Source organism: Microbacterium sp. NPDC060117 (genome assembly GCF_042729315.1).
Lineage (GTDB): Bacteria > Actinomycetota > Actinomycetes > Actinomycetales > Microbacteriaceae > Microbacterium.
Genome location: NZ_JBHWXR010000004.1, coordinates 737,944 through 789,881 on the forward strand (window position 1 = coordinate 737,944; position 51,938 = coordinate 789,881).

Sequence of the window (51,938 nt, forward strand, 5' to 3'; positions counted from 1 at the left end):
CCTCGCCCTTGGTGGTGCCGGTGGCCGGGTACACCACCTTGTCGAGGTTCGTCACGCGCAGACGCCGCTCGCCGATGCGCGCGAACTGCGGGCCGTCTGCCATGCCGTCAGGCTATCCCGCGCCCGTGGCAGTGGTGTGTACTGGTGCCATGAGGACGATCTGGAAGGGCTCGCTCACCTTCGGCCTGGTCAATGTGCCGGTCAAGGTGTACTCGGCGACGGAGGACCACGACGTCGCGCTGCATCAGGTGCACGACGCGGACGGCGGGCGGATCCGCTACAAGAGGGTGTGCGAGATCTGCGGCGAGACCGTCGCCTACTCCGAGATCGACCGGGCCTATCAGGACGAGTCGCAGACCGTGGTGCTGACCAAGGAGGACCTGGAGTCCCTGCCGGCCGAGCGCAGCCGCGAGATCGACGTCGTGGAGTTCGTGCCGTCGGACCAGGTGGATCTGCTGACGCTGGACAAGGCGTACTACCTCGAGCCGGATTCGAAATCGCCCAAGGCCTACGTGCTGCTGCGCAAGACCCTCGAGGCGACCGACCGCACCGCGATCGTGCGGTTCACCCTCAGGCAGAAGACGAGGCTCGCGGCCCTGCGGGTGCGCGGCGATGTCCTTGTGCTGCAGACGCTGCTGTGGGCCGACGAGGTGCGCGAAGCCGACTTCCCCATCCTGCAGGAGGAGGTCACGGTCTCCGACAAGGAGCTCGAGCTGTCGGCGTCGCTGGTCGACGGATTCTCCGCCGACTTCGACCCGAGCGCCTTCGTCGACGAATACCAGGTCGAGCTGCGCACGCTCATCGACGCCAAGATCGAGAAGGGCGAGGCGTTCGAGACCGAGGAGACGTTCGCGCCTGCCGAGAAGGGCGGCGAGGTCATCGATCTCATGGAGGCGCTGCGGGCGAGCGTCGAGAAGTCGAAGGCCGCGCGCGCCGCAGCCGCGGAGGGCGGTTCCGGCGAGGCGGACAGCCGCGACGTCGGCTGAACCCCGCTCAGATCTCCGGCTCGACGGCCGGGATCCCGGCGGCGGACTCCTTCTTCGCCTTGCGGCGCTCGTTCAAGTAGTGCCAGACGGTGACGGCGAGGGTGAGCGCGACGACGCCCAGCAGGATCACGTCGATGTACTTGGTCACGAGATCGGCGATCCAGGGGATGTACGCGATCAGGTAGCCGACGTAGGTGAGTCCGAAGCCCCAGATCAGGGCTCCGATGAGGTTGTACAGGCTGTACTTGCGCCACGGCATGTGCCCGACGCCGGCGGCGACGGGGGCGAAGGTGCGCACCACCGGCACGAAACGGGCCAGGATCACCGTGAGACCGCCGAAGCGCTCGAAGAAGTGGTTCGTGCGCTCGACGTTCTTCCTGCTGAACAGGCCGGACTCCTTGCGCTCGAAGACCGCAGGACCGCCCTTGTGCCCGATCAGATAGCCGACCTCGCCGCCGAGGAACGCCGCCAGTGCGATCAGCAGGCCGACCGCCCAGATCTCCACTCCGAACACGTGGTTGGTGTGCGTGAGCAGACCCGAGATGATCAGCAGCGTGTCGCCCGGGAGCAGGAACCCGATGAGCAGGCCGGTCTCGGCGAAGATGATGAACAGCACCACGGCGAGCGCCCAGGGGCCGGCGCCGTTGATGATGACATTCGGGTCGAGCCAGGGGATGAGGGCGGCGTGGTGCACAGGTGATTCCCGTCCGTGGAGTCGTCGCTGGAGTGGTCGCCGAGATGCCGGCTTCTGTGAAGTCTAGAGCGGACAGGTCTCGCCCGGCTGGGAGAGCGGCGCGCAGAACGACAGAGCGCTGACGGGACGACCTCCGGCCGTCCCGTCAGCGCTTTCGTGCGGAAGGTGGGACTTGAACCCACACGCCCGGAGGCACAGGAACCTAAATCCTGCGTGTCTGCCAATTTCACCACTCCCGCGGGTGGATCCAGTCTACTGAGACCGGATCCACCCGCTTCGTCGGGCGATCAGCCGTGGAACTCGTGCGGGTGCGGGCCTGTGCGCCCGTCGCGGTCGAGGCCGTCGATCGCGGCGAGCTCGGTGGCGTCGAGGTCGAAGCCGAACACGTCGAAGTTCTCCGCGATGCGGCTCGGGGTCACCGACTTCGGGATCACCACCCGGCCCTGCTGCAGGTGCCACCGCAGCACCACCTGGGCGGGGGTGCGGCCGTGCCGGGCTGCGATGGCGGTGATGGCGGGATCCTGCAGCACGGCGCCCTGGGCGAGCGGGCTCCATGCTTCGGTCACCACGCCGGCGGCGGCGTTCGCGGCGATCACCGCACGGTTCTGGAATGCGGGGTGCAGCTCCACCTGGTTGACCGCGGGGACGACGGATCCGCTCTCGAGGATCCGGCCGAGGTGCGCGGGCTCGAAGTTCGAGACGCCGATCGCGCGCACCCGGCCATCGGCGTAGAGCGCCTCGAGCCCGCGCCAGGTGCCGGTGTAGTCGCCGCCGCCGAGCTCGGGCCAGTGGATCAGGTAGAGGTCGAGGGCATCCAGGCCCAGCTTCTCGAGACTCGCGTCGTACGCGCGGAGCGTCGCGTCGTAGCCCTGCTCGGCGTTCCACGCCTTCGAGGTGATGAAGAGCTCGTCGCGCGCGATGCCCGATTCGGCGATCGCGCGGCCGACCCCGCGCTCGTTGCCGTAGATCGCGGCGGTGTCGATGCTGCGGTATCCGGTCTGCAGAGCGCGCGCTACGGCGGCGGTGGTCTCGTCGTCGGGGACCTGGAAGACCCCGAAGCCGAGCTGGGGCATGGTCACGCCGTTGTTCAGCGTGACGGTGCTGTTCAGCGTGATGGTGGGAACGGTCATGTCGTTCGTCCTTCTGTGTGCGGTGCGGAGACTGGTGTGTCGGAGGGTGCGTCGGGTCAGCGCACGGCGGCGGCCGGGACCGGCGTCGCGGTGGTGGTCGCGTTCGCGGCACCCGGATGTGCGACGGCCCGACGCGCGGTGAGCGCGGCGACGACCATCACGACGAGGGCCAGCGCGGTGATGCCGGCGCCGATCCAGATGGGGGAGGTGTAGCCGAGGCCCGCGGCGATGCCAACACCGCCGGCCCAGGCGCCCAGGGCGTTGCCGACGTTGAAGGCGCCGATGTTCGCACCGGACGCGAGCGTCGGGGCCGATGCGGCGTAGCCCATGATCCGGGACTGCAGCCCGGGGACCGTGCCGAACCCGAAGCCGCCCATGAGGAAGAGCGCCACGACGGTGGCCGGGCCGTTCGACGCGACGAGCGCGAAGCCTGCGAGCACGACGACGAGGGCCGCGATGAAGACGATGAGGGTCCCGTCGATCGACCGGTCCGCGGCCTTGCCGCCGGCCCAGTTGCCGAGGAACAGGCCGAGGCCGAACAGCACCAGCAGCCACGGCACCATGGTCGAGGCGAACCCGCTGACCTCGGTGAGCGTGTAGGCGATGTAGGTGAACGCGCCGAACATGCCTCCGTATGCGAGCACGGTCACGGTGAGTGACAGCCACACCTGGCCGGAGCGGAAGGCGCCGAGCTCGTCGCGCAGGCGGGTCGGGGCGATGTCGTGCGTTGCGGGCACGAGCAGGGCGATCCCGACGAAGGCGACGACGCCGATGATCGCGATCGCCCAGAACGTGGCCCGCCAGCCCAGCTGCTGGCCGAGGAAGGTGCCGAAGGGCACACCGAGCACGTTCGCCGCGGTGAGGCCGGTGAACATGATCGCGATCGCGCCCGCCTTCTTCGCGGCGGGGACGAGCGAGGCGGCCAGAACCGAGCCGATGCCGAAGAACGCGCCGTGCGTGAGGGCGGCGATGATGCGGCCGACCATGGCGAGGCCATACCCGGGGGCGAGCGCGGTGAGCGCGTTGCCGATGATGAACAGCACGATGAGGCCGAGCAGCACGGGCTTGCGGGGCAGGCGCGTGGTGGCGGCGGTGAGGAACAGCGCTCCGACGACGACGCTCAGGGCGTAGCCGGAGATGAGCCAGCCGGCGGCGGCCTCGGTGACGCCGAAGTCGGCGGCCACCTCGGGCAGCAGGCCCATGATGACGAATTCGGTGAGGCCGATTCCGAAGGCGCCGAGGGCGAGGGCGATCAGGCCGAGAGGCATGGGGGAACTCCTGGTACAGTGAGATAGTTGCAGACGCGGGTTTTTGCGTCGGTGATCACAATACTTGCACGCGCAAATAGAAAGCGCAAGCAACGACCTTTTGGAGGATCCATGGGCATCGCCGATGACGCCGTCGAGATCCGCGCCCGCGGATGGCGCACGATGGCCGCCCTGCACGCCATGATCGAGGCGGAGCTGGAGCGCGCTCTGTCGACCGAGGCAGGACTGTCGGTGGTCGAGTACACCGTGCTGGAGGCGCTGGACCGGCAGGACGGCTGGCACATGCGCATGCAGCAGCTCTCCCGGGCCGCGGCGCTCAGCCCGAGCGCGACCACGCGACTCGTGAACCGTCTCGAGGACAGGGGATTGCTCACCCGGATCCTGTGCGTCGACGACCGTCGCGGGATCTACACCGAGCTGACGGCGAGCGGGCAGGAGCTGTACGAGCGTGCCCGCCCGGTGCACGACGAGACCCTGGAGCGCGTGCTCGCCGATGCCGCGGAGCAGCCCGAGCTGCTGCCGATGGTGGACGCACTGCACGACGTCGCGCGCGCCGGCTGACGCACCTCCCGCGCCGCCGGAGCGCGGGTCTGTGGATAACTTCCGAGGCGGATCCGCGGATCCTGCGACGATGCGGGGGTGAGCCTGTCGACCGCCGCCGTCACCGAGAGGGTGCGCGCCCGGCTGCGCGCCGAGCGCACGGATCCGTCGGTGCATCCGGACGAGGCGCGGCGGATCGCGCAGTTCGAGGTGCGCCGTCACAACGATCAGGCACTGGCGCGCGGCACCGCCACGATCGACGACGAGGCGGCGTGCGTGCGGGACATCCTCGCGGGGGTCGCCGGATACGGTCCGCTGCAGCCGCTGCTCGAGGACGACACGATCGAGGAGATCTGGCTGAACGGTCCTTCCCGCGTGTTCATCGCGCGGGAAGGACGCAGCGAGCGCGTGCCGATCACGCTGACCGAGGCGCAGCTGCGGGACGTCGTCGAGCGCATGCTGCACTCCACGGGACGGCGGGTGGACATCGGGCAGCCGTTCGTGGACGCGTCCCTTCCGGACGGATCCCGTCTGCACGTCGCGATCGCCGACGTCGTCCGCGGCTCCTGGGCGGTGAACATCAGGAAGTTCGTCCCGCGATACCGGAGCCTGGAGTCGCTCGTCGCTCAGGGGATGGTGCCCGTCCCGGTCGCGGAGATGCTCTCCGACGCCATGCGCGCGGGGCGCAGCGTCGTCGTGTCGGGCCCGACGCATGCCGGTAAGACCACCCTGCTGGCAGCGCTGGTCGCCGAATGCGTGGACCAGCGCGTGATCACGGTGGAGGAGACCTTCGAACTGGGCGTGCAGGCGCCGGATCTCGTGGCCTTGCAGGGGCGTCAGGCGAGCCTCGAAGGCACGGGCGAGATCACGCTGCGCCGCCTCGTCAAGGAGGCGCTGCGCATGCGGCCGGACCGGCTCGTGGTCGGCGAGGTGCGCGATGCCGAAGCGCTCGACCTGGTGCTCGCGTTGAACACGGGCATCCCCGGCGCGGCGACGGTGCACGCGAACTCGGCCGCGGAGGCGCTCGACAAGCTGACCATGCTGCCGCTGCTCGCCGGCCGCAACATCGATCGCGCGTTCATCGCGCCGGCGCTCGCCGCCTCCGTCGACCTGGTCGTGCACTGCCGTCGGGAGGCGGACGGCGGGCGTCGCGTCGCAGAGGTGATCGCGCCGCTCGGCGTGGATGCGGAGGGGCGCATCACCCATCGGGCGCTGTTCCCGGCTTCGGTGTCGTATGCCGCTCGGGGCATGCCCATGGGGGAGGGCATCGCATGACGGTGCTTCTCGGTGCGCTCCTCGCGGCGGGCGTCGTTCTGGCGGCGTCGCCCTGGTTGTGGCCTGCCGGACGACGCGCGGCGCGCGCTCCCCGCACGGGTGCGGCGACCAGGCTGCTGCGCGAGGCCGGATTCCGGTCGGATGCGCGGGTGCTCGGGGCGAGCGTCGTCGCGGGCGGCCTCGTCGCGGGGTCGGTGGCGTGGCTGACCACGGGGACTGCGGCATTCGCCCTCGTGATCGCCGTGGCGGGAGCTGCGACGCCCGTGGTGTTCCTGCGGTCGCGGCGGCAGCGGCTGCTGCGGCTGCGACGCGGGCTCTGGCCCGATGTGTGCGATCTGCTGATCGCGTCGATCAGGGTCGGCATGCCGTTGCCCGACGCGGTCGCTGGCCTCGAGGAGGCCGCACCGGCTCCGCTCCGCCCCGCGTTCGCCGCCTTCGCGCGCGATCTGCACGCGACGGGGCGCTTCGATGCGGCCGCGGTGAAGCTCAAGGAGGCTCTCGCGGATCCGGTCGGGGACCGGATCGTCGAGACGCTGCGCATGGCGCGGGAGGTCGGCGGCACCGAGCTCAGCACGGTGCTGCGGGCGCTGTCCGGTTCGGTGCGGGCGGAGGCCGCGCTGCGTGCCGAGGTGGAGGCGCGGCAGTCCTGGATCCGCGGCGCTGCCGTGCTCGGGGCGATCGCGCCGTGGGTGATCCTCGTGCTGCTCCTGCTGCGTCCGGAGGGTGTCGAGGCGTACACCAGCCCCGAGGGCGTCGCGCTCATCCTCGGTGGGGCCGCGGTGTCGTTCGTGGCATTCCGGGTGATGCTGCGCATCGGCCGACTGCCGGAGCCTCGGAGGTGGTTCCGGTGAGCGCGCTGTCGGACGCCGCCGTCGCCGTGCTGCTCGGTGGCTTGCTGGCGGCGGGCCTGCTGCTCGTGCTGGCCGCCTTCCCGCGGTGGCGCTGGGCGAACCTCAGCACGCGGATCGCACCGCACGTCCGCGACGTCGCCGACCTCACGGATCCCGTCGAGCGCCTGCCGTGGCGGATGCCTGCCGGCAGATCCTGGGCAGCGCGCGTCAAGGGCGCGTTCGGACTGTTCGGCGGTGGTGACGCCGGGGTCGCCCTGCGGATGACGCAGGCTGGTTCGCCAGGAGGGCCCGGGGCCTTCCGCAGCCGTCAGCTGGTCTGGGTGCTCGTCGGGTTGGGCGTCGGTGCCGTCGCCACCGTCGCGCTCGTGCTCGCCGGACGCATGTCCGCGCCCGTCGTGCTGCTGCCGGTCCTGACGGCGATCACGGCGGGTGTCGCCTGCGACGTGCTGCTCGGTGCCAGGGCGAAGGCCCGCGTCGCGCGGCTCACCGAGGAGCTGCCGACGGTCCTGGAGTTCCTCGCCCTGTGCCTGTCCGCAGGAGAAGGACTCCCGGATGCGCTGCGCCGGGTGGGGCAGGCCGGGTCCGGTGAGCTCAGCGGGGAGCTGCGCAACGTGATCCTCGCGGTGAACACCGGGTCTTCCCTCGCCGATGCACTCGGCGATGGCGCGCAGAGACTGCAGATCCCTCCGCTTACCCGTGCGGTCGATCAGATCGTCGCGGCGCTCGAGCGCGGAGCGCCGCTGGCATCGGTGTTGCAGGCGCAGGCATCGGATGCGCGCGAGGAGACCAAGCGCGGCCTGATCGAACAGGCCGGGCGCAAGGAGATCCTCATGCTGCTTCCGCTGGTGTTCCTGATCCTGCCGCTGTCGGTCCTGTTCGCCGTTTTCCCCGGCGTCTTCATCCTGCGGCTCGGCATCGGCTGACCGCGCTTTCTCGAAAGGAACCCCACATGTTCATCGATCGCATCTCGGCCCGGCTCGATCCGCCGCGCTTCGACGACCTCGACGATCCGGAGCGCGGCGACGTTCCCGGCTGGGTCCTCATCACGCTCATGACGGCCGGCCTCGTGGTGCTGATCTGGGCCGTCGCCGGCCCCGCGCTCACGAACCTGTTCGAGCAGGCGATCGCGCGCGTGAGCGGACTCTGATCCGACTATGCGCGGCGTGCGGCGGCTGAGCGACGTACTCGACGACGACCGGGGTTCCAGCCCGGTCGAGTTCGTGCTCGTCGGCGCGCTGCTGACCGCGCTCACGCTCGGAGTGCTGCAGTTCGCACTCGCGGTCTACGTGCGCAACGTCGTGCACGATGCCGCCGTCGAGGGGGCGCACGTCGCGGCGCTCGCCGACACCGAGCCGGGCGAGGGCGTGCAGCGCGCCATGCTCGTGATCGGGCGCGCCGTCGGCGCCGACTACGCGCAGGACGTCAGCGTGCACGAGACGACCGCGCTGGGCGTGCCGACCATGGAGATCACCGTGCGAACCACGTTGCCGCTCATCGGCCTGCTCGGGGTGCCGTCGGGGTTGGAGGTGACGGGTCGTGCCCCCATGGAGTCGTTCAGCCAGAACGGATGACCTGTTCGACCAGTCCCGGCCCGACGGCGAGACGTCGGCGGAGACCGGATCCGCAGCGCTCGAGTTCATCGGGCTCGGCGTGATCCTGCTCGTGCCGCTGGTCTATCTCGTGCTCGCCCTCGGTGCGATCCAGTCTCAGATGCTCGGCGTCGAGTCCGCGGCGCGGCACACGGCTCGCACCATGAGCGCGGCGACCGACGCCGACGACGCGTCCGCTCGTGCCGATGCCGCCGTGCAATCGGCGATCGAGGAGTACGGGATGGATCCGGCCACCGTCGTCGTCGACATCCAGTGCGCACCGCTCGGCGCAGAATGCCCGTCCGCCGGGGCGACCGTCGTGGTCACCGTCACGGCGAACGTCGCGCTTCCGTTCGTCCCGCCGGTGTTCGGGCTCGATCGCGTCGGGAGCGTTCCGGTGCAGGCGTCTTCGGCGTACAAGGTCTCACGCACCTGGATCGGCGGATGAGCGCGATGCGGAGCAGGGGCCGAGCCGGCGAACCCGGCGAACTCCGAGGCATCGGTGGATCGGACGAACCTCGCAGACGGCGCCTTCCGCTGCTCGACGACGAACATGGCAGCACGATGCCGCTCATCCTCGGATACCTGGTGCTCGCGATCGCGCTGATCTACGTGTGCGTGTGCGCGACGGATCTGTACATCGCCCAGAAGCGGCTCGACTCCGTGGCCGACGCTGCCGCGCTCGCCGGAGCCGACGGGTTCCGTGTGCAGATCGACGGCGAGGCGATCCGCGCGGAGCTCGACGACGCGGAGATCGCCGATCAGGCGAGCGCGGTGATCGGGATCATCGACGACGGCGCCGAGCTGGTCTCCGCGAGCAGCCCCGATGGGCTCTCCGCCCGCGTCACGGTGCGCGCGCCGTGGACGCCGCCGCTGCTCAGCGACTTCGTGCCGACGATGCTCACGATCCAGTCCACCGGTACGAGTCGCACCGCGCTGGAGTGACGCGCAGAGAGCGCTGGGCTGAGCCGGTCGCCGGAGTCAGGAGTCCGTGCGTCGAGGCACGAACCTCGGGATCCAGCGCAGGAATCCCACGGCGCCCAGGACGCCGATCGCGCCCATGGCGGCGGCGCCGATCGCGAGCGAGCTGATGGCCGCGATGCCCGAGAACAGCAGAGGGGCGATCGCGCCGCCGGCGTCGGTGAGCGTGCGCCAGGAGCCGAGGAACGCTGCCGGTTCCGACTGAGGAGCCACGTCCGCCCCGAGCGTGAGCAGGATGCCGCTGGACAGCCCGTTGCCGACGCCCAGCACCGCCGCGATCATCCCGAACCAGAGCACGTTCGTGCTCCCGTCGTGCGTGAGCGAGAGCACCAGGAAGCCCGCGCCCATCAGCACCATCGCGGGCAACGCGGCCCAGAGACGGCCGAAGCGGTCCATGACCTGCCCGCTCGCGTAGAACAGGGCGAAGTCGATTGCGCCGGAGACGCCGACCACGAGCGCGATCGACGAGGCGTCCAGCCCGATCGAGACGCCCCACAGCGGCAGCACCACCTGGCGGGCGGAGCGCACGGCCGAGAGGCTCGCCGCGGCGAGACCCAGGCGACCCAGCACGCCGCGGTTGCGCCACATCGTGCGGAAGACGCCCGCGCGCTCGATCGTCGGGATCGAGCCGCTCACGGCCTCGCCGGTGTCCTCGACGGGGCTCCCGTTCTCCGCCGCGGCCGACTGCGCCTGCGCCTCCGGATCCGGTCCGAACAGGACGAGCAGGATCAGCGCGACGAGGAGCACCGCGAAGAACCACAGGGCAGCGTTCTCGGTGTGGAACACCGCGAGCAGCGCGGCCGCGAGGAACGGGCCCACGAACATGCCGGCACGGAAGGATCCGCCGAGCAGGGAGAGCGCCCTGGCACGGAACTCCCGCGGCACCCTCGTCGTCATGAACGCGTGCCGGGCGAGCCCGAAGGCCGCCGCGGACATGCCGACCACGAACACGGCGATCGTGAACACGATGAGGCTCGGCGCCAGGGCTCCCGCGATCACACCGATCAGCGAAAGAGATCCAGCGATCACCATCGTGAACCTCTCGCCGGCCTTCGCGACCAGCCATCCGGCAGGGATGTTGCCGCACAGCTGGCCGACCACGAGCGCCGACGCGATGAGGCCGGCGGAGGCGAGCGTCGCCCCGCGACTCGCCGCGATCACCGGGATGAGCGGCACGACCGCGCCCTCGCCGAGCGAGAACAGCAGCGTGGGCAGGTACACCATCGGGCCGAACTTCCACAGCACTGAGATCGCCCGTTCCGCCACGACTCCACGGTAGACCCGTGCGCGGATGCCGTGCCGCACACCTGAAGGCGAGGATGATCTGGCCCGAGGGTTCGTCAGGGCGTCGCCGCGCGCGATACTCTGAGGTGCCATGCTCGAACTTGATCTCTCCGCCGAAATCGCGGCCCTCCGTCAGACCTTCGGCGACATCCGCGAGGTCGCCGACGTCGAGGGACTCCGCGCCGACATCGAACGCCTCAGCGAGGAAGCGGGCGCGCCCGACCTCTGGGACGATCCCGAGAAGGCGCAGAAGGTGACGAGCGCGCTCAGCCACCGCCAGTCCGAGCTCAAGCGCGTCACCGAGGTCGAGCAGCGCCTCGACGACCTCGAGGTGCTCGTCGAACTCGCCAATGAGATGGAGGACGAGGACTCGGCGGCCGAGGCGCGCACCGAGCTCGCCTCCCTCACCGAGACCGTGAACCAGCTCGAGGTGCAGACCCTGCTGGACGGCGAGTACGACGAGCGCGCCGCGATCATCACGATCCGCTCGGGCGCCGGCGGCGACGACGCCACCGACTTCGCCGAGATGCTGCTGCGCATGTATCTGCGCTACGCCGAGCGCCACAAGTTCCCGGTCAAGGTCATGGACACGTCCTACGCCGAGGGCGCGGGAATCAAGTCCACGACTTTCGAGGTCGACGCGCCCTACGCGTTCGGCACGCTCTCGGTCGAGGCCGGCACCCACCGCCTCGCCCGGATCAGCCCGTTCGGCTCCGCCGACAAGCGCCAGACGTCCTTCGCCGCGGTCGAGGTCATCCCGCTGATGGAGGAGGCGACCGAGGTCGACATCCCCGAGGGCGACATCCGCGTCGACGTGTTCCGTTCGTCGGGACCCGGCGGGCAGTCCGTCAACACCACCGACTCGGCCGTGCGCATCACTCACCTGCCGACCGGCATCGTCGTGTCGATGCAGAACGAGAAGTCGCAGATCCAGAACCGCGCCGCCGCCATGCGCGTGCTGCAGACCCGACTGCTGCTCCTGCAGAAGGAGGAGGAGGCCGCCAAGAAGAAGGAGCTCGCCGGCAACATCACGGCGAGCTGGGGCGACCAGATGCGCTCCTACTTCCTCTACGGCCAGCAGCTCGTGAAGGACCTGCGTACCGGACACGAATCGGGCAACCCGGCGACGGTCTTCGACGGCGACCTGGACGGCTTCATCTCGGCCGGGATCCGTTGGCGCAAGCGCAAGGACGACGACGACTGATCGTCCGGCTCCGATGGCTCAGGGACTTTCCAGGGTGCCGCGGCCGCGATTGTCGTAGTGTGGTGAACCGATGGCTGTGACACGGAAGTTCCCGATGACTGTGACACGGAAGACGGCGGCAGGCTGCGCGATCGCGGCGCTGATCGTCCCGGTGGCGGCGACGGCGGCGTACGCCTTCTCGCCGGGAGCGCCGACCTCCTCCGTGCACACGGTGTCGCTCGTCGTCGCCCCGCAGACCTACACGGTGGCCTCCTCCGCGCAGGGGGCCAGCACGACCCGCGCCGCCTTCGACGTGCTGTACACGCCGCCGGCGCCGGTCGTCGCCCCTGACCCGGCTCCCGCCGCTTCTGCTGCAACGTCGGCTGCTGCGGCTCCGCAGAACTACTCCGGCGACGCGGTCGTCGCATATGCCCAGACGTTCGTGGGTGTCGTCCCTTACGGCTGGGGCGCCGATCCGAGCGACTCCTTCGGCTGCGACGGCCTCGTGCAGTACGTGTTCGGGCACTTCGGCATCAGCCTGCCCCGCGGTGCGGACAACCAGGCCGCGCTCGGCACCGTGATCTCGGCCGACGAGGCGCGCGCGGGCGATCTGGTGTGGTGGCCGGGTCGGCACATCGGCATCTGGGACGGTGCGGGCGGCATCATCGACTCGCCGGACTGGGGTCGTTACGTCGAGCACCATGCCCCGTGGGCGAGCTCCGGCCCGCCGATCTTCATCCGGCTCTGACGCGGAGTTCCTGGTGGCCGCGGCGTCGACCGCGGTAGAATCGAAGGCTATCCAGGGCGTCACAGGAGGTGCGTGGATGAGCACGACCAGGGCATGGCGCGCGGTCGGCGCGACGGCGGCGGGATTGGCGCTGCTCGGCGTGATCGTCACGTTTCTCGCATTCGTGATCGGCAACGAGCCGTCCTGACGATCCCAGCCACCTCATAACCGGGAACGGACAGCCTCTGGGGTGTCGCTCGCGGACTGGGCGCGCCGCCCGCTTAGGCTCGATGAGCCATGATCCGATTCGAGAACGTCACCAAGCGCTATCGCGGCACCAAGCGTCCCGCGCTCTCCGGGGTCGATTTCGAGGTGCAGCGAGGCGAGTTCGTCTTCCTCGTCGGCGCGTCGGGATCCGGGAAGAGCTCCTGCCTGCAGTTGATCCTCCGTGAGGAGTCGCCCACGTCCGGCCGCGTCGCCGTGCTCGGACGCGACTTGAAGTCCATCGCGAACCGCAAGGTCCCCTACTTCCGGCGCAGCATCGGGTCCGTCTTCCAGGACTTCCGGTTGCTGCCCTCCAAGACCGTCTACCAGAACGTCGCGTTCACCCTCCAGGTGACCGGCGCCTCCCGCGGCTTCATCCAGCAGGCGGTGCCGGAGGCGCTCGCCCTCGTCGGCCTGAGCGGCAAGGAGAAGCGCCTGCCGCACGAGCTCTCCGGCGGCGAGCAGCAGCGTGTCGCGATCGCCCGCGCGATCGTGAACCGCCCCCAGATCGTGCTCGCCGACGAGCCGACCGGAAACCTCGACCCCGGCACCTCGGTCGACATCATGCAGCTGCTCGCGCGGATCAACGCCGGCGGCACCACGGTGGTCATGGCCACGCACGAGGCCGCCTTCGTCGACCAGATGCAGCGCCGCGTGATCGAGCTGCGCGACGGCGAGATGGTGCGCGACGAGGTCGGCGGCGGCTACGGCGACACCTCCAACGTCCCGCGACTGGAGCCCGAGGCGGTCCGCGGAGCCGCGGCAACGGCGGCACTGCAGACCGTGCGGGAGGTGCACCGCGAGACCGAGGCGGCGATCGCGGATCCGATTCCCGCCCCTGCCGAGGCCCATCAGGCGGCGGCCGTACCGGCCTCCGCACCCGCGCAGCCGACGGTCAAGCCGTCCGACGACGCGCGCCCTGCGACGCATCCGATCACCGTCCCGGCCGTCGACCTCGCCGAACTGGGCGTGGCGGATCGGCTCGGACTCGATACCGGCGACGACGAGGAAGTTGGTCCGACGTCATGAGGTTCGGACTCATCCTCGGCGAGGCGCTCACAGGCCTGCGCCGCAACGCCTCCATGGTGATCTCGGTCGTGCTGGTCACTTTCGTCTCGCTCACCTTCGTAGGCGCGGCGATCCTGATGCAAGCGCAGATCGGCACCATGCGCGCGTACTGGCAGGATCGCGCCCAGGTCGCGATCTACATGTGCTCGTCGGTGTCGACGTCGCCGGGCTGCATCGGCGGCACCGCGACCGAGGACCAGATCAAGGCCGTGCAGGCCGAGCTCGACGGCGACACCCTCAAGCCGCTCATCGCGAAGAGCAGCTTCCAGACCGCGGACCAGGCCTACCAGGAGACCCTGAAGCTCGTCGGCAAGGACTACGCCGGCGTGCTCACCGCGGACCAGGTCAACGCGGTGTTCAAGGTGAACCTCAAGGACCAGACCCAGTCCGCCGTGATCGCAGAGGCCTTCAGCGGCATCAAGGGCGTGGACGAGGTGAAGGATCAGCTGGAGTACCTGGATCCGCTCTTCAATGCGCTCACCGTCGCGACCTACATCGCGGTCGGGATCGCCGTGCTGATGCTGATCGCGGCGGTGCTGCTCATCGGCACCACGATCCGATTGTCGGCGTACGCGCGGCGGCGGGAGATCGGGATCATGCGGCTGGTCGGCGCCTCGAACCGGTTCATCCAGACGCCGTTCGTGCTGGAGGGCGTGTTCGCCGCGGTCATCGGATCGGTGCTCGCGAGTGTCGCGGTGCTGCTGGGCGTGCACTTCGGCGTGCAGGAGTACCTCACGAAGCGGGTGGCGTTCATCACCACCTGGGTCGGCTGGCAGGACGCGGTGCTCGTGGTTCCGGTGCTCATCGGCATCGGCGTGATCCTCGCGGCGCTCAGCGCCGGCTTCGCGATCCGTCGCTGGCTCCGCGCCTGATAGGCTGACAGGCTGCCGTGCGCCCGCGCGGCACGGATTCAGGCGATGTCAGTACAGGATCAGGAGTGTGCCATGCCCAGGGAACGCGGGGAGAAGGTCATCGCGACCAATCGTCGCGCACGTCACGACTACAACCTCGAGAAGTCGTACGAGGCGGGACTCGTGCTCACCGGCACCGAGGTGAAGTCGCTGCGCCAGGGGCGTGCGAACCTCACGGACGGCTATGCCTTCATCAAGGGCAATGAGGCGTTCCTCGATGCCGTGCACATCCCGGAGTACTCGCAGGGGCACTGGACGAACCATTCGGCCAAGCGGATCCGCAAGCTCCTGCTGCACAAGGAGGAGATCGCGAAGCTCTCGCACGCGGTCTCCGCGGGTGGCTACACGCTGATCCCGCTGCGGCTGTACTTCTCGGACGGGCGCGCCAAGGTCGAGATCGCCCTCGCCAAGGGCAAGCGCGAGTACGACAAGCGGCAGGCCCTGCGCGAGCGCCAGGATTCCCGCGAAGCCGAGCGCGCCATGCGCTCGCGCAACCGCCTGGGGGAGTAGCCCTCACGGGCCTCCCCGGGCTCGGCGTCTACGGCGCGGGGTCGAACCCGAACACGCGGCCGAGGAATCGCAGCTCGGCTTCGGCGGCGGCGGCGATCGTTCCTGCCTGCCGGAATCCGTGCCCCTCGCCCTCGAACAGACGGTACTCGTGCGGCACGCCGCGGTCGGCGAGCGCGTCGCGGATCGCCTCGGACTGCGAGGGCGGCACGACCGCATCGTCCGCGCCCTGCAGGATCAGCACCGGCACGTCGATGCGGTCGGCATGGGTGAGCGGGGAACGGTCGATGTAGGTCTGCTCCGCCTCGGGCAGCGGGCCGACGAGGCCGTCGAGGTAGGAGCGTTCGAAGTCGTGCGTCTCCTCGGCCAGCAGGCGCAGATCCACGACCCCGTACCGGTCGAGACCGGCCGCGAACACCCCGCCGCGCACCAGGGCCGACAGCACCGTCCATCCGCCGGCGGAGCCCCCGCGGATCGCGATGCGGGCGGGGTCCGCGATGCGGGCTTCGGCGAGTCCCCGCGCGGCAGCCAGCACGTCGTCCACGTCGACGATGCCCCACAGGCCGTCCAACCGCTCGCGGTACGCGCGCCCATACCCGGTCGAACCGCCGTAGTTCACCTCGAGCACGCCGATGCCGCGGCTCGTGAAGTAGGTGATCCAGCCCGCCTGCGCGCCCGACGCGTGGGCGGTCGGCCCGCCGTGCACCTGCACAATGTACGGCGGCAGAGCGTCCGGATCCGCGTCGGCGTCCGGGTTCGCGGGGGCGTGGTCGAAGGCGTGCACCGGGCCGTGCGGCCCGTCGAAGGTCACCGCGCGAGCGCCGGGGACCCACGCCGGATCCACGGGATCCCCGCCGCGGACCGCGCGCACGGTGCCGGCATCGACGTCGAGCTCCCAGAGGCCGGGGGTGACCCGTCGTCCCTGCGCCGTGATCAGCACGCGGGATCCGCGCGCGTCCTCGAGGCTCAGGTCCCCGTCGAAGGGCACGTCGAGTTCGCGCAGGAGCACGCCGTCGACGTCGAGCAGGACGAGCGCATCGGACCCGTTCGTGCGGACGGCGAGGATCCTGTCGTCCTCGAGGATTCGGAACCAGCGCTGCCCGAGCACCCACAGTCCGCCGCCGGTGTCGGCGTCGGCGAGGGCGAACGACGCTGTCTCGGCGGGGGGCGTCGGTATCGGCGGCACGGGCTGCTCGCCGATCCGGGCACGGTGCAGGTTCCAGCGGCCGGTCGGGTCGTCGGCGAACAGCAGCTCGTCGTCGGTGATCCATTCGGGCTGCAGCGGGGCGCGCGCCGGAACGGGCGTGCGCGCTCCCGTGAGCAGGTTCGCGACGAAGCAGAACGCGTGCTCCCAGGGCATGTGCCGCTCGTCCCACGCCACGAAGGCGAGACGCGTGCCATCGGGGGAGAGCGCAGGATGCGCGAAGAAGCCGTCGCCGCTGAGGACCGTGACGATCGCATCGTCGTCCTCCGCGGCGGAGCCGTCGACCGGGATCTCGACGATCGCCCGCTTGTGCGGGTCGGCGCGCAGGTCTTCCCGCACCGCGAACAGGCGCCCCTGCTGCAGACGGAGGCCGCCGTACTGCGCCCCTGCGACGGTCAGCGGCACCGGCGCATCGGCGCCGGGATCCAGGCGGTGCACGCGCTGGTCCTCGCCGTCGACGAAGAACAGCGTCCCGTCCTCTGCCACTGTCCATGCACCGCCGCCGTACTCGTGCACGCGCGAGCGAGCGTTCCACGGTGCGGGCAGCACCTCCCGCGCCGCGCCCTCGCCGTCGCGGCGCATCACGCGCATGCGTCCGCGCTCCTGCGGTACCGACTCGCTCCACCAGATGCCGCCCAGGGCGTACCGGGCGCCGTCGATCTTCGCGCCGGCGACGGCGAGGTCGGCGGCGGACAGCGGGGAGGGCCAGGATCCGTGCGGAGAGCTCATCACCCGAGCCTAGAAGAGCGCGCGCCGACACATGGTGAAACACAGCATGCGGCGCATCGCGACGCCGCCTAGCGTGGGGTGACCGCCCCGACCCTGGAGAGAGATGTCCTTCGACGCGCCGCCGTTCGCCCCCGCCGGGGCGGTGCTGCCGCGCGTGCCCATCTCCTTCGAGCTCTACCCGCCGCGCACCACGGCGCCCATCGAGGCGCTGCATGAGACGATCCAGCAGCTCGCTTCCGCCGCGCCCCGGTTCATCTCCGTGACCTACGGCGCGGGCGGATCCGTCGGCGGTCGCTCGCTCGACGTGCTGCGCTACATCCGAGAGCACACCTCGGTCGAGCCGCTCGCGCACCTCACCTGCGTCGGCAACACCTACGCCGGAGCCTCGCGGTTGATCCGGGAGTTCCTCGATGCCGGGATCCTCAGCTTCCTCGCCCTGCGCGGCGATCCGCCGCTCGACGAGAGCCAGCCGTTCCTCGGAGACCTGGAGAGCTCGGCCCAGCTCGTCCAGCTGATCGACCGGGCGCAGGCGGAGCGTGCGCCCTATCAGGAGCGGCCGATCCCGGGTGTTCCCGGAGCCGTGCAGGTGACGCCGCGCCGCAAGGTGAACATCGCCGTCGCGGCCTACCCCAACGGGCATCCGCGCTCGACCTACCGGAACCAGGACATCGACGCGCTGCTGGCCAAGCAGGCCGCGGGCGCGACTCTTGCGATCACGCAGCTGTTCTTCCACCCCGACGATTACTTCGCCTTCGTCGAACGGGCCCGTCGCGCCGGCGTCACCATCCCGATCCTGCCCGGCATCATGCCGATCACATCGCCCGCGCGCCTGCGCCGGGTGCTGGAGCTCAGCGGCGAGGAGATTCCCGCCGAGCTGTCCATCGAGCTCGAGGTCGAGCCGACTGCCGAGGGCCGCACCGAGATCGGCGTCGCCCATGCGGCGGAGCTCGTGCGCGAGCTCGTGGATGGTGGCGCGCCGGGCGTCCACCTGTACGCGTTCAACCAGCACCGCACGGTGCTGGACGTGCTCGAGGCGTCAGGGGTGCTTCCCGAGAGCAGCGCTTCCCCGCGCGAGGTCCCGCAGTTCACAGAGTCCCGCGGCGTGTACGCGCCCGCTTCCTTCCCCCTTCCGTCAGAGAGGACCGTCATGACCGCATTCCCCGAGGGCACCATCCTGGGCTACCCGCGCATCGGCCGTCGCCGTGAGCTCAAGAAGGCCGTCGAGGCGTTCTGGGCCGGACGGATCGACGAGGCCGAGCTCGAGCGCACCGCTGCGGAGCTGCGCGCGACGACGCGCGAGCGTCTCGCCGTGCAGGGCCTGGGCCGTGCCGACTCCGCGATCCCCGAGTCGTTCTCGTTCTACGACCAGGTGCTCGACGCCGCCGTCACCGTGGGCGCGATCCCGGCGCGCTTCGAGGACCTGCGCTCCGCCGACGGAACCATCGGGCTGCCGGCGTACTTCACCATCGCACGCGGCGAGGGTGAGCGCGCGCCGCTCGAGATGACCAAGTGGTTCGACACGAATTACCACTACCTCGTGCCCGAGATCGGCCCGGACACCGTCTTCTCCCTCTCCAGCGACCGCATCGTGCGCCAGGTGCAGGAGGCGGCCGCGGCCGGCTTCCGTACCCGCCCCGTGATCGTCGGCCCCGTCACCTTCCTCGCGCTCGCCAAGGCGGCGGACGAGGCGCCCGAGGGCTTCGACCCGCTGTCCCGGCTCGATGACCTCATCCCGGTCTACGCCGAGCTGCTCGGTGCGCTCACGGCCGCCGGGGCGGAGTGGGTCCAGCTCGACGAGCCCGCGCTCGTGAGCGAGTCGCTGCCGTCGTCCGTGGCCGAGCTCGGCGCCGCCGCCGAGCGCGCCTACGCCGTCCTGGGCGGTCTGACCGAGCGCCCCGCCGTCTTCGTCGCCGCGCCCTACGCCGCGCTCGATGCGAACCTCGCGGTGCTCGCCGCCGCCCCGATCGAGGCCATCGGTCTCGACCTCGTGCGGGGCACCGTTCCCGCCGCCGTTCCGGGTCTCGCCGACAAGGTCCTCGTCGGCGGTGTGATCGACGGGCACAACATCTGGCGCGGCGACCTCGCGGCCGCCTTCGACACGCTCGAGGCGCTCCGTGGCCTCGGCGCCGCCGGCGTCTCCGCGTCGACCTCCACGTCGCTGCAGCACGTGCCCCACGACGTCGAGGACGAGTCGAAGCTCGACGCCCGCCTCGTGAGCTGGCTCGCCTTCGCCGACCAGAAGGTCGCGCAGGTCACGACCCTCGCGAAGGGCCTCGCCGAGGGGCGGGCCGCGATCGCCGGCGAGCTCGATGCCGCCTCCGCCGCCCTGGCGGACCGGCTCAGCGCCCCCGGCGTGCGCGTGGACGCCGTCCGCGCCCGCACTGCCGCGCTCACCGAGGCCGACTTCGACCGCGGCGACTACGACGCGCGCGTGGCAGCGCAGTCCATCGCTCTGGACCTGCCCGCGCTCCCGCTCACCACGATCGGGTCCTTCCCGCAGACCGGCGAGATCCGCCGCGCCCGCGCGCAGTTCACCAAGGGCGAGATCACGGCGGGCGAGTACGACGGGTTCCTCCGCGAGGAGATCGGTCGCGTCGTCGCGCTGCAGGAGGACCTGGGCCTGGACGTGCTCGTGCACGGCGAGCCCGAGCGCAACGACATGGTGCAGTACTTCGCCGAGAACCTCGACGGCTTCGACGTCACCGAGAACGGCTGGGTGCAGTCCTACGGATCCCGTGCCACCCGCCCGTCGATCCTCTGGGGTGACGTCTCGCGTCCGGCGCCGATCACCGTCGCCTGGTCGCAGTATGCGCAGTCCCTCACCGCGAAGCCGATGAAGGGCATGCTGACGGGGCCGGTCACGATCCTCGCCTGGTCGTTCGTGCGCGACGACCAGCCGCTCGCCGAGACCGCCAATCAGGTGGCTCTCGCGCTGCGCGACGAGATCGCGGACCTGGAGGCCGCAGGCATCGGCGTCATCCAGGTGGACGAGCCGGCGCTGCGCGAGCTGCTGCCGCTGAAGAAGGCCGACCAGCCGGCGTACCTGGACTGGTCCGTCGCCTCCTTCCGCCTCTCCACCGCGGGCGCCGAGACCGCCACGCAGGTGCACACGCACCTCTGCTACTCGGAGTTCGGCGTGGTCATCGACGCGATCCGGGCCCTCGACGCGGACGTCACCTCGATCGAGGCCGCCCGCAGCCGCATGGAGGTCGTCACCGACATCGCCGCGGCCGGCTTCGACCACGGCATCGGCCCGGGCGTCTACGACATCCACTCGCCGCGCGTCCCCGACGTGTCCGAGGTCGAGACGCTGCTGCGCCGCGCGGTCGAGGAGATCCCGACGCGCCAGCTCTGGGTCAACCCGGACTGCGGCCTGAAGACCCGCGGCTACGAGGAGACCAATGCCTCGCTGCGCAACATCGTCGAGGCCACCCGCCGCGTCCGCGAGGACGTGTCGGTCGCCGTCTGACCGGTCTGAGCCCGTCGAAGGGCCGTGAACGACGATGCCCTCCCGGATCCGTCCGGGAGGGCATCGTCGTCGTGCAGGGGATCAGACGGCGCGCAGCACCGCCACGACCTTGCCGAGCACCGTGGCGTCGTCGCCGAGGATCGGCTCGAACGCGCTGTTGCGGGGGAGCAGCCACACGTGGCCGTCTCGGCGGCGGAACGTCTTCACCGTGGCCTCGCCGTCGAGCATCGCGGCGACGATCTCACCGTTCTCCGCCGTGCCCTGAGAGCGCACCACCACCCAGTCGCCGTCGCAGATGGCGGCGTCGATCATCGACTCCCCTGAGACCTTCAGCATGAACAGGTCGCCCTTGCCGACCAGCTGGCGGGGGAGCGGGAAGATCTCCTCGACCTGCTGCTCCGCCGTGATCGGCACGCCGGCCGCGATCCGGCCCACGAGCGGCACGAGCGCCGCGTCGCCGACCGACGGAGCCGTGTCCGCGGGATTCTCCGTGGACGTGCCGGGAAGATCGATCAGGACCTCCATGGCGCGGGTCTTGCCGGCATCGCGGCGCAGATAGCCGCTGAGCTCGAGCTGGCCGAGCTGATGCGTCACGCTGCTCAGGGACTTGAGGCCCACGGCGTCGCCGATCTCGCGCATGCTCGGCGGATAGCCGTGCCGGGCGATCGAGGTCTGGATGACCTCGAGGATCGCCATCTGCTTCGCACTGAGGCTCTTGCGGCGCCGCGTCCGCGGGGCCTCGGAGCCGGGGGTCGCACCGTCGCTCATGCCATCTCCTTCGTGTGCGTCGTGCCCTCGCGGATCCGTGGGATCGGCATGGATTCGCGGGCGGCGATTCGAATGTCGGTGGTCCGTGATGGGGTCTTGTTATCGAAACCGTATCCGAGATCGGGGCGGAATCGATAGATCTGTTCGAGCGTGTCGGCAAGTCTTCGGAACTGATATTCGAAGAAGGCTTGACAGATGTTCGAACTCGAAAGTAGTTTCGGAACGTAGGTTCGCCTCTCCAGAGGCCCGGATTCGAAGATCCTCATCGGGGGATTCGGATCCGGGGAGGGGCGGACCGACACAGACACTGAGGAGAAGCACCATGAGCAGCATCACCTTCGCCGGTCAGGTTCCCGCCACGCGACTGCGGATCACCGCACGCGGTCGGCGCGTGCTCGCGGCGCTGGTCGCGCTCCCGGTGGCCGGTGCGATCGCGTTCGCGGCGCTGAGCAGCGGATCCGCGCTCGCCTCCGGTGAGCAGACGACGGGCAACACCTTCGCGACCGTCACCGTGCAGCCGGGCGACACCCTGTGGTCGATCGCGGGCGAGATTGCGCCGAACGCCGATCCGCGTGATGTCGTCGCCGAGATCTCCAAGCTGAACCTCGTCGACGGCGGTGTGATCGAGGTCGGACAGCACCTGGCGATCCCGGCGCAGTACGGCTCGGCCGGGCGCTGACAGCAGCCCGGCTTCGGCGTCGCTCAGCAACCGCGGTCATCTGTGTCCTGGCACACGGCGCAGCCGCCTAGCATGGCAGGGTGACTGTCTCGCTCGACGACTTACCCCTTCGTGACGATCTCCGCGGGTTGCGCCCGTACGGTGCCCCGCAGGCACCGCTGCCTGTGGCGCTGAACGTGAACGAGAACACGCATCCGGTGCCGGAGCAGGTGGCGAGCGACATCCTCGATGACATCGCGGTGGCGCTGCGTGACGTCAACCGCTACCCGGATCGTGAGTTCACCGCGCTCCGCGAGGGGTTCGCAGGTTACCTCGGTCATGACCTCACCGCCGCGAACATCTGGGCCGGCAACGGATCGAACGAGGTCCTGCAGCACATCCTGCAGGCCTTCGCCGGTCCGGGGCGCACCGTGTTCGGGTTCGCACCGACCTATTCGATGTATCCGCTGCTCACCCAGGGCACCGGAGCGGCATGGATCGCCGGCACCCGGCACCCGGACTACGAGCTCACCGTCGACGAAGCGGTGGCGCAGGTCTTGGAGCACGATCCGGACGTGATCCTGCTGTGCGCGCCGAACAACCCGACGGGCACGCCGCTCCCGCTCGACGTGATCGAAGCGGTCTACGAGGCGGCGCGCGGCATCGTGATCGTGGATGAGGCGTACCAGGAGTTCGCCCCGAAGGATTCGCCGTCCGCGTTGACGTTGCTGCAGGGGCGTCCGCGGCTCGCCGTCTCCCGCACGATGAGCAAGGCGTTCGCCTTCGCGGGGGCGCGGGTCGGCTACCTCGCCGCCGATCCGGCCTTCATCGATGCGCTGCGCCTGGTGCGCCTGCCGTACCACCTGAGCGCCCTCACCCAGGCGGCGGCGATCGCGGCGCTGCGCAACGCGCCCATCATGCTCGCCATGGTCGACGAGATCGTGGCGCAGCGGGATCGGATCTCCGCCACGCTCGAGGCCCTCGGCTACACGCCGCACCCGTCATGGTCGAACTTCGTGCTGTTCGGGGGTGTCGCCGATCCGGCGGCGACCTGGCGCGCCCTGTACGACCAGGGTGTGCTGATCCGCGACGTCGGCATCCCGAATCACCTGCGCGTCACGGCCGGCACGGAGGCCGAGACCACCGCATTCCTGGACGCTCTCGCCTCGATAGGATCGGCCTCATGACCGCTGAGACCCCCGCTGCGGCCCGGACCGCGCGCCGTACCCGCTCCACGTCCGAGTCGACGATCGAGCTCGAGATCGACCTCGACGGCACCGGCCAGAGCCACATCGACACCTCGGTCCCGTTCTTCGACCACCTGCTGACCGCGTTCGCGAAGCACTCGCTGACGGATCTGACGGTCCGGGCTTCCGGCGACACCCACATCGATGCGCATCACACCGTGGAAGACGTGGCGATCGTGCTCGGCCAGGCGATTCGCGAGGCTCTGGGGGACAAGAGCGGCATCTCCCGCTATGGTGACGCGCTCGTCCCGCTGGACGAGGCCCTCGTGCAGGCGGTCGTCGACATCTCGGGTCGCCCCTACCTCGTGCACGAGGGCGAGCCGGCCGGCTACGAGCACCACCTCATCGGCGGCCACTTCACCGGATCCCTGGTGCGCCACGTTTTCGAGGCGATCGCGTACAACGCCGCCCTGACGGTGCATGTGCGCGTGATCAGCGGACGCGATCCGCACCACATCGCCGAGGCCGAGTTCAAGGCCTTCGCGCGCGCTTTCCGTCAGGCCAAGGCGCTGGACCCCCTGGTGGTCGGCGTGCCCTCCACCAAGGGCGCACTGTGAGCGAGCGCGCGGAGGGCCGCCGTCCGACCGTCGCGGTCTTCGACTACGGATCCGGCAACGTGCACTCGGCCGTGAAAGCGCTGATCCGCGCTGGCGCGGACGCGGAGCTGACCGGTGACCGGACCGCGGCGCTCGAGGCCGACGGACTCGTCGTCCCGGGCGTGGGCGCGTTCGCGGCCGTTCGCGAGGCGCTTGCCGCGCATGGCGGCGACGAGATCATCGAGCGGCGCCTGGCGGGCGGCCGTCCGGTGCTGGGCATCTGCGTCGGCATGCAGGTGCTGTTCGCGGGCGGAGTCGAGCGCGGCGCCGAGGTCGACGGGCTCGGCGAGTGGCCCGGCATCGTGACGGAGCTCGACGCGCCGGTGCTGCCGCACATGGGGTGGAACACCGTCGAGCCGGATCCGGGCAGCGTGCTGTTCCGCGGGATCGAGCAGGAGCGCTTCTACTTCGTGCACTCCTTCGCCGCGCAGACGTGGGAACTCGAGGTCATGCCGCCGTTCCCGCAGCCGCATCTCACGTGGGCCGAGCACGGCTCGCGCTTCCTCGCCGCGGTCGAGAACGGCCCGCTCTCGGCAACCCAGTTCCACCCGGAGAAGTCCGGCGAGGCCGGCATCCAGCTGCTGCGCAACTGGATCTCCACACTCTGATCCGTCCGCGGAGTGTGACAGCGGGGGATTGGTGCCCCGCGTGCACCCGGACTACTCTCTTCTCTTGCCGCGCCCGAAGCGCGCGGCACATCGTGACCCGAAGGACGACATGAACGAGTTCGCACAGTCCCCCTCTCTGACCCTCCTCCCGGCGGTGGACGTCGCCGGCGGGCAGGCCGTGCGCCTGACCCAGGGTGAGGCCGGAAGCGAGACCAGCTACGGCGATCCGCTCGACGCGGCAGCCGAGTGGGTGGACCAGGGTGCGGAGTGGATCCACCTCGTCGACCTCGACGCCGCGTTCGGTCGCGGCAGCAACACGGCGATCCTGCGTCGCGTGATCAAGCAGTTCCGCAGCGTGAACGTCGAGCTGTCCGGCGGGATCCGCGACGACGCGAGCCTCGAGGCCGCGTTGGAGTCGGGTGCCGCTCGCATCAACCTCGGCACGGCCGCGCTGGAGAACCCCGAATGGGCCGCTGACGTCATCGCACGCTACGGCGATGCCGTGGCGGTGGGCCTCGACGTGCGCGGCACGACTCTCGCTGCCCGTGGCTGGACCAAGGAGGGCGGAGACCTCTGGACCGTCCTCGACCGTCTCGAGGACGCCGGATGCAGCCGCTACGTCGTCACCGACGTCACCAAGGACGGCACGCTCAAGGGCCCGAACCTCGAGCTGCTCCGCGAGATCGCCGCGCGCACCCCGAAGCCCGTGGTGGCGTCCGGCGGCATCGCGAACCTCGATGACATCGCGGCGCTCCGCGACCTCGTGCCGCTCGGCGTCGAGGGCGCGATCGTCGGCAAGGCGCTGTACGCCGGCGCGTTCACCCTGGCCGAGGCGCTGGATGTCGCCGGATCCTGAGCGCGCCGCGTCCGGCGCGTCCGGATGCGATCATGATCACGACCACGGCTCGCACGCCAACACCGGCGACTCGGCCGGTGTGCCGTGGGCGGGGCGCTCGTTCGAGGAGAATACCCGCGCCGGCGATGACGGCTCAGCCGACCCGGCCCTGTGGGATGCCCTCACGCGGTTCCGCGCCGGCTCCGGTTCGCAGGCCGAGGTCGTGGCCGCGTTCCGCACCGCGCGCGTGCTCGTGCCGCTCGTCGCTGAGAAGGGTGACGAGGGTGTCGCGCCGTCCGGCCTGACAGTGGACAAGACCCAGGAGCTCTCGCTCGTCACCGTCGCCGCGCCCGACGGGCGCACCGTGCAGCCGGCGTTCACGAGCGTCGACACGATGCGCGCCTGGGATCCGATCGCGCGCCCCATCCCGGTGGAGGCGGCGCGCGTGGCGCTGTCCGCCTCTTCGGGGGATGCCGAGCTCATCGTGCTTGACCCCGGGTCCGAGACCGAGTTCGTGCTGCGCCGCCCCGCGGTGTGGGCGGTCGCGCAGGGGCTGAGCTGGGAGCCGAGCTTCCTCTCACCGGAGGTCTATGCGGGCCTTCTGGAGAGCGTCGGCAGTGAGCTCGCCGTGATCGACGTGGCGGTCTCCGCCGGCGATCCGGACGCGCGCCTGCGCGGACCGGAGCTCGTCGTCACGCTCGAGCTCGTCGAGGGTCTGGACCGGGAGACGCTCGACGCGGTGCTCGCGCGCCTCGCGCAGCGCTGGGCCGCTGACGACCGCATCGCCGTGCTCGTCGACTCGCTGACTGTGAAGCTGCGCGCGAGCGTCTGAACCTGGCTCTTCCGCCGGGGCGACGCGCGGTCTAGAGTCGCGGCATGCCGGACTCCGCACCGCTTCTCCTGCAGCACCTCGACGGCATGTACGCGATCCAGGCGCTCGCGGTGGGGGAGCGTTCGGGGGCGTTGGCGGCGCTGCTCGATGGCCCGGGAGACGCCGCCGGGATCGCGGAGCGCGCGGGACTCGACGAGCGCAATGTGGCGCAGTGGCTGCGCTGCATGCACGCGGCGGGCTATGCCCGGCATGACGCCGGGGTGTTCCGGATCGACCCCGAGACCGCGACCACGTTCGGCGACGGCTTCGCGATCGACGCGCGCGGCATCCTCGACTTCGTCTATGCGATCTCCGGCGACCTCGTCCGGCGGATCCCCGAGGCGATGCGTGCGGGCGCGGGCGTCGCGCCCGCTGCGTTCACGGGGCTCGGCGCCGCGGCCAGTCGCATCAACAGTCGGCTCTACCGGGCCGCCCTCGTCGACGAGTGGATCGCGAGCGATCCCGCGCTGCGGGCGCGGCTGGAGACCGGCGCGGCCGTCGCCGACATCGCCTGCGGTGACGGCGACGCGGCGGCGCAGCTGGCCCGCGCGTTCCCGCGCAGCCGCGTCATCGGCGTCGATCCCGACGCGGCGCCCCGCAGCGATGTGGCGAATCTGGAGCTGTACGCCGAGACGGCGGAGCACCTCGGCGCCCATGGCTCCTTCGCGCTCATCACGTGCCTGGACGCACTGCACCACCTGGGCGACCCGGTCGCCGCCGTGCGGCAGGCCGCCGACGCACTGGACGAGGACGGCGTGCTGCTCATCGCGGAGACCTCGATGACGGGCGACATCGATCGTGATGCGGCCGCCGATCCCTTCGCCCTGTTCACCCACACGGCGGGGCTGTTCTACTGCATGCAGGACAGCCTGGCCGGAGGTGGGGACGGGGCCACGCCGTCGCTCGGCCTCGGCTGGGTCGACGATGCGCTCGCGGCGGCCGGGCTCGGCCACGTCGACGTCCTCGAGTCGGAGACGGGATTCCGGGTCTTCCTGGCCCGTCGTCCGCGGGAAGGCGTCGTCAGTTGACGGGGCCGGTCCACTTCTCTCCCGGACCCTGACCGATCGGATCCGCGATGACGGACGCCTCGCGGAAGGCCAGCTGGACCGAGCGCAGACCGTCGCGCAGCGATCGCGCGTGCATGTCGCTGATCTCGGGGGCGGCGGCCGTGATGAGGCCGGCCAGGGCGTTGATGAGCTTGCGCGCTTCGTCCAGGTCCTTCTGCGTCTCGGGGTCGTCGGCCAGGCCCACCTTGACCGCGGCGGCGCTGAGCAGGTGCACGGCGGCGGTGGTGATCACCTCGACGGCGGCGACGTCGGCGATGTCGCGTGCGGCACCGGCAGCGGTGTCGTCGATCGCGGGGGACGAGGGGGAGACGTGCTCGTGGCCGTCTGGCGCGGGAGTGCTCACTGTGCCGGCTTTCCGAAGGTCTTGCCTTCTGATAGACTCTTGCGGGCTCCGGGACTCAGGTCCCGGCACGAAAGAGGATTCACTTCCCACCCGCGCTTGCCGCTCAAGGCTACCGGGTCCAGCACTCCGCCGATTCACATCGGTAGCCGCCGTGCAGCGACAGCTGTGCGGCGGGTCAGGGTGCCGCCGGCGTCTGACTGCCGGCGGGTGGGACGATTCCGATTTCGCCCGTGATCCGTCCGGATCACGGTGGCCGAAACCATCGTCTAAGGAGTCCGCATCAGCGATCCCCGCACCAATGAGCGCATCCGCGTCCCCGAGGTCCGCCTCGTCGGCCCCGCGGGTGAGCAGATCGGCGTCGTCCGTATCGAGGCGGCGCTGCGTCTTGCGCAGGAAGCCGACCTCGATCTCGTCGAGGTCGCCCCGAACTCGAAGCCTCCCGTGGTCAAGATCATGGACTACGGCAAGTTCAAGTACGAGGCCGCGCAGAAGGCGAAGGAAGCTCGCCGCAATCAGGCGAACACGATCCTGAAGGAGGTGCGCTTCCGTCTGAAGATCGAGGCGCACGACTACACGACGAAGCTCAAGCGCGCCGAGGGCTTCCTCAAGGCGGGCGACAAGGTGAAGGCGATGATCCTGTTCCGCGGCCGGGAGCAGTCCCGTCCCGAGCAGGGCGTGCGGCTCCTCCGCAAGTTCGCCGAGGATGTGGCCGAGTTCGGCACCGTGGAGTCCAACCCCACCATCGACGGACGCAACATGGTCATGGTCGTCGCCCCGCTGAAGAACAAGTCCGAGGCGAAGGCCGAGCAGAACGCCGTGCGCGACGCGCAGCGCGCTGCCAACAAGCAGGCCGCCCGCGATGCCAAGGCACCCGGAGCGTCCGCCGCTCCGGCCGCCCCGGCTGAGTGATCTCCGGATCCGACAGCCGCACACAGACCTCCCGCACTGCGCGGGCAGAACCCTGTCGCCCAGCTGGGCGCCATACGAAGGAAGAGAAGATGCCGAAGCAGAAGACCCACTCGGGTGCCAAGAAGCGCTTCAAGATCACCGGCAGCGGAAAGCTGAAGAAGCAGCAGGCCGGGATGCGCCACAACCTCGAGCTGAAGTCGAGCCGTCGCACCCGTCGCCTCAACCAGGACCAGGTGCTGTCGAAGGCAGACGCCAAGGTCGCCAAGAAGCTCCTCGGCCGCTGACGCCGATCGCACGATAGGAATACACGAAAATGGCTAGAGTCAAGCGCGCCGTCAACGCTCAGAAGAAGCGCCGCGTCATCCTCGAGCGCGCCTCGGGTTACCGTGGCCAGCGCTCGCGCCTGTACCGCAAGGCGAAGGAGCAGGTCACCCACTCCCTCGTCTACGCGTACCGCGACCGTCGCAAGCGCAAGGGCGACTTCCGTCGTCTGTGGATCCAGCGCATCAACGCCGCTGCCCGCCAGAACGGCATCACGTACAACCGCTTCATCCAGGGCCTCGGTCTCGCCGGCGTCCAGGTCGACCGCCGCATGCTCGCCGAGCTCGCCGTGAACGAGCCGGCGACGTTCGCCGCGCTGGTCGAGACGGCCCGCAAGGCTCTGCCGGCGGACGTCAACGCGCCCAAGTCGGCTGCGTAAGCACCTGATCAACGAAGGGGCGCCGTCCGTGAGGGCGGCGCCCCTTCGGTGTCCCTAGACTGTGATCGTGCTGGAGAATCCCCGATCCCCGCGCGTGCGCGCCGTGGCCAAGCTCACCAAGCGCAGCGCCCGCACCGAGACGGGCCTGTTCCTGCTGGAGGGCCCGCAGGCGGTGCGCGAGGCGCTGTCCTATCGGCCCGAGGCCATCGTCGAGCTCTTCGCGACGCCCTCCGCATGGGACAAGCACGGCGATCTGCGCCAAGCCGCGACCGCCGCGGACGTGCGCTTCGAGTACGTGACGGAGTTCGTGCTCGCGGCGATGGCCGACACCGTCACGCCTCAGGGCGTGGTCGCCGTGGCCCGGCAGACGCCCACGTCGGTGCGCGACATCTTCGCCGCCGCACCGCGCCTCGTGGCGATCTGCGAGGAGGTGCGCGACCCCGGCAACCTCGGCACCATCATCCGCGCCGCCGACGCGACCGGTGCTGATGCGGTCGTGCTGACCGGGCGCACGGTCGATCTGTACAACCCGAAGGTGGTCCGCTCCAGCACGGGATCGCTCTTCCATCTGCCGGTCTCGGTCGGCGGAGAACTCTCGGACGTCATCGAGCGGGCGCACGCCGCGGGCCTGCAGGTCGTCGCGGCGGACGTGAAGGGCGACGACCTGCTCGCGGCCCGCGCGGAGGGCGTGCTCGCCCGGCCCACGGCGTGGTTGTTCGGCAATGAGGCGCATGGGCTGGAGGAGCCTGCGCTGGAACTGGCTGATCGGGCGCTCCGGCTGCCGATCTTCGGCCGGGCCGAGTCGCTGAACCTCGCCACCGCCGCCAGTGTGTGCCTGTACGAGAGTGCGTTCGCCCAGCGCGCCTGAGTATGAAGATCCTCATCGTCGAAGACGACGAACGCGTGGCAGACGCCCTCGCCGGGTTCCTCGGCCGCGCCGGTTACGCGGTCGAGCGTGCGGGAGACGGACGGGGCGCTCTCGAGATGCTCGGCACCGACACGGAAGCCGTGATCCTCGACCTCGGTCTTCCGGACATCGACGGCATCGAGCTCTGCCGCCGGATCCGCGCCGTGAGCGGCGTCCCCATCCTCATCGCCACGGCGCGCAGCCAGGTGCACGAGCGGATCCGCGGGCTGCGCGCCGGAGCCGACGACTTCCTGGTCAAGCCCTACGACGTGCAGGAGCTGCTCGCCCGCATCGAGGCGGTCACCCGCCGCAGCCATGCGATCGCCGGCGAGGTCGGGCCCGTCGGCATCGACATCGACGGGGTGCGGATCGATCTGGTCGCGCGCCGGGTGCTCGTGGACGGCGAGGCGGTGGAGCTGACCCGCAAGGAGTTCGACATCGTCGCGGTGCTGGCCCGGTATCCGGGAGTCGCCGTGCCGCGCGAGAGGCTCATCCGCGAGGTGTGGAACACGGACTGGCAGAGCTTCGCCCGCTCGCTCGAGGTGCACGTCGCCTCGATCCGCCGCAAGCTCGGACGGCCGGCGCTGATCGAGACGGTCCGCGGCGTGGGCTACCGGCTGACGGGGCTGTGACCGGTGCGCAAGCGCCTGTTCGTCGTGTTCCTGGTGCCGCTCGCGGCGGTGCTGGTGCTGCTCGGGGGCGCCTACGGCTGGGCGACCTCGCGCAGCGTGCAGCAGGGCTTCTACACGCAGCAGGTCGGCGACATCGGCACGTTCGTGACGAGCGCGCGCCAGGCGCTGCTGTCCGGCAGCGCCGAGGTGCTGGACGGCGAGCTGCAGCGCTATCACGATCTGTACGGCACGCGCGTGCTGGTGGTCGACCGGTCGGGACGCCCCTGGTCTCCGCAGCAGGGCGATGCCCCGGTGCTGGACGACGCGACCGCGAACAAGGTGCAGCTGGCGCTGTCCGGGCGGCGCAGCGACCTGCCGGAGCCCGTCGTGCTCCCGTGGCAGTTCGCCGAGCAGTCCCTCGTGGAGCCGATCTTCGATCAGGGCGACGTCATCGGAGCCGTGATCATGTCCGCGAGCGTCGAGGCGCCCCGCGCCGAGATCGTGAGGCAGTGGATCCTGCTCGGCATCGTCAGCGCGATCGCGATCGGGGTCGGACTGCTCGTGGTGCTGGGGCTCGCGCGCTGGGTGCTCAAGCCGGTGCACCGCGTGGACGAGGCGATGGAGGCGATCGAGCGCGGTGACATGGAGGCGCGGATCGCCGACGACACCGGCCCCCCGGAGCTGCACCGGATGATCCTGCTCTTCAACCGGATGGCGGAGGAGATCGAGCACGTGGTGTCGCGTCAGCAGGAGTTCGCTCTCAATGCGTCGCACGAGCTGCGCAATCCGCTGAGCGCGCTGCTGCTGCGTGTGGAGTCACTCGCGACGGGCCTGGATCGCGGCTGGGACGGCGAGGTCGAGGCGACACGGGAGGAGGGGCGGCGGATGACCAGGATCCTGGACACGCTGCTCTCCTTCGCGCGCGGATCGGATCCCGCGCCGCTGCAGGATGCGGTCGATCTCGCCGACCTTGCCGCGCGCCGGATGGCGGCCTGGCAGGACGCGGCGGCGCTGAAGGGCGTCGCGCTCGCTCTGCATGCCGACGCGCCGGTGCGCTCCAGCACGGATGAGACCATCGCCGAGAGCGCGCTGGACGCCGTGATCGACAACGCCGTGAAGTTCTCGCCGGCGGGCACAGTGGTCGAGGTGACGGTGACGCGCGCGGAGACCGGTTGCGAGCTGTCGGTACGCGATCATGGTCCGGGTCTCCCGGAGGACGAACTCGCGCACGCGACCGACCGGCACTGGCGCAGCGATCGGACGCGCGCGATCCCCGGCACGGGCCTGGGACTCGCGATCGCCACGGACCTGCTGGCCACGGTCGACGCCGGGGTACGCGTGGAGGCGGCGGACGGCGGCGGACTCCGCGTGGTCCTGGTGCTCCCCACCGCGGAGGCGCGATGACGGCGCGGACCTGCCCGGAGCGGATCCCGCCGGCGAGGCAGAGCGGACGGAGGGGGAAGTCTCGGCGCGGCATCGCGCGGGTGCTGCTCGCGCTCCTGCTGTGCGTGCTGAGCGTTTCGGGGCTGGCGTCCTGCGCCCCGCAGGACCGGAGCTGGGCGGAGGCGCCGCAGGCGATCGCGGGCGGCGGGGCGACCGGCGTCTACTACGCCTACGGCCAGCAGTTCGCCGAGGCGCTCGCCACCCGCCTCGGCGCCCGGTTCACGGCTCAGCAGACCAACGGATCCGTCGACAACCTCGAGCGGGTAGGTTCCGGTCGGGCGGTGCTGGGCTTCGCGCAGGGCGACGCGGTCGCGGATGCGGTGGCCGGCACGGGAGCGTTCAACGAGGCGATCCCGATCGTCGCCGTCGCTCGACTGTATGACGAGTACGTGCACATCGTGGTTCGAGACGGATCCGACGTGCACGACCTGCGCGATCTCGCGGGGCGCACGGTCTCCCTCGGCGCGCGCGGATCGGGGGTGGAGCTCGTCGCCCGTCGCGTGCTCGCCGCCGCCGATGTGGACGTCGCCGCGATGCGCAATCCGGAGTTGGGCCTGGAGGGGTCGATCGCGGCCCTGAGCAAGGGCGAGATCGACGCGTTCTTCTGGGTGGGCGGCCTGCCGACGCCGGGGATCGCGGCGCTCGCCGCCGACACTCCGATCCGGTTGCTGTCGATTCCGCCGGCCGTCGTCGACGCCGTCAACGCGGCGCACGCCGGAGCCTATCGGCAGGCCGACTTCCCGATCGGCGGCTACGGCATCGACAGTTCGACCGTGACGATGACCGTGCCGAACTACCTGGTCGCCCGCGCCGACGCGCCCGAGGGGCTGATCCACGACGCGACCGCGGTGCTGTTCGATGAGCGGGCGACGATCGCGCGGGGTGCACCGGCGGCGGCGCTGCTCGATCGCCGGCAGGCGATCTTCACCGACCCGATCCCGCTGCACGCCGGCGCGGCACGGTACTACCGGGAGACGCACGGCTGACGGTCGAGCGGTTCCGAAGGCTGCGGAGCCCGTCGAGGTATCTGCACTCGCCTCAAGAAAGGCTCAAGGAATCCCACCGCGCACCACGCGCTCAATAGTGTCTGGGGGTCGGAGCCCTGCGGTTCCGGCGCCAGCCCGAACATCCGGCCATTCGATTCGATGGAGAGTCAGCCATGACCGACGCCACCCCTGCCACTACGCGTCCCGATTCTGCCGCTGCGCTGGTGGGTGCCCCTCTCGTCGTCGTGCAGAACGTGCAGAAGCACTACGGCGACTTCCAGGCACTGACCGACATCGACCTCACCGTGCACAAGGGCGAGGTGGTCGTGATCATCGGCCCGTCCGGGTCCGGAAAATCCACGCTCTGCCGCACGATCAACCGCCTGGAGACGATCACCTCCGGCTCGATCACGATCGACGGCAAGGAGCTGCCGGCGGAGGGCAAGGGCCTGGCGCAGCTGCGCGCGGACGTCGGCATGGTGTTCCAGTCGTTCAACCTGTTCGCGCACCTGACGATCCTCGAGAACGTCACGCTGGGCCCGATCAAGGTGCGCGGCCTCAAGAAGGCCGACGCCGAGAAGGAAGCCATGCAGCTGCTCGAGCGCGTGGGCGTGGCCAAGCAGGCCTCCAAGCTTCCCGCCCAGCTCTCCGGAGGACAGCAGCAGCGCGTCGCGATCGCCCGCGCCCTGGCGATGCACCCCAAGGTGATGCTCTTCGACGAGCCCACCAGCGCCCTGGATCCGGAGATGATCACCGAGGTCCTGGACGTGATGATCGAACTCGCCGCGAGCGGCATGACCATGATCGTGGTCACACACGAGATGGGGTTCGCCCGCAAGGCGGCGAACCGCGTCGTGTTCATGGCCGACGGACGGATCCTCGAGGAGGCCGAGCCCGAGCAGTTCTTCACGCATCCGCAGTCCGACCGGGCCAAGGACTTCCTGTCCAAGCTGCTCACCCACTGACCTGATCCCCGCACCACAGCACCTGCACCGAAGGAGAAGCACATGCGAAAGTCACGGATCCTCACCGGCATCGGCATCGCCGCCGTCGCCCTGATCGCCCTCACCGGCTGCAACAGCGGCAGCCCGACCAGTCCCGGATCCACCGGCGAGGGCGTGAGCCCGACGAGCGACAAGCCGCTGTTCGAGGTCGCCAAGGACGTCAAGCTCGAAGGCAGCCCGACGTTCGACCGGATCACCAAGAACGGCAAGATCACCATCGGCGTCAAGGAGGACCAGCCCGGTCTCGGCTACAAGGACGCGACGACGGGCGAGCGCACCGGGTTCGACATCGACATCGCCCGCTGGATCGCGGCCTCGCTCGGCTACGGAGAGGACAAGATCGAGTTCAAGGCCATCCCGTCCGCGAACCGTGAGCAGGCGATCGTGAACGGCGACGTCGACTACTACGTCGGCACCTACTCGATCACCGACAAGCGCAAGGCTGTGATCGACTTCGCCGGCCCCTACTTCGTCACCGGTCAGGGCCTGCTGGTCCGCAAGAGCGAGGACACGATCAAGAGCGAGAAGGACCTGGCCGGCAAGACCGTCTGCTCCGCGACCGGATCCACTCCGCTGCAGAACATCCAGCAGAACTTCCCGGACACCAAGACCGTCGGACTCGACGTCTACTCTGCCTGCGTGGAGCAGCTCATCAACAAGCAGGTTGACGCGGTCACCACCGACCAGGCGATCCTGATCGGCTACGCGGCGCAGGACCCGGAAGAGCTCAAGGTCGTCGGTGAGCCCTTCACGACCGAGAAGTACGGCGTGGGCCTGGCCAAGGGCGACACCGCTTTCCAGACCTTCGTGAACACGATGTTCACCGACGGCGGAGACACCTGGAAGGCGATCTTCGAGAAGAACCTGGGCGCCAGTGGCATGAAGGTCACGCAGCCCGCTGTCGAGAAGTGATTCCGGAGCGGCTGGCGGGCATGCTCCCGCCGGCCGCTTCCTCCGGGTCCTTCTGACGTCTGACGTCTTGACGTCACACCCCCCATCCCGAAGTCCTCGAACTCGAAGGAGAGATGCGTGGACGCACTCCTGGGCAACCTCGATCTGTGGGGCCAGGCGACCCTCAACACGGTCCTGCTGTTCCTCGGCGGCGGCGTGCTGGCACTCGCGCTCGGCACCGTCGTCGGCGCGATGCGGGTCTCGCCCGTGCCGATCGCCCGCGGTGTGGGCACCGCGTACGTGAACCTCATCCGCAACACCCCGCTCACGCTGGTCTTCTTCTTCTTCGTGTTCGGATACCCGAAGCTCGACCTCCCGGACATCCCCTCCTTCTGGCTGTGCGTCCTGGCGCTCGGCATCTACACGGCGACCTACGTCGCCGAGGTCCTGCGGGCCGGCATCAACACCGTGCCGGTCGGCCAGGCCGAAGCAGCCCGCGCGATCGGGCTGTCCTTCGGGCAGGTCATGACCCTCGTCATCATGCCGCAGGCCTTCCGCTCGGTCGTGCCGCCCATGATGAGCGTCTTCATCGCCCTCCTGAAGAACACGACGATCGCCGCAGGATTCGCGGTCGCGGAACTCGCCACGCTGCGTGCCACGGTCGCCGACTCCAAAGACCGCCCCGGCACCGTCATGGAGATCCTGCTCTGGGTCGCCGTGGTCTTCATCATCCTGGTGTTCGTGCTGAGCCTGGTGCAGCGGCACTTCGAGAAGAAGTGGAGGATCGTCCGATGAGCGGCGCATCCGTTCTCTACGACGTCCCCGGCCCCAAGGCCGTGCTGCGCAACCGCATCCTCGGTGTCGTGACCGTGCTGGTCGTGCTCGCGGTGATCGGCTTCATCGTGTACCGGTTCGTCGTGACCGGGCAGTTCAGCGCCGCGCGCTGGAACCTGTTCACCTACAGCCTCGTGTGGCAGGGCATGGCGCAGGCGCTCTGGGCGACGGTCAGCGCGTTCCTCGCGGCCGCGGTCGGCAGTCTCATCCTGGGCTTCGTGCTCGCGATCGGCCGCGTCTCGGAGCACGCCTGGGTGCGGGTTCCCGTCACGGTCGTGATCGAGCTGCTCCGCGCCGTGCCGGTGCTGGTCATGATGATGATCTTCTACTACGGCATCAACTCCATCCCGGGCAGCACCTTCCGGATGACGCCGTACGCGGCGGTCGTGATCGGCCTGGTGCTCTACAACGGGTCGGTTCTGGCGGAGGCGCTGCGCGCCGGCATCGAGGCCCTGCCTAAGGGTCAGAAGGAGGCCGGGTACGCGATCGGGCTCCGCAAGTCCGGCGTGATGGCGTTCATCCTGCTGCCGCAGGCGCTGCGGGCCATGCTCCCGATCATCGTGTCCCAGCTGGTGGTCACCCTGAAGGACACCGCGCTCGGCTTCATCATCACCTACCCCGAACTCATCTACTACGCCAAGTACCTCAGCGGACAGCCGGGCCGGCCGCTGCTGCAGGCGGGGCTCATCGTCGCGGTCATCTACATCTCGATGTGCCTGATCCTCTCCGGGGTCGCGAAGTGGCTTGAGGTGCGCACTCGGCGCTCGCCGAAGGTGCAGCACGGCCACGGCGGCAACGCCGCAGCGGACGACGAGTCGACCCTGACCGAGGTCATCGCGCTGCAGGGGCGCGCCGGCAACCTCGACGCGGGCGGGGGACCGCGCCCCTGAGTAGGAGGAAGACTCCGGCGCGCTCAGAGGGAGGGCTGAGCGCGCCGGTTCCTCTCGCGCCGCCCGCGGCGGCCTGTAGCCTCGCGGTCATGGCGCACGTCGAACCGGTCTCCGCGTACCCTCCCGCATCGAGCCGGACGCTCGCGCAGTGGCTCGATCCCGAGCTGGGGGAGCGCTACGCGCCGGACTTCCCCACCCGGCTGCGGGAGATCGCCGACGCGCGGGCCGGGGTCGCCGGAATGTGGGCGGCTCTCCTGAGCACCGGTTTCGCGGCCGTCGTGTTCGGAGGGGTGCTATTCGCCGTCACCGGCCGGACTCTGCCACTCCTGACGTGGTCGATCATCGGGGCGGTCCTCGCAGCGGTGGCCGGGTGGTTCCTGCGCCGGGTGCGTCACTGGGTACCGCGATCCGGGATCTCGGTCTCAGGTCGGGGCCCGGGGACCCTGCGAGGCGGCATGTGGGCGGCAGGCGGGATCCTGTTCCTGATCAACGTGTTCCTGGTGATCGGCGCACTCACCTCGGGACGCGTGCTCTCCATGGTCCTCGTCGACATCGGACTGGTGTTTCTGCTGGTCTCGGTGCTCGTCGTCCCGCCCGCGATCGTCGGTCGCGGGCGGCGGACTCTGCGTCGGCAGACACAGGCGGATCCTCTCCTCGCGGCGTCCCTGGAGCGCGAGCGCCTGTCGTGGATGCCGACGGGGCGCACGGAGATGTTCGGGCCGCTATAAGTGGCCGGGGGCGCGCGGGGCGGGTGCCGACGCGCCGGTAGACTCGGTTCTCGTGTCCGACAACGCACAGACTTCCCCTGAGATCACCCCCGAGGCGGTGCAGACCGCCGTCGAGGCCGCGCTCGCCGCGATCGGATCCGCGGCCGACACCGCGGAGTTGAAGGCCGCACGCGCGGCGCATGTCGCCGAGGGGTCGCCGCTCGCGGTCCTCAACGCGTCCATGCGCCAGGTGGCGCCCGAGCACAAGGCCGCCTTCGGCAAGCTCATCGGCCAGGGCCGAGGGCGCGTCACGCAGGCGCTCGCCGCGAAGGAGGCGGAGCTGGCCGAGGCCGAGACCGCCGCGCGACTCGAGGCCGAGCGCGTCGACATCACCGCGGTCGCGTCGCGCACGCGCGTCGGCGCCCGGCATCCGCTCACGCTGCTGCAGGAGCAGATCAGTGATGTGTTCGTCGGCATGGGCTGGGAGATCGCCGAAGGCCCCGAGCTGGAGCACGAGTGGTTCAACTTCGATGCCCTCAACTTCGACGTCGACCACCCCGCACGCCAGGAGCAGGACACGTTCTACGTGGACCCGCTCTCCCGCCACCTGGTCATGCGCACGCACACCAGCCCGGTGCAGGTGCGCTCGATGCTCGACCGCGAGGTGCCGATCTACGTGCTGTGCCCCGGGCGGGTCTACCGCACCGACGAGTTCGATGCCACGCACCTGCCGGTGTTCACCCAGTTCGAGGGCCTGGTCGTTGACAAAGGCATCTCGATGGCCCACCTCAAGGGCACGCTCGACCACGTCGCGCGTCAGCTCTTCGGCCCGGAGGCGAAGACCCGCTTCCGCACGAACTTCTTCCCCTTCACGGAGCCGTCCGCCGAGCTCGACCTGTGGCACCCGACCTTCAAGGGCGGCGCACGCTGGATCGAGTGGGGCGGCTGCGGCATGGTCAACCCCAACGTGCTGCGCGCAGCGGGGATCGACCCCGACGTCTACAGCGGTTTCGCGTTCGGCATGGGGGTCGAGCGCGCCCTCATGTTCCGCAGCGACGTGCAGGACATGCGCGACATGGCCGAGGGCGATGTCCGTTTCAGCGAGCAGTTCGGGATGGTGGTGTGATGCGCGTCCCGCTTTCGTGGTTGCGTGAGTACGTGGATGTGGCCGAGACTGCCACGCCGGACGACGTCTTCGCGGCGCTCGTCTCCGTCGGGTTCGAGGAGGAGGAGCTGCACGGCTTCGACATCTCCGGCCCCGTCGTCGTCGGGCAGGTGCTCTCCTTCGAGGAGGAACCCCAGTCCAACGGCAAGACGATCCGGTGGTGCCAGGTCGATGTCGGCGAGGCCCAGGGCGGCATCCGCGGCATCGTCTGCGGCGCGAGCAACTTCGCCGTCGGGGACAAGGTCGTCGTGACCCTGCCGGGCGCCGTGCTGCCCGGACCGTTCCCGATCGCCGCGCGCAAGACTTACGGACACGTGTCCGACGGCATGATCGCCTCGGCCCGCGAGCTGGGACTGGGCGATGAGCACAACGGGATCCTGATCCTCTCCGAGCTCGGCATCGACGCCCCCGTCGGCACCGATGCGATCGCGCTGCTGGGCCTGGACGACGTCGCGGTCGACGTGAACGTCACGCCGGACCGCGGCTACGCCTTCTCGCTCCGCGGCATCGCCCGCGAGTACGCGCACGCGACGGGGGCGGCCTTCCGCGACCCCGCCGACCGCGACTTCGCCGAGCTGCAGCCGGGCACCGGCCGCACCGCCGTCGTCGAGGACGCCTCGCCGATCCGCGGCGCGGTCGGCGCGACCGAGTTCGTCACGCGCGTGGTGCGCGACGTGGATCCGTCCCGTCCCACTCCGCCGTGGATGGTCGCCCGCCTCACGCTCGCGGGCATGCGCTCGCTCGGCGTGCTCATCGACATCACGAACTACGTGATGCTGGAGCTCGGCAACCCGGTGCACGGCTACGACCTGGACAAGCTCGACGGGAACATCGTGATCCGCCGCGCTGAGCACGGCGAGAAGATGGTCACGCTCGACGGCCAGGAGCGGACCCTGCACGCCGAGGACCTCCTGATCACGGATGGGTCCGGTCCGATCGGCCTCGCCGGGGTCATGGGCGGCGGCACGACCGAGATGAGCGAGACCACGCGCAATGTGCTGATCGAGGCGGCGACGTTCGATCCGATCACGATCGCGCGCTCGGCACGCCGGCACAAGCTGCCCAGCGAGGCTTCCAAGCGCTTCGAGCGGGGAGTGGATCCGCTCATCCCGTTCGCCGCCGCACGTCGCGTCGCCGACCTCATGGTCTCGCTCGCCGGCGGCACGCTGACCGAGGAGGGCGGCGCGCTCTTCGCCGAGGTCTTTATCGGGGGCATCGACCTTCCGGCCGGCTTCGTGCAGGGCCTCATCGGCGTCGACTACACCGACGAGGAGGTGACGGGCGCGCTCGAGACCATCGGCGCCGAGGTCACCGCGGACGACTCCGGCTGGAACGTCATCCCGCCGAGCTGGCGTCCCGACCTCACCGACAAGTGGTCGCTGGCCGAGGAGGTGGCGCGCATCCACGGACTGGACCGCATCCCGTCCGTGCTGCCGACACCGCCGTCCGGTCGCGGACTGACCGACCTGCAGCAGGGCCGGCGTCGCGTCGCGAACGCCCTGGCCGCTGCAGGGCTCGTGGAGACTCCGGCGTTCCCGTTCACCACGCAGGAGCAGAACGACCTGCACGGCTCGGCCACCGGGGAGAGCATTCCCGGGGTGCGCCTCGCGAACCCGCTCGACGGGCAGTCGCCGTTCCTGCGCCGCTCCTTGCTCCCTGGGCTGCTGCAGATCGCGCACCGCAACATCGCACGGGGCCTCGTGGATCTGGCGATCTTCGAGACCGGCGTGGTGTTCCTGCCCGCGCCGGGCGTCGTCTACGGCACCGACGAGGTGCCGCCGCTCGGCGTCAGGCCGTCGGATGAGACGCTCGCGGCCCTCGACGCCTCGATCCCGCCGCAGGCCCGCCTCGTCGCAGCGCTGTTCACCGGCCACGTCACCCCGCGCCAGCCCGGGCGTGCGGCCGAGGAGTACGGTCTCAGCGAGGCGCTCGACGCCGTGCGCGTGATCGCGGATGCGGCCGGCGTCGAGATCGACGTCGTGCAGTCCAGCCGCGCGGCTCTGCATCCGGGGCGCGCCGGCGTGCTGCAGGTGCGCGGCACCGAGGTCGGCTATGTCGGAGAACTGCACCCGCAGGTGTCGGCCGCCGCCGACCTGCCCGGACGTGCGGTGGTGCTCGAGCTCGACCTCGACGGCGTGCTGGCGCTGGCGGGGGAGCGCGTGGTCGCGGCATCGCTGTCGACCTACCCCGCCGCGACGCAGGACGTTTCGCTGGTGCTCGACGCCGGGGTCCCGGCGGCCGAGGTGAGCGCCGCCCTCTCCGAGGGTGCGGGCGCGCTCCTGGAGTCGGTCCGCCTCGTCGACGACTACCGCGGTGAGGGTGTTCCCGCAGGATCCAAGAGCCTGAGCTTCGCGCTGCGGTTCCGGGCCGACGACCGCACCCTGACGGCCGCCGAGGCGACCGAGGCGAAGCTCGCGGGCGTCGCCGTGGCGACCGAGCGGTTCGGAGCCCAGATCCGCGACTGAGACGTGATACGAACGCACGACGAAGAACGCCTGTACGACCGGATCCGCGGATCCGGCGTGCAGGCGTTCCCTCGTCGTGCGGGCATCACGCGACGGGCGTGACCTGCGCGGCGAGGCCGAACGGTTCCTGGCTAGACTGACCGGCAGTGACACGGGGTGCCGCATCCGCGGCTGAGATCACACCCGTCGAACCTGATCTAGGTCGTACTAGCGAAGGGATGTCGCGATGAACGCGCGTCTGGAATTGTCGTCCGAGTCCGTGGTGGAAGCCGCCGCGGGCCTTCTCACGCAGCTGCGGGCGGAGCCCCCGCTCGTGCACTGCATCACGAACGCGGTGGTGACCGGGTTCACTGCCAACGTGCTGCTCGCACTCGGCGCGGCTCCCGCCATGGTGGACATCACGGGCGAGGCCGGCATGTTCGCCGCGATCTCGTCCGGACTGCTGGTGAACCTCGGCACACCCACGCCCGAACAGCGCTCCGCGAGCCTCGAGGCTGTCGGCGGCGCCCGGACGGCGGGGACGCCCTGGGTGCTGGATCCGGTCGCGATCGGAGCACTGCCGGTGCGCACCGCGCTGGCGCAGGACCTCCTGGCGCTGCGACCCACGCTCATCCGCGGCAACGCGTCGGAGATCCTCGCACTCGCCGGGCGCAGTCAGGGCGGACGGGGTGTGGACGCCCTGGACGGCACCGAGGCCGCGGCGGACGCCGCGCGCGAGCTGGCCCGGAGCACCGGGGGAGCGGTGGCCGTCTCGGGCCCCGTCGATCTCCTCGTCGACGCCGAGCACGAGATCAGGATCGCGAACGGCGATGCCCTGCTCACCCGCGTCACCGGGGGCGGCTGCGCGCTCGGCGCGGCGATGGCCGCCTTCCTCGGGACGGCGCGCAGGACGGGCGACAGCCCCCTCGTCGCCGCCTCCGCGGCCACCCTGGTGTACACGCTCGCCGCCGAGGACGCCGCCTCGCGGTCCGCCGGACCGGGATCCTTCGCCGTCGCCCTGCTCGACGCTCTCGCCGCGATCCGCCCCGAGGCGCTGCCGGCAGGCGCCCGCGTCGACGCCGCGGTGAACGAGACGTCGGGGGTTGCGGCATGACGCTCGTCGACGTCGCCACCGCCCGGGTTCAGGCCGGAGCGCGGGAGACGACCACCCGGCGGAGGCTGACATCCGACGACCTCGCGCTCTACCTCGTCACGGACCCGGTGCTGAGCGGAGCGCGCGGGGTGCCCGCCGTGGTCGACGCGGCCGTGGCCGGGGGCGTGCGGATCGTGCAGCTGCGGGACAAGGACGCCGATGACGCCTCGATCGTGGCGCAGCTCGTCGAGCTCTCCGAGGTCATCGCAGGGCGAGCGCTGCTCGTCGTCGACGATCGTCTCGACGCCGTCGTGGAGGCGCGACGCCGCGGAGCGCGCGTGGACGGCATCCACATCGGCCAGTCGGACGTGTCGCCGAGCGTTGCCCGTTCGTTGCTGGGTCCCGACGCGATCGTCGGACTCACGGCGAACCGGCCGGAGCACCTCGACGCCGCGCTGGCGCTGCCGGCCGGCACCGTCGACTACCTCGGCGTGGGCGTGATCCATCCCACGGCGACCAAGCGCAACCACCCGCCTGAGCTCGGCGTGGGCGGATTCGCCGCGTTCGCCGCGGCGAGCCCGCTTCCGTGCGTTGCGATCGGCGGCATCAGCCGAGAGGATGTGGCGGACCTGCGTGCCGCGGGCGCCGCCGGCGTCGCGGTCGTGTCCGCGCTGTGCGCGGCGCCGGATCCTCGCGTCGCCGCGCGCAAGCTGCTGCGGGCCTGGGGCGCGGGCGGCGTGCCGCGCGTGCTCTCGATCGCCGGCAGCGACCCCTCCGGTGGTGCCGGGATCCAGGCGGACCTCAAGGCGATCGCCGCCAACGGCGGATACGGCATGGCCGCGATCACGGCGCTGACCGCGCAGAACACCCGGGGCGTCCGCGGCGTGCACGTCCCTCCTGCGGCGTTCCTGCGCGCCCAGCTCGACGCGATCGGCGACGACGTGCGCGTCGACGCGGTGAAGATCGGAATGCTCGCCGACTCGGCGGTGATCTCCGAGGTCGGATCCTGGCTCGGGACGCACAGGCCGCCCACGGTCGTGCTGGATCCGGTGATGGTCGCCACCAGCGGGGACCGGCTGCTGGACGCGGAGGCGGAGCAGGCGCTGCGCGCCCTGCTCCCGCTGGCCGATCTGATCACGCCGAACCTGCCGGAGCTGGCCGTTCTCGTGCGCGAGACCGCGGCCACGAGCTGGGCCGGCGCCCTCGCCCAGGCACAGCGACTCTCCGCGGAGACCGGCGCGCTGGTGCTCGTGAAGGGCGGGCATCTCGGCGGTGACGAGGCGCCCGACGCGCTCGTCGGTCCCGCAGGGCCCGTGCGCGAGTATCCCGGGTCCCGGATCCGCACCGCCAGCACGCACGGCACCGGCTGCTCGCTCTCCGCCGGGCTCGCGACCCGCCGGGCGGCCGACCTCGACTGGCGTGATGCGGTGGCCGACGTTCGCGCGTGGCTGCGGGAGTCGATCGCGGCCGGCGCCGGGTTGCAGGTGGGGTCAGGTCACGGTCCGGTCAGCCACTTCGCCGGGCTGTGGCGGCGCGGGGGGCTCGAGGTCGAGCCGAGTCGCGAGGAGGTCTCCGCGGACTGGTGGTCATCGATCGCGCCGATCCGCCGTGCGATCGATGACCTGCCGTTCCTGCGTCGCCTCGCGGACGGCAGCCTTCCGAAGACCGCGTTCCGCGGGTACCTCGCGCAGGACGCGCTCTATCTGCGCGACTACGCGCGCACCCTCGCCGAGGCGGCGCGGCTCGCGCCGCACTCCGCGGAGCAGGCGTTCTGGGCGCACTCCGCCGAACAGTCCGTGATCGGCGAGCTGCAGCTGCATGCGAGCCTGCTTTCTCCGGAGGGGATCGGCGAGGCCACGTTCCGCGCCGAGCCGGCTCCTGCCACGGTCGCGTACCTCGATCATCTGCGCGGCGCGGCCTTCGACGGCGACTACCGCGTGCTCATCGCCGCCCTGCTGCCCTGCTTCTGGATCTACGCCGACGTCGGCACGCGGCTGCACGCGCAGGCAGTGGGCGATCGGGTGCGCCCGTTCGCCGCCCACCCCTTCAAGGAGTGGCTGGACGAGTATGCGGATCCGCGCTTCGCCGAGGCTACCCAGGAGGCGATCCGGATCGTCACCGCGCACGCGGCCGCGGCGGACGCGGCCACGCGCGAGCGGATGCGGCTCGCGTTCGTGCGCTCGAGCGAGCACGAGCGCGCTTTCTTCGCTGCCGCGGATCTGGTCGACTGAGCCCAGCCTCGCACCCCGCGACGCCGGCTCTATGACGCGGGGCGGCGCACTCGATTTGGTCGAGGGCGCCACCCCGCGATATCGTCGCCGCATGCTTCCGGCTCCGCACACGACCGCCCTGACGGGCGCTGCCGTGGTGCGTCGACGCCGTTCGGGCGACCGCCGACTCTAGGCGACCCGCGCTCCCGCGTCGAAGGCGGTGGAGTGCCGGCGTCGCCGCCTCCAGCCCCGCATCGCACTGCTGTCCCGCGCCGTCTTCATGGGCGTCGCGGACAGGCCCGACCGTTAAGGTGGAAGCATGACGTATTCCGTCGCCGTCTCCGGCGCATCCGGTTATGCGGGCGGCGAGATCCTTCGCCTGCTCGCGAACCATCCCGACGTCGAGATCCGCACCGTCACGGCGCACTCGAACGCCGGACAGAAGCTCTCCGAGCATCAGCCGCACCTGAGGTCGCTCGCGCACCTCACCCTGCAGGACACGACGCCCGAGATCCTCGCCGGGCACGACATCGTGTTCCTCGCCCTGCCGCACGGCCAGTCCGGTCAGTACACCGATGCCCTCGGCGGCGTCCCGCTCGTGATCGATGCGGGAGCCGATCACCGGCTCACCTCGGAGGCCGCGTGGGACGAGTTCTACGGCGGCGACTTCCACGAGCCGTGGGCGTACGGCGTCCCCGAGCTCCTGGTCGCGGCCGGCCCGGACGGCGCCGCGAAGCAGCGCGAGCACCTCCGCGGCGCCACCCGGATCGCGGCCCCGGGCTGCAATGCGTCCACCGTGAGCCTGAGCCTGGCCCCCGGTATCGCAGCGGGCGTGATCGACCCGTCCGACATCGTGACCGTGCTCGCCGTAGGCCCGTCCGGCGCCGGCAAGAGCCTCAAACCCCACCTGCTCGGCAGCGAGATCCTCGGATCGGCCAACCCCTACGCGGTCGGCGGCACCCATCGGCACATCCCCGAGATCCGCCAGGCGCTCGCGGCCGCGTCGGGCGTCGCGCCCGACGCGATCCGGATCTCGTTCACCCCGGTGATCGTGCCGATGGCGCGGGGGATCCTCGCGACCTCGACCGCGCGCATCGTCCCGGGGGCCACCGACGCGCAGATCCGCGAGGCCTGGCAGAGTGCCTACGGCGACGAGGTCTTCGTGCAGCTGCTGCCGGAGGGATCCGTCCCGCGCACCGCCGACGTGCTCGGTGCCAACACGGCGCTCATCGGCCTCGCGATCGACCGCGCCGCGGACCGCGTCGTCGTGGTCACCGCCGTCGACAATCTCGTCAAGGGCACGGCAGGAGCCGCCATCCAGTCCATGAACATCGCGCTCGGTCTCACCGAGACCACGGCGCTCAGCATCAACGGAGTCGCCCCATGAGCGTGACCGCACCCCAGGGATTCGAGGCCGCCGGCGTCGTCGCAGGCCTCAAATCGACCGGCAAGCCCGACGTGGCGCTGGTGGTGAACCGCGGGCCGCGCAAGGTTGGTGCCGCCGTGTTCACCAGCAACCGCGCCAAGGCCAACCCGATCATCTGGTCGCAGGAGGTCGTGAAGGACGGCGTCGTCGAGGCCGTCGTGCTGAACTCCGGCGGGGCGAACTGCTTCACCGGACCGTTTGGCTTCCAGACCAGCCACCTCACGGCGGAGCGCGCGGCGGAACTGCTGGGCGTGAGCGCGGGTGACGTGGTGGTCTGCTCCACCGGCCTCATCGGCACCGGAGACGAGGTCTTCCGGGGCAAGGTGCTCGCGGGCGTCGAAGCCGGCGTCGCGCAGCTGAGCGCCGAGGGCGGACAGGCCGCAGCGGAGGCGATCATGACCACCGACACGGTCGCGAAGACGGTCGCGGTGAGCCGTGATGGCTGGACCATCGGCGGCATGGCGAAGGGCGCGGGCATGCTCGCGCCGGGACTCGCCACCATGCTCGTCGTGCTCACGACCGACGCCGAGCTCGATGCGGCCGAGGCGCACGCCCTGCTGCGCCGCGCGACCGGCACCACCTTCGACCGGCTCGACTCGGACGGGTGCATGTCGACGAACGACCAGGTGACGCTGCTCGCCAACGGTGCGAGCGGGATCCGCCCCGACCTGGACGACTTCGCGGCCGCGCTCACCCAGGTCTCCGATGAGCTGGCCCGCAAGCTGCAGGACGACGCCGAGGGCGCCAGCCACGCGATCTCGATCGAGGTCGTGCACGCCGCGAGCGAACAGGACGCCGTCGAGGTGGGGCGCTCGGTCGCTCGCAACAACCTGTTCAAGGCGGCGATCTTCGGCAACGACCCGAACTGGGGGCGCGTACTGGCGGCGATCGGCACCACTCGGGCAGCCTTCGACCCCTACGACGTGGACGTATGGATGAACGGCGTGCGGGTGTGCACCGCCGGAGGTCCCGACCGCCCGCGCGAGGACGTCGATCTGACCCCGCGTGCGACGCATGTGCTGATCGATCTGAAGGTCGGCGAGGCGGCGGCCACGATCCGCACCAACGACCTCACCCACGACTACGTGCACGAGAACAGCGCGTACTCCTCATGAGCGATCTTCAGGACACCGCGCCCGAGGAAGCCGCGATCAAGGCGCAGACGCTGATCGAGTCGCTGCCCTGGCTCAAGAGGTACCGCGATCAGATCGTCGTGGTGAAGTACGGCGGTAACGCGATGATCAGCGATGATCTGCAGGAGGCGTTCGCGCAGGACATCGCCTATCTCCGCTACGTCGGCGTGCAGCCGGTCGTCGTGCATGGCGGGGGACCGCAGATCTCCGACATGCTCGAGCGGCTCGAGATCCCCAGCGAGTTCAAGGGCGGCTACCGGGTCACCAACACCGAGGCGATCAGCGTCGTCCGGATGGTGCTCACCGGCCAGGTCAACCCTCAGCTCGTGTCGAAGATCAACTCGCACGGACCGATCGCGACGGGCCTGAGCGGCGAGGACGCCGGACTCTTCGGCGGACGTCGGCGCGGCGTGATCATCGACGGCGAAGAGGTCGACCTCGGCCGCGTCGGCGACGTCGTGCAGGTGGATCCGACGCCGGTCCACGACCATCTCGCGGCAGGACGAGTCCCGGTCGTCTCCAGCATCGCCCCGGATCTCGATCATCCGGGCCAGTCGCTGAACGTGAACGCGGACGCGGCGGCAGCGGCGCTGGCGACGGCGCTCGGGGCGGTCAAGCTCGTGATCCTCACCGATGTCGCGGGACTCTACGCGGACTGGCCGAACCGCGACTCGCTCGTCTCGCACCTGACCACGACGGAGTTGAAGACCATGCTCCCGTCGCTCGAGTCCGGCATGATCCCGAAGATGACCGCGTGCCTGGAGGCCGTGGAATCGGGCGTGCATGCGGCGGCCATCATCGACGGACGGGTGCCGCACTCGGTGCTCGTCGAACTGTTCACCAGCAAGGGAATCGGAACGGAGGTGGTGGCGGGATGACCTCGCACGCCGCACAGACATCGGCACAGGCCTGGCAGGGCGCGGCCGACCGCGACCTGATCCTGAACGCGGGACCGCGCTTCGAGCTGCTCGTCCGCGGCGAGGGATCGCACCTCTGGGGCGGCGAGGGGCGACGCTACCTCGACTTCCTCGCGGGGATCGCGGTCACCGCGCTCGGACACTCCCACCCCGTCTTCGTCGAGGCCGTGTCGCGCCAGGCGGCCACCCTCGCGCACGTGTCGAACTACTTCGCCACGCCTCCTCAGCTCGAGCTCGCGGCCCGGCTGAAACGACTCGCCGGCACGGGAGACGCGGGGCGGGTGTTCTTCGGCAACTCCGGCACCGAGGCCAACGAGGCGGCGTTCAAGCTCGCCCGCCTCCACGGCGGGACGGATCGTCCGCGCATCCTGTCGCTGGACAACGCGTTCCACGGCCGCACGATCGGTGCGCTCGCCCTCACCGCCAAGGCATCCATGCGCGATCCGTTCCAGCCGCTGCCCGGAGGGGTGGAGCACATCCCCGCCACGATCGAGGCGCTCGAAGCGGCGATGGACGACCGGGTCGCGGCGCTGTTCGTCGAACCCATCCAGGGTGAAGCCGGTGTGCTGGAGTTGCCGGAGGGCTATCTCCGTGCCGCCCGCGAGCTCACCGCGAAGCACGGCGCGCTGCTCATCGTGGACGAGATCCAGACCGGCGCCGGACGCACCGGCGACTGGTTCGCGTTCCAGCACGAGGGGATCGTGCCGGACGCGATCACCCTCGCGAAAGGCATCGGCGGCGGTTTCCCGATCGGCGCTCTCGTCGCGTTCGGGGAGGCGGCGGCGCTGCTGCAGCCCGGCTCGCACGGGTCCACGTTCGGCGGCAACCCGCTCGCCACCGCGGTCAGCAACGCCGTGCTCGAGGAGATCGAGCAGGCGGGCCTCGTGCAGAACGCCCGGGATCGCGGAGCACAGGTGCGTGCGGCCGTCACCGGGATCGGATCCCCTCTGGTCGCCGGCGTGCGCGGACGTGGCCTGCTCATCGGCGTCGCTCTCACGGCCCCGGTCGCGGGCGACGTCGTCGCCGCTGCCCAGCGTCTCGGCCTCATCGTGAACGCCGCCAACGCCTCCTCGGTGCGGATCGCCCCGGCGCTCACGATCGGCGACGCCGAGATCTCCGAGTTCACCGACCTGTTCACGGCCGCCCTCTCCGAGGTCGCGGCCACCGCCCTCACGGAGACCCACGCATGACCCGCCACCTGCTGCGCGATGACGACCTGACGACGGCCGAGCAGACCGAGATCCTCGACCTCGCGCTCGAGCTGAAGAAGGACCGCTGGGCGGACAAGACCCTCGCCGGTCCGCAGACGGTCGCGGTGATCTTCGACAAGTCCTCGACCCGCACGCGCGTCTCGTTCGCCGTCGGCATCGCGGATCTGGGCGGATCCCCGCTCATCATCTCCACTGCGAACAGCCAGCTCGGCGGTAAGGAGACCCCGGCGGACACCGCCAGGGTGCTCGAGCGCCAGGTCGCCGCGATCGTGTGGCGCACCTACGCGCAGGCGGGTCTCGAGGAGATGGCCGCGGGCACAAGGGTGCCGGTGATCAACGCGCTGTCCGACGACTTCCACCCGTGCCAGCTGCTCGCCGATCTGCTCACGATCCGGGAGCACAAGGGCGAGCTGAAGGGCCTCACCCTCTCGTTCTTCGGCGACGGGCGCAGCAACATGGCGCACTCCTACGTGCTGGCCGGCGTCACCGCGGGCATGCACGTGCGAGTCGCCTCTCCCGAGGCCTATGCACCCCGCGCCGATGTGGTGGCCGACGCCCACCGCCGCGCTGCCGAGACTGGCGGATCCCTGACCCTCGTCACGGATCCGGACGAGGCCGCGGCGGGAGCCGACGTGATCGTCACAGACACCTGGGTGTCCATGGGCAAGGAGGAGGAGAAGGCGCAGCGCCTGCGCGATCTCGGCGCCTACAAGGTCACCACCGGCACCATGGCGCGCGCCGACGGCGACGCGATCTTCATCCACTGCCTGCCCGCCGACCGCGGCTACGAGGTCGACTCCGAGGTCATCGACGGCGCTCAGAGCGTGGTCTGGGACGAGGCGGAGAACCGTCTGCACGCCCAGAAGGCGCTGCTCGTGTGGCTCATCGGAAAGCAGGACCAGCCGTGACCGCCGCACACGGCACCAACCAGGGCGCGCTGTGGGGCGGCCGGTTCGCGGGCGGTCCCGCCGACGCCCTCGCCGAACTCAGCCGTTCGACCCACTTCGACTGGATCCTCGCGCCCTACGACATCGCCGGTTCGCACGCGCATGCCACCGCGCTCGAGGCCGCGGGCTACCTGGAGGCGGATGAGGCCGTGCGCATGCACGCGGGGCTCGACGCCCTCGCGGCGCGGATCGCCGATGGCACGCTTCTCCCGCAGCCCGGCGACGAGGACGTGCACGGCGCGCTCGAAGCGGCGCTCATCGCCGAGGTCGGCGCGGATCTCGGCGGGCGTCTGCGTGCCGGGCGCAGCCGCAACGACCAGATCGCGACGCTCGTGCGCATGTACCTGATCGACCACGCCCGGGTCATCGCCCGTGAGGTGCTGGGGCTCGTCGACGCCCTCGTCGCTCAGGCGCAGGCGCACGACAGCGCGATCCTGCCCGGGCGCACCCACCTGCAGCACGCGCAGCCGGTGCTCCTCGCCCACCACCTGCAGGCGCACGCGTGGCCGCTGGTGCGGGATCTCGAGCGGCTGATCGACTGGCGCGCACGCGCCGGCGTCTCGCCGTACGGCGGGGGAGCACTGGCGGGATCGACGCTGGGTCTCGACCCGGCGCTGGTCGCCCGTGAGCTCGGTCTCGATCGCCCCGCCGAGAACTCCCTGGACGGCACGGCCTCGCGCGACGTCGTCGCGGAGTTCGCCTTCATCACCGCCATGATCGGCGTGAACCTCTCCCGCATCTCCGAGGAGATCATCCTCTGGAACACCCGCGAGTTCGGCTTCGTCACGCTCGACGACGGCTACTCCACGGGATCCAGCATCATGCCGCAGAAGAAGAACCCCGACATCGCCGAACTCGCGCGAGGCAAGTCCGGGCGCCTCATCGGCAACCTCTCCGGACTCATGGCGACGCTCAAGGGCCTGCCCCTCGCGTACAACCGCGATCTGCAGGAGGACAAGGAGCCGGTGTTCGACTCGGTCCGCACCCTCGAGGTCGTGCTGCCCGCATTCACCGGCATGGTGGCGACGCTGCGCTTCGACACGGAGCGTATGGCGCAGCTGGCGCCCCAGGGGTTCTCGCTCGCGACCGATGTCGCCGAGTGGCTGGTGAAGAGCCGCGTTCCGTTCCGGGAGGCGCACGAGATCTCCGGTTCCCTCGTACGTGCCTGCGAGCTGCGCGGGATCGGCCTCGAGGATGCGGACGACGCGCTTCTCGCCGAGGTGTCGCCGCACCTGACCCCGGCCGTGCGCGAGGTTCTGACGATCGAAGGATCCGTGGCGAGTCGCGACGGCGTCGGGGGGACCGCTCCCGTACGGGTCGCCGAGCAGCGCACCGAGCTCGTCGCCCGCGCGCAGTCCGCCGCGCACGCGCTCGGAATGTGACCTAGGGGTGCCCACCGGCACCCGCCCGACAGCCACGAAACCCCCCTCCAGGCCTTGGCCCGGAGGGGGGTTTCGTGGTTCATCAGGCATTTCTCGCCGGAGGCGCCCGGAATCACGGCGAACGACACGCCCGGGATGCGGCCACGATTTGCCGGAACCCCGGGATCCGCGTAACTTATTACTTGTTCGCCCCAAGCGGTAGAGCGAAAGGCCGGAAGGCCTGACTCCCCAAGCAGCGAACGAAACCCGATCTCAACGAAGAACTTCCCAGGTGGAAGATCTTCGACTATGATTGGGAACTCCCACCTCAGGTTCGCCGCAAGGCGCAGCGAGGGGGAGTGAGATCAAGCCCTACTTGTGATGCCGCGAGGCTGAACTGTAGGAGCATCCGATCCTTGAGAACTCAACAGCGTGCACTTGTCAAATGCCAATTTATTCCTCGTTCCAGTCTTTGGGCTGGTTTGAGAAATTCCTT

The 51,938-nt window shown here is 70.4% G+C and carries 53 protein-coding genes, 1 tRNA gene, 1 pseudogene and 1 riboswitch (1 of these 56 running past the window's edge); of the genes and pseudogenes, 45 read left to right on the forward strand and 10 right to left on the reverse strand.

Features of this window, described 5'->3' with window-relative positions:
• Window positions 1–103, reverse strand: the start of a protein-coding gene (gene ligD / locus ACFWCK_RS19060; protein ID WP_378807333.1) for a non-homologous end-joining DNA ligase. Its footprint begins 1,946 nt before the window's first position; only the first 103 of its 2,049 coding nucleotides appear in the window; the start codon lies at window positions 101–103; its stop codon lies beyond the left edge, outside the window.
• 46 nt (window positions 104–149) lie between these two features.
• On the opposite strand from ligD, the gene ACFWCK_RS19065 reads away from it, so the two are divergent.
• Window positions 150–986: a Ku protein gene (locus ACFWCK_RS19065; protein WP_233312825.1), complete on the forward strand. Its 837-nt coding sequence runs from the start codon at window positions 150–152 to the stop codon at window positions 984–986.
• A 7-nt stretch (window positions 987–993) separates the two neighbouring features.
• On the opposite strand, the gene ACFWCK_RS19070 is transcribed toward ACFWCK_RS19065, so the two are convergent.
• From ACFWCK_RS19070 to ACFWCK_RS19085, 4 genes are all read right to left on the reverse strand, one after another.
• A complete protein-coding gene (locus ACFWCK_RS19070) occupies window positions 994–1,680 on the reverse strand; it encodes a DedA family protein (RefSeq protein ID WP_233312826.1) in 687 nt (228 codons plus the stop codon).
• Between the two features lie 157 nt (window positions 1,681–1,837).
• Window positions 1,838–1,919, reverse strand: a tRNA-Leu gene (locus ACFWCK_RS19075).
• Window positions 1,920–1,967: 48 nt separating this feature from the next.
• Window positions 1,968–2,810, reverse strand: a complete 843-nt coding sequence (locus ACFWCK_RS19080; protein WP_378807334.1) for an aldo/keto reductase — start codon at window positions 2,808–2,810, stop codon at window positions 1,968–1,970.
• A 56-nt stretch (window positions 2,811–2,866) separates the two neighbouring features.
• Window positions 2,867–4,078, reverse strand: a complete 1,212-nt coding sequence (locus ACFWCK_RS19085) for an MFS transporter (RefSeq protein WP_378807335.1) — start codon at window positions 4,076–4,078, stop codon at window positions 2,867–2,869.
• A 111-nt stretch (window positions 4,079–4,189) separates the two neighbouring features.
• Here ACFWCK_RS19085 and ACFWCK_RS19090 point away from each other — a divergent pair, with 111 nt between their 5' ends.
• From ACFWCK_RS19090 to ACFWCK_RS19125, 8 genes are all read left to right on the forward strand, one after another.
• Complete coding sequence (locus ACFWCK_RS19090; protein ID WP_378807336.1) at window positions 4,190–4,639, forward strand: MarR family winged helix-turn-helix transcriptional regulator; 450 nt, start codon at window positions 4,190–4,192, stop codon at window positions 4,637–4,639.
• Between the two features lie 78 nt (window positions 4,640–4,717).
• Window positions 4,718–5,893, forward strand: a complete 1,176-nt coding sequence (locus tag ACFWCK_RS19095; protein WP_378807337.1) for a CpaF family protein — start codon at window positions 4,718–4,720, stop codon at window positions 5,891–5,893.
• Window positions 5,890–6,744: a type II secretion system F family protein gene (locus tag ACFWCK_RS19100; RefSeq protein WP_378807338.1), complete on the forward strand. Its 855-nt coding sequence runs from the start codon at window positions 5,890–5,892 to the stop codon at window positions 6,742–6,744. The genes ACFWCK_RS19095 and ACFWCK_RS19100 overlap by 4 nt, the downstream gene beginning before the upstream one ends.
• Window positions 6,741–7,667, forward strand: a complete 927-nt coding sequence (locus ACFWCK_RS19105; RefSeq protein ID WP_378807339.1) for a type II secretion system F family protein — start codon at window positions 6,741–6,743, stop codon at window positions 7,665–7,667. Before ACFWCK_RS19100 ends, ACFWCK_RS19105 begins: the two co-directional genes overlap by 4 nt.
• 26 nt (window positions 7,668–7,693) lie before the next feature.
• Window positions 7,694–7,891 (forward strand): hypothetical protein, encoded by a 198-nt coding sequence (locus ACFWCK_RS19110; RefSeq protein WP_233312833.1) that lies wholly within the window; start codon window positions 7,694–7,696, stop codon window positions 7,889–7,891.
• Between the two features lie 7 nt (window positions 7,892–7,898).
• Window positions 7,899–8,315: a TadE family protein gene (locus ACFWCK_RS19115; RefSeq protein ID WP_378807340.1), complete on the forward strand. Its 417-nt coding sequence runs from the start codon at window positions 7,899–7,901 to the stop codon at window positions 8,313–8,315.
• The gene (locus ACFWCK_RS19120) at window positions 8,281–8,781 is read left to right on the forward strand and encodes a TadE family protein (RefSeq protein ID WP_378807341.1); all 501 of its coding nucleotides are present in this window, start codon (window positions 8,281–8,283) and stop codon (window positions 8,779–8,781) included. Before ACFWCK_RS19115 ends, ACFWCK_RS19120 begins: the two co-directional genes overlap by 35 nt.
• Window positions 8,782–8,897: 116 nt before the next feature.
• Entirely contained in the window at window positions 8,898–9,278 is a 381-nt protein-coding gene (locus ACFWCK_RS19125; protein WP_378807342.1) for a hypothetical protein, read from the forward strand.
• 36 nt (window positions 9,279–9,314) lie between these two features.
• Here ACFWCK_RS19125 and ACFWCK_RS19130 read toward each other — a convergent pair whose 3' ends face one another.
• On the reverse strand, window positions 9,315–10,538 hold the full coding sequence (locus tag ACFWCK_RS19130) for an MFS transporter (RefSeq protein WP_378807403.1): 1,224 nt from the start codon (window positions 10,536–10,538) through the stop codon (window positions 9,315–9,317).
• A 151-nt stretch (window positions 10,539–10,689) separates the two neighbouring features.
• Between ACFWCK_RS19130 and prfB the strand changes: the two genes are divergently transcribed.
• The 5 genes from prfB to smpB all read left to right on the forward strand — a co-directional run bounded on the left by prfB (window position 10,690) and on the right by smpB (window position 15,261).
• A complete protein-coding gene (prfB, locus tag ACFWCK_RS19135; protein WP_233312837.1) occupies window positions 10,690–11,802 on the forward strand; it encodes a peptide chain release factor 2 in 1,113 nt (370 codons plus the stop codon).
• 94 nt (window positions 11,803–11,896) lie between these two features.
• Window positions 11,897–12,529, forward strand: coding sequence for a C40 family peptidase (locus ACFWCK_RS19140; RefSeq protein WP_378807343.1), 633 nt, complete (start codon window positions 11,897–11,899; stop codon window positions 12,527–12,529).
• Between the two features lie 276 nt (window positions 12,530–12,805).
• Complete coding sequence (gene ftsE / locus ACFWCK_RS19145; RefSeq protein ID WP_378807344.1) at window positions 12,806–13,801, forward strand: cell division ATP-binding protein FtsE; 996 nt, start codon at window positions 12,806–12,808, stop codon at window positions 13,799–13,801.
• Window positions 13,798–14,712 (forward strand): permease-like cell division protein FtsX, encoded by a 915-nt coding sequence (gene ftsX / locus ACFWCK_RS19150; RefSeq protein WP_233312840.1) that lies wholly within the window; start codon window positions 13,798–13,800, stop codon window positions 14,710–14,712. The genes ftsE and ftsX overlap by 4 nt, the downstream gene beginning before the upstream one ends.
• A 72-nt stretch (window positions 14,713–14,784) precedes the next feature.
• A complete protein-coding gene (gene smpB, locus ACFWCK_RS19155; RefSeq protein ID WP_105689301.1) occupies window positions 14,785–15,261 on the forward strand; it encodes an SsrA-binding protein SmpB in 477 nt (158 codons plus the stop codon).
• Window positions 15,262–15,289: 28 nt separating this feature from the next.
• Here the strand turns inward: smpB and ACFWCK_RS19160 are convergent, their stop codons facing one another.
• Entirely contained in the window at window positions 15,290–17,191 is a 1,902-nt protein-coding gene (locus ACFWCK_RS19160) for a prolyl oligopeptidase family serine peptidase (protein ID WP_378807345.1), read from the reverse strand.
• A 103-nt stretch (window positions 17,192–17,294) separates the two neighbouring features.
• Here ACFWCK_RS19160 and ACFWCK_RS19165 point away from each other — a divergent pair.
• Together ACFWCK_RS19165 and metE are read left to right on the forward strand one after the other, a co-directional pair.
• Window positions 17,295–18,221: pseudogene (locus ACFWCK_RS19165) on the forward strand (methylenetetrahydrofolate reductase); the annotation flags it as partial.
• Between the two features lie 117 nt (window positions 18,222–18,338).
• On the forward strand, window positions 18,339–20,660 hold the full coding sequence (gene metE / locus ACFWCK_RS19170) for a 5-methyltetrahydropteroyltriglutamate--homocysteine S-methyltransferase (protein WP_378807404.1): 2,322 nt from the start codon (window positions 18,339–18,341) through the stop codon (window positions 20,658–20,660).
• Between the two features lie 81 nt (window positions 20,661–20,741).
• Here metE and lexA read toward each other — a convergent pair whose 3' ends face one another.
• Entirely contained in the window at window positions 20,742–21,428 is a 687-nt protein-coding gene (lexA, locus tag ACFWCK_RS19175) for a transcriptional repressor LexA (RefSeq protein WP_233312842.1), read from the reverse strand.
• Window positions 21,425–21,694 carry a hypothetical protein gene (locus ACFWCK_RS19180; protein WP_378807347.1) on the reverse strand — a complete coding sequence of 90 codons (270 nt, stop codon included), beginning with the start codon at window positions 21,692–21,694 and terminating at the stop codon, window positions 21,425–21,427. Before ACFWCK_RS19180 ends, lexA begins: the two co-directional genes overlap by 4 nt.
• 56 nt (window positions 21,695–21,750) lie before the next feature.
• Between ACFWCK_RS19180 and ACFWCK_RS19185 the strand changes: the two genes are divergently transcribed.
• The 7 genes from ACFWCK_RS19185 to ACFWCK_RS19215 all read left to right on the forward strand — a co-directional run bounded on the left by ACFWCK_RS19185 (window position 21,751) and on the right by ACFWCK_RS19215 (window position 27,271).
• Window positions 21,751–22,107: a LysM peptidoglycan-binding domain-containing protein gene (locus ACFWCK_RS19185; protein WP_378807348.1), complete on the forward strand. Its 357-nt coding sequence runs from the start codon at window positions 21,751–21,753 to the stop codon at window positions 22,105–22,107.
• 80 nt (window positions 22,108–22,187) lie between these two features.
• Complete coding sequence (locus ACFWCK_RS19190) at window positions 22,188–23,273, forward strand: histidinol-phosphate transaminase (protein WP_378807349.1); 1,086 nt, start codon at window positions 22,188–22,190, stop codon at window positions 23,271–23,273.
• Window positions 23,270–23,890 carry an imidazoleglycerol-phosphate dehydratase HisB gene (hisB, locus tag ACFWCK_RS19195; protein WP_378807351.1) on the forward strand — a complete coding sequence of 207 codons (621 nt, stop codon included), beginning with the start codon at window positions 23,270–23,272 and terminating at the stop codon, window positions 23,888–23,890. The genes ACFWCK_RS19190 and hisB overlap by 4 nt, the downstream gene beginning before the upstream one ends.
• Entirely contained in the window at window positions 23,887–24,537 is a 651-nt protein-coding gene (hisH, locus tag ACFWCK_RS19200; RefSeq protein WP_233312847.1) for an imidazole glycerol phosphate synthase subunit HisH, read from the forward strand. Before hisB ends, hisH begins: the two co-directional genes overlap by 4 nt.
• Window positions 24,538–24,646: 109 nt before the next feature.
• Window positions 24,647–25,393: a bifunctional 1-(5-phosphoribosyl)-5-((5-phosphoribosylamino)methylideneamino)imidazole-4-carboxamide isomerase/phosphoribosylanthranilate isomerase PriA gene (gene priA / locus ACFWCK_RS19205; protein WP_378807352.1), complete on the forward strand. Its 747-nt coding sequence runs from the start codon at window positions 24,647–24,649 to the stop codon at window positions 25,391–25,393.
• Window positions 25,377–26,204 carry an SseB family protein gene (locus ACFWCK_RS19210; protein WP_378807353.1) on the forward strand — a complete coding sequence of 276 codons (828 nt, stop codon included), beginning with the start codon at window positions 25,377–25,379 and terminating at the stop codon, window positions 26,202–26,204. The genes priA and ACFWCK_RS19210 overlap by 17 nt, the downstream gene beginning before the upstream one ends.
• 44 nt (window positions 26,205–26,248) lie before the next feature.
• Entirely contained in the window at window positions 26,249–27,271 is a 1,023-nt protein-coding gene (locus tag ACFWCK_RS19215; RefSeq protein WP_378807354.1) for a class I SAM-dependent methyltransferase, read from the forward strand.
• Here ACFWCK_RS19215 and ACFWCK_RS19220 read toward each other — a convergent pair.
• Window positions 27,264–27,599 carry a DUF1844 domain-containing protein gene (locus ACFWCK_RS19220; RefSeq protein ID WP_233312873.1) on the reverse strand — a complete coding sequence of 112 codons (336 nt, stop codon included), beginning with the start codon at window positions 27,597–27,599 and terminating at the stop codon, window positions 27,264–27,266. The two genes, ACFWCK_RS19215 and ACFWCK_RS19220, sit on opposite strands and share 8 nt — an antisense overlap.
• Window positions 27,600–27,959: 360 nt before the next feature.
• On the opposite strand from ACFWCK_RS19220, the gene infC reads away from it, so the two are divergent.
• The 22 genes from infC to argH all read left to right on the forward strand — a co-directional run bounded on the left by infC (window position 27,960) and on the right by argH (window position 51,463).
• Window positions 27,960–28,562, forward strand: a complete 603-nt coding sequence (infC, locus tag ACFWCK_RS19225; protein ID WP_374107848.1) for a translation initiation factor IF-3 — start codon at window positions 27,960–27,962, stop codon at window positions 28,560–28,562.
• A gap of 89 nt (window positions 28,563–28,651) precedes the next feature.
• Window positions 28,652–28,846 carry a 50S ribosomal protein L35 gene (rpmI, locus tag ACFWCK_RS19230; RefSeq protein WP_182253581.1) on the forward strand — a complete coding sequence of 65 codons (195 nt, stop codon included), beginning with the start codon at window positions 28,652–28,654 and terminating at the stop codon, window positions 28,844–28,846.
• Between the two features lie 29 nt (window positions 28,847–28,875).
• Window positions 28,876–29,262, forward strand: coding sequence for a 50S ribosomal protein L20 (gene rplT, locus ACFWCK_RS19235; RefSeq protein WP_045249837.1), 387 nt, complete (start codon window positions 28,876–28,878; stop codon window positions 29,260–29,262).
• Between the two features lie 67 nt (window positions 29,263–29,329).
• Window positions 29,330–30,130: a TrmH family RNA methyltransferase gene (locus ACFWCK_RS19240; RefSeq protein ID WP_378807355.1), complete on the forward strand. Its 801-nt coding sequence runs from the start codon at window positions 29,330–29,332 to the stop codon at window positions 30,128–30,130.
• 2 nt (window positions 30,131–30,132) lie between these two features.
• Window positions 30,133–30,801, forward strand: coding sequence for a response regulator transcription factor (locus tag ACFWCK_RS19245; RefSeq protein ID WP_233312852.1), 669 nt, complete (start codon window positions 30,133–30,135; stop codon window positions 30,799–30,801).
• Between the two features lie 3 nt (window positions 30,802–30,804).
• On the forward strand, window positions 30,805–32,184 hold the full coding sequence (locus tag ACFWCK_RS19250) for a sensor histidine kinase (RefSeq protein ID WP_378807357.1): 1,380 nt from the start codon (window positions 30,805–30,807) through the stop codon (window positions 32,182–32,184).
• A complete protein-coding gene (locus ACFWCK_RS19255; RefSeq protein ID WP_378807358.1) occupies window positions 32,181–33,209 on the forward strand; it encodes a TAXI family TRAP transporter solute-binding subunit in 1,029 nt (342 codons plus the stop codon). Before ACFWCK_RS19250 ends, ACFWCK_RS19255 begins: the two co-directional genes overlap by 4 nt.
• Window positions 33,210–33,382: 173 nt before the next feature.
• Window positions 33,383–34,174 carry an amino acid ABC transporter ATP-binding protein gene (locus tag ACFWCK_RS19260; RefSeq protein ID WP_233312855.1) on the forward strand — a complete coding sequence of 264 codons (792 nt, stop codon included), beginning with the start codon at window positions 33,383–33,385 and terminating at the stop codon, window positions 34,172–34,174.
• A 42-nt stretch (window positions 34,175–34,216) separates the two neighbouring features.
• Window positions 34,217–35,125, forward strand: a complete 909-nt coding sequence (locus tag ACFWCK_RS19265) for a glutamate ABC transporter substrate-binding protein (RefSeq protein ID WP_233312856.1) — start codon at window positions 34,217–34,219, stop codon at window positions 35,123–35,125.
• Window positions 35,126–35,242: 117 nt separating this feature from the next.
• A complete protein-coding gene (locus tag ACFWCK_RS19270) occupies window positions 35,243–35,899 on the forward strand; it encodes an amino acid ABC transporter permease (protein WP_378807361.1) in 657 nt (218 codons plus the stop codon).
• Window positions 35,896–36,828, forward strand: a complete 933-nt coding sequence (locus tag ACFWCK_RS19275; RefSeq protein WP_378807362.1) for an amino acid ABC transporter permease — start codon at window positions 35,896–35,898, stop codon at window positions 36,826–36,828. Before ACFWCK_RS19270 ends, ACFWCK_RS19275 begins: the two co-directional genes overlap by 4 nt.
• 89 nt (window positions 36,829–36,917) lie before the next feature.
• A complete protein-coding gene (locus ACFWCK_RS19280) occupies window positions 36,918–37,556 on the forward strand; it encodes a hypothetical protein (protein ID WP_378807363.1) in 639 nt (212 codons plus the stop codon).
• Between the two features lie 52 nt (window positions 37,557–37,608).
• Complete coding sequence (gene pheS / locus ACFWCK_RS19285; protein WP_378807364.1) at window positions 37,609–38,661, forward strand: phenylalanine--tRNA ligase subunit alpha; 1,053 nt, start codon at window positions 37,609–37,611, stop codon at window positions 38,659–38,661.
• Complete coding sequence (gene pheT, locus ACFWCK_RS19290) at window positions 38,661–41,165, forward strand: phenylalanine--tRNA ligase subunit beta (protein WP_378807366.1); 2,505 nt, start codon at window positions 38,661–38,663, stop codon at window positions 41,163–41,165. The genes pheS and pheT overlap by 1 nt, the downstream gene beginning before the upstream one ends.
• Before the next feature lie 142 nt (window positions 41,166–41,307).
• Window positions 41,308–41,401: riboswitch (TPP riboswitch) on the forward strand.
• Window positions 41,392–42,258 carry a hydroxyethylthiazole kinase gene (thiM, locus tag ACFWCK_RS19295; protein WP_378807367.1) on the forward strand — a complete coding sequence of 289 codons (867 nt, stop codon included), beginning with the start codon at window positions 41,392–41,394 and terminating at the stop codon, window positions 42,256–42,258. (Overlaps the previous riboswitch by 10 nt.)
• Window positions 42,255–44,468 carry a bifunctional hydroxymethylpyrimidine kinase/phosphomethylpyrimidine kinase gene (locus ACFWCK_RS19300; protein ID WP_378807368.1) on the forward strand — a complete coding sequence of 738 codons (2,214 nt, stop codon included), beginning with the start codon at window positions 42,255–42,257 and terminating at the stop codon, window positions 44,466–44,468. The genes thiM and ACFWCK_RS19300 overlap by 4 nt, the downstream gene beginning before the upstream one ends.
• A gap of 298 nt (window positions 44,469–44,766) precedes the next feature.
• Window positions 44,767–45,834, forward strand: coding sequence for an N-acetyl-gamma-glutamyl-phosphate reductase (gene argC / locus ACFWCK_RS19305; RefSeq protein WP_378807369.1), 1,068 nt, complete (start codon window positions 44,767–44,769; stop codon window positions 45,832–45,834).
• A complete protein-coding gene (argJ, locus tag ACFWCK_RS19310) occupies window positions 45,831–46,988 on the forward strand; it encodes a bifunctional glutamate N-acetyltransferase/amino-acid acetyltransferase ArgJ (RefSeq protein ID WP_378807371.1) in 1,158 nt (385 codons plus the stop codon). Before argC ends, argJ begins: the two co-directional genes overlap by 4 nt.
• Window positions 46,985–47,884 (forward strand): acetylglutamate kinase, encoded by a 900-nt coding sequence (gene argB / locus ACFWCK_RS19315; RefSeq protein WP_233312866.1) that lies wholly within the window; start codon window positions 46,985–46,987, stop codon window positions 47,882–47,884. Before argJ ends, argB begins: the two co-directional genes overlap by 4 nt.
• Entirely contained in the window at window positions 47,881–49,113 is a 1,233-nt protein-coding gene (locus ACFWCK_RS19320) for an acetylornithine transaminase (RefSeq protein ID WP_378807372.1), read from the forward strand. Before argB ends, ACFWCK_RS19320 begins: the two co-directional genes overlap by 4 nt.
• On the forward strand, window positions 49,110–50,042 hold the full coding sequence (gene argF, locus ACFWCK_RS19325) for an ornithine carbamoyltransferase (protein WP_233312868.1): 933 nt from the start codon (window positions 49,110–49,112) through the stop codon (window positions 50,040–50,042). Before ACFWCK_RS19320 ends, argF begins: the two co-directional genes overlap by 4 nt.
• The gene (gene argH / locus ACFWCK_RS19330; RefSeq protein WP_233312869.1) at window positions 50,039–51,463 is read left to right on the forward strand and encodes an argininosuccinate lyase; all 1,425 of its coding nucleotides are present in this window, start codon (window positions 50,039–50,041) and stop codon (window positions 51,461–51,463) included. The genes argF and argH overlap by 4 nt, the downstream gene beginning before the upstream one ends.
• Window positions 51,464–51,938 lie beyond the last annotated feature (475 nt).

Bases quoted from the DNA above. Each gene is read 5' to 3' on its own strand.
- ACFWCK_RS19065 (WP_233312825.1), top strand. From the start codon at position 150: ATGAGGACGATCTGGAAGGGCTCGCTCACCTTCGGCCTGGTCAATGTG.
- ACFWCK_RS19080 (WP_378807334.1), bottom strand. From the start codon at position 2,810: ATGACCGTTCCCACCATCACGCTGAACAGCACCGTCACGCTGAACAAC.
- ACFWCK_RS19085 (WP_378807335.1), bottom strand. From the start codon at position 4,078: ATGCCTCTCGGCCTGATCGCCCTCGCCCTCGGCGCCTTCGGAATCGGC.
- ACFWCK_RS19090 (WP_378807336.1), top strand. From the start codon at position 4,190: ATGGGCATCGCCGATGACGCCGTCGAGATCCGCGCCCGCGGATGGCGC.
- ACFWCK_RS19100 (WP_378807338.1), top strand. From the start codon at position 5,890: ATGACGGTGCTTCTCGGTGCGCTCCTCGCGGCGGGCGTCGTTCTGGCG.
- ACFWCK_RS19110 (WP_233312833.1), top strand. From the start codon at position 7,694: ATGTTCATCGATCGCATCTCGGCCCGGCTCGATCCGCCGCGCTTCGAC.
- ACFWCK_RS19115 (WP_378807340.1), top strand. From the start codon at position 7,899: ATGCGCGGCGTGCGGCGGCTGAGCGACGTACTCGACGACGACCGGGGT.
- ACFWCK_RS19125 (WP_378807342.1), top strand. From the start codon at position 8,898: ATGCCGCTCATCCTCGGATACCTGGTGCTCGCGATCGCGCTGATCTAC.
- ACFWCK_RS19130 (WP_378807403.1), bottom strand. From the start codon at position 10,538: ATGGTGTACCTGCCCACGCTGCTGTTCTCGCTCGGCGAGGGCGCGGTC.
- prfB (WP_233312837.1), top strand. From the start codon at position 10,690: ATGCTCGAACTTGATCTCTCCGCCGAAATCGCGGCCCTCCGTCAGACC.
- ACFWCK_RS19140 (WP_378807343.1), top strand. From the start codon at position 11,897: ATGACTGTGACACGGAAGACGGCGGCAGGCTGCGCGATCGCGGCGCTG.
- ftsE (WP_378807344.1), top strand. From the start codon at position 12,806: ATGATCCGATTCGAGAACGTCACCAAGCGCTATCGCGGCACCAAGCGT.
- ftsX (WP_233312840.1), top strand. From the start codon at position 13,798: ATGAGGTTCGGACTCATCCTCGGCGAGGCGCTCACAGGCCTGCGCCGC.
- smpB (WP_105689301.1), top strand. From the start codon at position 14,785: ATGCCCAGGGAACGCGGGGAGAAGGTCATCGCGACCAATCGTCGCGCA.
- ACFWCK_RS19160 (WP_378807345.1), bottom strand. From the start codon at position 17,191: ATGAGCTCTCCGCACGGATCCTGGCCCTCCCCGCTGTCCGCCGCCGAC.
- metE (WP_378807404.1), top strand. From the start codon at position 18,339: ATGACCGCATTCCCCGAGGGCACCATCCTGGGCTACCCGCGCATCGGC.
- lexA (WP_233312842.1), bottom strand. From the start codon at position 21,428: ATGAGCGACGGTGCGACCCCCGGCTCCGAGGCCCCGCGGACGCGGCGC.
- ACFWCK_RS19180 (WP_378807347.1), bottom strand. From the start codon at position 21,694: ATGAGGATCTTCGAATCCGGGCCTCTGGAGAGGCGAACCTACGTTCCG.
- ACFWCK_RS19185 (WP_378807348.1), top strand. From the start codon at position 21,751: ATGAGCAGCATCACCTTCGCCGGTCAGGTTCCCGCCACGCGACTGCGG.
- hisB (WP_378807351.1), top strand. From the start codon at position 23,270: ATGACCGCTGAGACCCCCGCTGCGGCCCGGACCGCGCGCCGTACCCGC.
- priA (WP_378807352.1), top strand. From the start codon at position 24,647: ATGAACGAGTTCGCACAGTCCCCCTCTCTGACCCTCCTCCCGGCGGTG.
- ACFWCK_RS19210 (WP_378807353.1), top strand. From the start codon at position 25,377: ATGTCGCCGGATCCTGAGCGCGCCGCGTCCGGCGCGTCCGGATGCGAT.
- ACFWCK_RS19215 (WP_378807354.1), top strand. From the start codon at position 26,249: ATGCCGGACTCCGCACCGCTTCTCCTGCAGCACCTCGACGGCATGTAC.
- rpmI (WP_182253581.1), top strand. From the start codon at position 28,652: ATGCCGAAGCAGAAGACCCACTCGGGTGCCAAGAAGCGCTTCAAGATC.
- rplT (WP_045249837.1), top strand. From the start codon at position 28,876: ATGGCTAGAGTCAAGCGCGCCGTCAACGCTCAGAAGAAGCGCCGCGTC.
- ACFWCK_RS19245 (WP_233312852.1), top strand. From the start codon at position 30,133: ATGAAGATCCTCATCGTCGAAGACGACGAACGCGTGGCAGACGCCCTC.
- ACFWCK_RS19255 (WP_378807358.1), top strand. From the start codon at position 32,181: ATGACGGCGCGGACCTGCCCGGAGCGGATCCCGCCGGCGAGGCAGAGC.
- ACFWCK_RS19260 (WP_233312855.1), top strand. From the start codon at position 33,383: ATGACCGACGCCACCCCTGCCACTACGCGTCCCGATTCTGCCGCTGCG.
- ACFWCK_RS19265 (WP_233312856.1), top strand. From the start codon at position 34,217: ATGCGAAAGTCACGGATCCTCACCGGCATCGGCATCGCCGCCGTCGCC.
- ACFWCK_RS19275 (WP_378807362.1), top strand. From the start codon at position 35,896: ATGAGCGGCGCATCCGTTCTCTACGACGTCCCCGGCCCCAAGGCCGTG.
- ACFWCK_RS19280 (WP_378807363.1), top strand. From the start codon at position 36,918: ATGGCGCACGTCGAACCGGTCTCCGCGTACCCTCCCGCATCGAGCCGG.
- pheT (WP_378807366.1), top strand. From the start codon at position 38,661: ATGCGCGTCCCGCTTTCGTGGTTGCGTGAGTACGTGGATGTGGCCGAG.
- thiM (WP_378807367.1), top strand. From the start codon at position 41,392: ATGAACGCGCGTCTGGAATTGTCGTCCGAGTCCGTGGTGGAAGCCGCC.
- ACFWCK_RS19300 (WP_378807368.1), top strand. From the start codon at position 42,255: ATGACGCTCGTCGACGTCGCCACCGCCCGGGTTCAGGCCGGAGCGCGG.
- argC (WP_378807369.1), top strand. From the start codon at position 44,767: ATGACGTATTCCGTCGCCGTCTCCGGCGCATCCGGTTATGCGGGCGGC.
- argJ (WP_378807371.1), top strand. From the start codon at position 45,831: ATGAGCGTGACCGCACCCCAGGGATTCGAGGCCGCCGGCGTCGTCGCA.
- argB (WP_233312866.1), top strand. From the start codon at position 46,985: ATGAGCGATCTTCAGGACACCGCGCCCGAGGAAGCCGCGATCAAGGCG.
- ACFWCK_RS19320 (WP_378807372.1), top strand. From the start codon at position 47,881: ATGACCTCGCACGCCGCACAGACATCGGCACAGGCCTGGCAGGGCGCG.
- argF (WP_233312868.1), top strand. From the start codon at position 49,110: ATGACCCGCCACCTGCTGCGCGATGACGACCTGACGACGGCCGAGCAG.